The organism is Rhizobium pisi (assembly GCF_003938655.1).
GTDB classification, from domain to species: Bacteria; Pseudomonadota; Alphaproteobacteria; order Rhizobiales; family Rhizobiaceae; genus Rhizobium; species Rhizobium pisi.
The window spans coordinates 1-42749 of sequence record NZ_RJJT01000037.1 but is presented as its reverse complement, the minus strand read 5'-3'; the positions used below and the strand labels follow the sequence as shown (position 1 = coordinate 42749).

Below are 42749 nucleotides of genomic sequence, written 5' to 3'. Positions count from 1 at the left end.
TCGACCAGTTCGGCGACCGACTTGACCTTGACGCCGGCCTTGCGGCCCGACGGCTCCTCGGTCTTCAGCACCTTCAGCCGCGGCGTCGTGTCGACGCCGAAATCGGCAGGAGCCTTCTTGTCGAGCGGCTTCTTCTTCGCCTTCATGATGTTCGGCAGCGAGGCGTAGCGCGGCTCGTTCAGGCGCAGATCCGATGTGACCACCGCCGGCAGCTTGATCTCGATCGTCTGCAGGCCGCCGTCGACCTCGCGGGTCACGGTCGCCTTGCCGTCACCGATCTCGATCTTCGAGGCAAAGGTCGCCTGAGCCGAACCCATCAGTGCTGCCAGCATCTGGCCGGTCTGGTTCGAGTCGTCGTCGATCGCCTGCTTGCCGACGATAACAAGGCCGGGCTGCTCGGCCTCGGCCACACCCTTCAGGATCTTGGCAACCGCCAGCGGCTCGACCTGATCGTCGGTCTCGACCAGGATCGCCCGGTCGGCGCCCATGGCAAGTGCCGTCCTCAGCGTCTCCTCGGCCTTGGCAGGACCGATTGACACCACGATCACCTCTTCAGCCTTGCCGGCTTCCTTCAGCCGCAGCGCCTCTTCCACCGAGATCTCGTCGAACGGGTTCATCGACATCTTCACATTGGCAAGCTCAACACCCGTGCCATCCGGACGTACCCGGATCTTCACGTTGTAGTCGACAACCCGTTTGACTGGGACGAGAATCTTCATGGGGTCCTTCCTTCGAGAGAAACTGGCTTCAGCGTTTTTAGGAAAATGCGCGCTTAGGCGCCGCTCCGATTGTCGAATGGCGACATGGATACGCGTTTTTCCTCCAAAGACAACGCTTCCATGACGCTGACAGGCGATTTGCCTCGGCAATATATAACGTTGACGTTCACGTCAATATCACTGCCGGCCGCGACCCCAAGGAAGGCGCGGCGCCGTTCGTCCGTCCGTGCCGGCCGCAACGGCTGGGCCGCTGCCGGTTTCATTTCTCACCGCGCGAGGTGTCACGATTTCCCGATCGAAGAGCGGCACGTCAGACCGGCGCAAAACGAGAATCAGAAGAGCGCCGGCAAGGATGCCGCCGACATGGGCGCCCCAGGAAACGTCTCCATCGGGAGTGATCGCCAGCATGAGGAATTGCTGGCCGATCCACAAAAGCAGCGGCACGAAGGCCGGCAGCGGCAAGGGCACACGGAAGAACACCAGCACCCAGACCCTGACGCGCGGATGCAGTATGACATAGGCGGCAATGACGCCGGAGATCGCCCCCGACGCGCCGACCAACGGCGCTTCCGAGGTCGTGCCCAGCAGGCCATGGCAAAGCGCGCCGGCAGCAGCACAGGCAATGTAGAAAACCAGGAATCGCAGATGCCCCATCGCATCCTCGACGTTATCCCCGAAGACCCAAAGGAAGATCATGTTGGAAGCCAGATGCCAGAAGCCGGTATGGACGAAGGCATAGGTGAGGTAGGTCAGCGGCTCCGGCACGATTTCGAGGCCCTGCGCCAGCACGGCGTGGCCGAAAGCAATCGCCGGGATATAGCCGAGAGCGACCGTCGTCGCCTGGGAGGCCTGTTCGCTTTCCAGGCTGGTCAGAAGCCAGATTGCCACATTCAGGGTGATCAGGGCGAGCGTCACCCACTGAACCTTGATATGTTTCAGCGTGTTGGCATCATGGAGTGGTATGAACATTAAGGCCCCCCGGCGTGATGGCAAGCAAGCCTATCTGTTTTTCCCCGGAACCCAAAGCACATCCGCCTGGCCCCCGTCATTTGCGTAACGCGCCGCGACGAAGAGGAAATCGGAGAGGCGATTGACATATTTCATTGCCGCCTCGCTGACGATCTCGCCGTCCGCGCGGCCAAGCGCCACCATCAGGCGTTCGGCGCGGCGTGCAATTGTGCGGGCAAGATGCAGATGCGCGGCCGCGGGGCTGCCGCCGGGCAGGATGAAGGATTTCAAGGGCTCCAGGCCGGCGTTCAACTGATCGATATCGCGCTCGATGCGGTCGACCTGCGTCTCGACGATCCGCAGCGGCTCGTAGGCAGGCTGCTCGCCGGTATCGGGCGTGGCGAGATCGGCGCCGAGATCGAAGAGGTCGTTCTGGATCAGCATCAGCATGGCGTCGAGCTCCGGCAAGCCTGTTGTGTGCAGGCGCGCCAGGCCGATCGCCGAATTGGCCTCGTCGATCGTGCCATAGGCCTCGACGCGCAGGTCGTCCTTTGTCCGGCGCGGGCCGGAGACCAGCCCGGTCGTGCCGTCATCGCCGGTTTTCGTGTAGATCTTGTTGAGTTTGACCACGATCTCCCCCTACGAACCCGGTCAGGTCGGCCGGCCGCCGCCGGTCAGCCAGAGCGTCAGCATGATCAGAATGACCGCGATCGCCTGCAACAGGACGCGAAGCTGCATCAGCTTGTTGGAAAGATTGGCATCGCCGCCCTTCATCATGTTGAAGAGGCCGCGGATCAGGACGAGGGCGACGACGCCCATGACGATGATCGCAAGGATATAGGTGACGGTGGACATGGCATTCAGCTTTCTCAGTCCGTCCAGCGCATCAGGCGGTAGAAGAGATCTGCCGGAAGCAGCCGCTTCAGGACCATGCCCTGTTTAGCCGGAGTCGTTACAGGATAATGTGGCCTCGGTTTTTTCGAGTTCAATGCGTGCTTCAACACCGAATAGACTGCCTCGGGGCCAAGTTTGTGACGATTGACCGGCCCCGAACCCTCGAGCCTTGCCAGCTGTCTGATATAATCGACCGCGTGCGGCGAATTCTCGATGTCGATATTCTCTTTGATCTTAACGAGCGCATTGGCGGTGAAACGTGTCGCGATCGGACCCGGCTCGATCAGGCTCACGTGAATGCCGCTGCCCTGCAGTTCCATGCGAAGCGTGACGCTGAGGCCTTCGAGCGCGAATTTGGAGGCGGTGTAGGCGCCGCGATAGCGATAGGGCAGGACGCCGAGGATGGAGGAGCACTGCACGATCCGTCCCTGGCCTCGTTTGCGCATCGGCGGAATGACCTGACGGGTCAATTCGTGCCAGCCGAAGAAGTTCGCCTCGAACTGCGCGCGCAAGGCCGCCGTCGAAAGATCCTCGACGGCGCCGGGCTGGCCGTAGGCGCCGTTGTTGAAGAGCGCGTCGATGCGGCCGCCGGTGCGCTCCAGAACCGCTCCGACCAGCGTGGAAATCGTCTCGGCCCTGGTGTAGTCCATCAGCAAGGCTTCGATGCCGTCCGCTTCCAGTCCGGCTAGATCTTCCGCCTTGCGCACCGTCGCAAAGACACGCCAGCCGTCGGCTTTCAGCGCTCGCGCGCAATGAGCGCCAATACCGGACGAGCATCCGGTCACGACGATGGTGCGCTGCTCCGCCATGGAATGATTCCTGTACAAAATGGGACTCGTTTCCCATATTCGGCCAGAGGATACAATCTGGAAAGCCGGAGACGGAATGCCGAAGGTGCTGCGCACGATCTACGACGTGGTTTATGATGCGATCTGTCACCTGATCGAGGACGACGGCTTCGCCATGGCAAGCCATGTAGCGCTGTCGAGCCTGCTTGCGGTTTTCCCCTTCCTGATCTTCGGCACGGCGCTCGCAAGCTTCCTCGGCGCCAATCAGTTTTCCTCGACCGCCATCCACCTGATCTTCGATACCTGGCCGGAGGCGATCGCCAAGCCGGTCGCCGACCAGGTGCTGCAGGTGCTGACCATTCCGCGCGGCGGGCTGCTGACGATATCGGTGCTGGCGGCGGCCTATTTCGCCTCGAACGGCGTCGAGGCACTGCGCATCTCGCTCAACCGCGCCTATCGGGTGCAGGAGACTCGGCCCTGGTATCTCACGCGTCTCGCCAGCCTTGGCTACGTACTGATCGCGGTCGTCATCTTTGCGGCGATCAGCATATTGCTGGTCGCGCTGCCGCTCGCCCTCGATTATGCGCGCGGCTGGTTTCCGCTGTTTGCCGATACGCTCGACATCGTCTTCAGCTGGCGCATCTACGGCACGCTGGTGGTGCTGACGATCGCCCTGCTCGTCGTGCATCTCTGGCTGCCGGCCGGCAAACGGCGGGTCTTCGACGTCATTCCCGGCGTGCTGCTGACGCTGCTTCTTTGGCTCGCAGGCGCGCTGATCTTCGCCTATTATCTCGCGACCTTCGCCAATTATACGGCAACCTATGCCGGTCTCGCATCCGTCATGATCGTGCTGATTTTCCTTTATATGGTCAGCGTCATTTTCATCATCGGGGCAGAGATCAATGCGGCGCTGATCAAGTTCCGCGTCTTCCGGATGTTCTCCCATACGCTTTCGATCGTCGGCCGGCAGCGCGTCGCGAGGAAATCAGAGCCCGACAAGGCGGCGAACATCGGACCCTGACATGCCCCGGGCGCGCAATTCGCCAAGTCCGCTGTCGCCTTCGCTTTTCGAAAGCTTGCGGCCGTCTGCGTCGAGAATGAGACGATGATGGTGGTAGATCGGTTGCGGCAGGTCGAGCAGCACCTGCAGCAGCCGATGCACCGACGTTGCGTGGAAAAGATCGAGCCCGCGCACGACATGGGTGACGCCCTGCAGAGCATCGTCGACGACCACCGAGAGATGATAGCTCGACGGGGCGTCCGAGCGAGACAGGATGACGTCGCCCCAGACTTCAGGCTCTGCGGCGATCTCGCCCGTCCTGCCGTCACCGATTTCCGTCCAGAACAAAAGCTCGCCGGTCAGATCCAGTGCCTTGCGCATATCGAGCCGCCAGGCATGCCTCTTCCCCGAGGCGAGCATTTCCCGCGATTCGGCCTTCGGGCGCTCGCGATCGGTTGCGGGATAATGCGGGGTGCCGTCGGGATCGCGCGGCCAGGATTCGCCCGCCGCTTCGTAGGCGGAGACCCGCGCCTTCACCTCGCCCCGAGTGAGAAACGCCGGGTAGACCAGGCCGCGCTCGATCAGCGCCTGCAGCGCCGCCTGATATTCGGGGAAATGTTCCGACTGGCGCCGCACCGGGCTTTCCCAGCCGATACCAAGCCAGTCGAGATCGCTCAGGATGCCGGCCTCGAATTCCGGCGTGCAGCGCGTCAGGTCGATATCCTCGATGCGCAGAAGAAGGCGGCCATGGCTGGCCTCCGCCATATCGCGGTTCAGGAAGGCGGAGAGGGCATGGCCGAGATGCAGCGGCCCGTTGGGGCTCGGCGCAAAACGAAAGACAGGTTTTTGACGCTCGCTCGTGGTCATGCTTTCTTCTGCCATGGATTCACGTTTCGAACCACTGCGAGGCGATGTGCAGATCATCCGCAACGAAGACGACGTCAGGCACGGGCTGGAAGCGCTGCTTCGCCTCGATCCGCGCCTTGCGCCGATTGCGGCGGACGCCGGGCCCATTCCGCTCAGGCTGCGTGAGCCAGGCTTTGCAGGTCTTGCCCATATCATTGTCTCGCAGATGGTATCACGCGCTAGCGCCGAGGCGATCTGGCGCCGGATGCTGCCGGCCGACGGTCTGCTGACCGCGGAAGGCTATGCGCTGCTACACCCCGAGGCATGGCGGGAGTTCGGCCTGTCGCGCGCCAAGGCCGAGACGCTCACACGGATCGCCGAAGCGGTGGCCTCCGGCCGCCTCGATCTCTCCAGCCTTTGCCTGAAGCCGCCCGGCGAGGCGCTCGGCGAACTCACCGCGTTGAAGGGCGTTGGCCCTTGGACGGCTGAGGTCTATCTGATGTTTTGCGGCGGCCATGCCGATGTCTTCCCGGCCGGCGACGTCGCGCTGCAGAATGCCGTGGGCGCGGCCTTCGGCCTTGAGGCCCGGCCGCAGGAAAAAGCGCTTGCTCTCCTGGCAGAAATCTGGTCGCCGTGGCGTTCGGTCGCGGCCCGGCTTTTCTGGGCTTATTACGCCACGAAAATGCGTCGCGACATGGTGCCGATCGGCTGATCGGCAACACTCTTCAAATTGCCTTTATCCTCTGAATTTATTGGACTTCACAATCCTGTAACAACCGGCCTAATATACAGGTGCAGATGCCGAATCGATCAGGAGAGTCCCTTGACGATTGCAGTCTCCCCACAGGCCCTGCCGGCGCTCGTCCTGAACGCTGACTACCGGCCGCTGAGTTATTACCCCTTGTCGCTATGGTCCTGGCAGGACGCGATCAAGGCGGTGTTTCTCGACCGTGTAAACATCATCGCAGAGTATGAACATTCGGTTTCCTCGCCGAGCTTTTCGATGCGGCTTCCGAGTGTCGTGTGCCTCAAAACCTATGTTCAGCCGTCCCGCAATCCCGCGTTCACCCGGTTCAACGTCTTCCTGCGCGACCGGTTCGAATGCCAGTATTGCGGCACGCATGACGACCTGACCTTCGACCATGTCATCCCCCGCGCCCATGGCGGCGAGACGACCTGGGAGAATGTCGTGGCAGCCTGTTCGCCCTGCAATCTGCGCAAGGGCAGCAAGCTTCCCAAGCAAGCAGGCATGTTCCCGGCGCAGAAGCCCTATCAGCCGACGGTGCAGGATCTGCACAATAACGGCCGGCTGTTCCCGCCGAATTACCTGCATGACAGCTGGCTCGACTATCTCTACTGGGATACCGAACTGCAGCCCTGATCGACCTGCTTACGCCGCCTTGCGAACGCCGAGAAAGGCGAAGGCGGCGAGCAGGAGCCCAGCGATCACATTCCAGCCCGCGAAAGACAGGCCGAGCACGCGCAGCGCCGCGTCCGTGCAGGACGGGCCCTTGATGGTGTTGAGTTCGCCTAGCAGATCACCGGCATTGGTCGTCATGCTGCTTGCCGTGGTCGAGCAGGTGGCCGGGCCTGGCCAGAAATGCCATTCGACGCCGGCGTGATAGACACCCATGCCCGCCGTGACCAGCATCAGCATGCCGGCCGCCAGAATGAGCGCGCGGGTGATCCAGTTCGGCACGCCGACGAGCGCCGAGATCGCACCGATGATGGCGATCGGAATGGCGTAGTAATAGGGCTGGCGCTGCAGCAGGCAGAGCGCGCAGGGAATATAGCCGCCGATATATTGGAAGCCGAGCGCCGTTCCGACCACCGCCGCCATGCCTATGGCAAGCAACAGGGAATAGGCAAAGCCGGGGCGGACGAGCGGCGAGGAAGTGGCAGTCATGGCGGAACTCCGCAGCCTGAAATCTGAACTTGAATCTAGTGAGCGAGATAGCGGTAGGCGAGGTATAACACGATCACGGCGGCGGCACCGATGCCGACGATCTGACCGAGGCGCTTTTCGATGAAGTGGCGGATCGGCTCGCCGTATCGGCGCAGCAGCCAGCCGAGGAAGAGGAAACGCGCGCCGCGGGCGACGATCGCCGAGACGATGAAGAGACCCAGATTGACGTGGATGACGCCGGACAGAATGGTGACCACCTTGATCGGCGGCAGATGCGCGAGGCCGGAGGTGACGAGCAGCAGCAGGATCGTCTCGTAGGTGACGTAGGCCTTCATCTGCTCGAAGGCATCGAGCTTGCCGTAGAATTCGAGAATGGGCCGCGCCACCGTCTCATAGGCGTAATAGCCGAGCGTCCAGCCAGCGATGCCCCCGAGCACCGAGGCGACGGTTGCAATCAGCGCGTAGCGATAGGAGCGCTCCGGCTTGGCAAGCGCCATCGGCAGGAAAAGCACATCGGCGGGAACGAGAAAGATGGAGCTTTCGACGAAGGCGATGACGGCGAGCCAGACTTCGGCCGATTTGCGCGAGGCCAGAGACATGGTCCAGTCGTAAAGTCTGCGGAGCATTCCGTTCCCTTCCTGTTGCGGCGCAAAAAGCTTTAGGGGCCGTGCGCGGTGCTGTAAATGCTCGCCGTGGCCTTCTCGCCACCACCGTTTAAAAATTTTCGTGATCCGATGCATCCGGGTCTCTCGCAAGATTTCACGGGATTGCGAATCTGCCATTCTGCGGCAAGCTTTTTTCGGATCGGCATGCAGGGTGGCGTGAGATGGTATTCAAGGTGATCGAGGGCGGGCGCGGGCAGGCGGCGTTGGCGGACGAGTGGCCCGAGGCGGGCCACGGACCAAGCCCGGACGACGTGCGGTGGGAGGCCGCCCGGCGGCTCAACGAAAGCGGCTACCATCTCTCCCGCGTCCGGGAATTTGCGACCGGCGCGCCGATGCCGGCAGCACTCAGATATTTGTCGCTGCAGATCGATTTCGCTGCCGAGGCGCTGTCGCGGCTCGATCCTATCCCGGTGGACTTTCGTTCCGACGCCTACTGGCCGACCTCCTCCTGAGGCACAGGGCGGTGCGGTCGCCGTTTCAGGACAAGTCCATCGACTTTTCCCATTGCTGGCGCAGGACGTTCATTTCCGTGCGCTTCTCGGCCATTTCGCTGACGATGGCGCGCAGATTGGGATGGCGCGACATGAACATGTTGAAGTCGCGCCGTTCGAGCACCTCGAACTGACAGAAGTCGACGGCGATGACGTCGGCGCTGCGCCGTCCGCCGGTCAGAAGCGCCATCTCGCCGAAGAAGGAGCCCGGCTCCAGTCGGATTGCACCGCTGGCAAGCCGCACTTCCACGGCGCCGGAAGAGATGAAAAACATGCCGTCGCCGCGGTCGCCGCGGCGGATGACACGTTCACCGGGCGGGGCGGATTTCGCCTTGAAGAGCAGCAGCAGCTCCTCCTGCGCGTCCTCGTCGACCTGGGCAAACAGCGGGAAGGTTTCGATCAGCTGCTGCATCTTCAGCTGGTGCTGGCGTTCGCGCTCCTCGCCGAGTGCCCTGATTTTTTCCAGTTCCTTGCCGAGCGTCTTCTGCTTCTTCCTGCCGTAGCTTTCCCAGAGAGCAGGCCATTTCGAATGGACATATTTCTTCAGGCTGTCGGTCGAAAAGATCACCAGCGGGTTGAGGGTGATCGACAGGATCGCGGCGGCAAGGATCAGATCCTGACCCTCATGGGGCAGGAGCCCGAGCGAGACGCCGAGTCCGGCGAGGATGAAGGAAAACTCGCCAATCTGAGCAAGGCCGCCGGCCAGCGTCAGCCCCAGGCCGATCGGGTATCGCAGCAGCAGGACGATGAGGAAGGTGATGATGGCCTTGCCGAGGATGATGAGCGCCAGCGCGCTTATCACGGCCAGCGGCTGGCGCACCAGGATCGAAGGGTCGAAGAGCATGCCGACCGAGACGAAGAACAGCACGGAGAAGGCGTTCTGCAACGGCAGCGAGTCGGCCGCCGCCCTATGGCTGAGTTGGGATTCGCTCATGACGACGCCGGCGAAAAACGCGCCCAGCGCGAAGGAGACGCCGAAGATCGCCGCCGAGCCGAAGGCGATGCCGAGTGCGATCGCCAGCACCGTTAGTGTGAAAAGCTCGCGCGAGCCTGTGCGGGCGATCATGGTCAGCAGCCACGGCACGATGCGAGGGCCGAGGAAGATCGCCATTGCGGCAAAGGCCACCACCTTCAGCAGCGTCAGGGCGATCGTCAGCGCCAGCGGCAGATCGCCGAGGCCGTGGTTCGTCGTCGCGACCGCGTTGCCACCCAAAAGTTCTGCAAGCGCCGGCAGTAGCACCAACGCGAGCACCATCGCCAGATCCTCGACGATCAGCCAGCCGACGGCGACGCGCCCGCTCGGCGCATTGACGAGATTGCGCTCCTCCAATGCCTTCAGGAGAACCACGGTGCTCGCCACCGAAAGGCTGAGGCCGACGACGATGCCGGCGCCGAGGCTCCATCCCCAGAGCTTGCAGAGGCCGATGCCCAACAAGGTGACAAGGATAATCCGCCCGATCGCGCCCGGCACGGCGATCCCTCGCACGGCGAGCAGGTCGGAGGCGGAAAAATGCAGGCCGACGCCGAACATCAGGAGGATAACGCCCATTTCGGCGAGCTGACCGGCAAGAGCGGTATCGGCGACAAAGCCCGGCGTGAACGGGCCCATCATGATGCCGGCCATCAGATAGCCGACGAGCGGCGGCAGCCGAAGCCTGTCGGCGCCGTAACCGAGGATCGCCGCGAAAACGAAACTGACGGCGACCGTTGCAATGAGTCCGACTTCCTGATGCACGTCTGCCTCTTCCTGTGATGACGGCGGCCACTTTGTACGAAGCGCAAGCAAAATTAAACAGTTGATTTGGGTGATGGGAACGCTGTTTTAGAGGCTCGGTCGGTCGCAAACGGATTGCGGCCTCGCTCCACCCCCCGCGCGAACGGCGCCCCGCCGATATTGGAACCACTTTCGGTCTGTCTCGTTGCCTCTTCAAGGAGAAGGAGAAATAAGATGCGAAAGATCATCCTGAACTGTACCTTGGCGGCCCTTGCCGCCTGCTCGTTTGCCGCGCCTGCTCTCGCCGACAGCGTCTATGTCAGGGAGCGTTCCTATGATGATGACGGCTATCGCCCTGAGCGGGTACGACCCGGCGTCACCATCAGCGAACGCGGCATCACCTTCGGCGCGGTGCGCGAACGCGATCACCGCCGCTATCGCGATGACGGCTGCGAAACCAGGAGCGTCACCCGCCAGACCGACGAAGGCGAGGTGACCAAGACGGTCCGCCGCTGCTACTGACGGATATATGCTACAATGACGAAGCCCGGTTCTTGTGCGAGCCGGGTTTTCGCCTTTCAGGCGCTGACATATCGATGCGGTGGTGGAAATCGATTTTCGATGTTATGAGCACGCCTTTGGTAAAGCGCGTTCCCAGCGCAAAGACCTCCCGCACAGGATTTTTCAGCATGATTGAGCTTACCCCGTCCCAGATCGCCGCACTCAAACTCGCCCGGGATGGAGATCTTTATCCCCAGCCGGCCAACAAGTGGACGCACCAGAACGCGACGGTGACCTACGCAAAAACCGACCGGTGGAAAGAACGTCCCCAGAAAGTGAAATCGGTCACCGCCAAGACGTTGGGCGAGTTGAAGGAGCCTGGTTTCCTCGAACGGCGCCATCTGGATGACGACGGATCAAAAGACGTCTACGGCATCACGATGGCCGGCAAGATGTGGCTGTTGAAGAATAAGTAGTTTTAGCTGGACGTGATGGCGCAGCTAACCGGCGCACCATCCGACCAGTCCGCCTTCGTTTCCGGCGGTACTACGGCGCGATGGTTTTCCGCTTAGCTGCTCTCGTCTGCCTGCCGAGCCAAAGCTCGCAGAGCGAAGGCTGGTGCCCCATGCCGGGGTCGAACCAGCACTTCTTTCGAAACTCGATTTTGAGTCGAGCGCGTCTACCAATTCCGCCAATGGGGCAACGGATACAGACCGGGCGGCTGTCTAACATGCGAGCGCCCGCGCGCGCAAGACGGTTGGGCGAAGTTATCCGGCTGATCCGGTTGAAGAGATCCGGCTTCGTTTCGAGGCCGGATCTCGTTTGATCTCAATGGGCGGCGGCCGGCACGGGATTGGTCAGGCCGGACTTCTTCAGCGTAATCGCCAGGATTGAAGCCAGTAGGCAGAAGGCGCCGGCGACGAAGAAGGCGGGCAGATAGCTCGAAAGCTCCGTGCGTGAAAGCCCTGCCCCGTAGGCGGCGGTGGCGGCTCCCAGCTGATGGCCGGCAAAGACCCAGCCGAAGACGAGGCCGACCTTTTCACGGCCGAAGCGGTCGGCAGCGATCTTGACGGTCGGCGGCACGGTCGCGATCCAGTCGAGGCCGTAGAAGACAGCGAAGATGGAGAGGCCGTAAAAGTTGAAATTGCTAAAGGGCAGGTAGAGCAGGGAGAGGCCGCGCAGGCCGTAATACCAGAACAACAGCCAGCGATTGTCGAACCGGTCGGACAGCCAGCCGGAGCCGATCGTGCCGAAGAAATCGAAAATGCCCATGACGGCGAGAACGCTGGCGGCGGCCACCGGGACAATGCCAAAATCGCCGCAGAGGGTGACGAAATGCGTCTGGATCAGGCCGTTGGTGCTGAGGCCGCAGATGTAAAAGGTGGCGAAGAGGATCCAGAAGGTCGAGGTCGTCGAGATTTCCCTGAGGACGGTGATTGGCGTCATCAGCGCGACGCCGAGCGAGGTGCTTGCCGGCGGTGGCGTCACGTGTGTTTCGCCAAGAGCCGGCAAGTTGAGGTCGGCCGGGCGGTCGCGCATGAAAGCCAGCACGGCAAGGGCTGCGACCATGATCATGGCGCACACGAAAAATACCGTCGAGCGCCAGCCGTAGCGTTCCGTCAACTCGGCCATCAGCGGCAGAAAGACGAGTTGGCCGGTGGCCGAGCTTGCCGAAAGCATGCCGACGACGAGGCCGCGGTGCTTGGTGAACCAGCGGGAGGAGACCGTCGCGGCGAGCACCATGGCCGTCAGGCCGGTGCCGAAGCCGACCACGATGCCCCAGAGCAGCAGCAACTGCCACAGCGTGGTCATGAACAGCGAACCGATGAAGCCTGCACCGATCAGCGCAAGCGCAAAGACGATGACCTTGCGGACGCCGAAATAATTCATGAAGGCGGCGGCGAACGGACCCATGAAACCGAAAAGAATCAGACGGATCGCAAGCGCGGAGGAAATCTGTGACGTTTCCCAGCCGAATTCGTCCTGCAGAGGTTTGATGAGAACGCCGGGGGCACCCATGGCGCCCGCCGTCACCAGCATGGTGAGGAAGGTGGCTGCGACGACGACCCAGCCGTAATGGATGTTGCGCCGGGCAAGGGAGGAGGCGAGGGCTGTGGAAACCATGAGCACAATCCGTTGAAATTCAGCTTCGGGAAGATACGGGAGCGATTTACATGATGATCATCATATTTCTTGCCTATTGATGATGGACGTCATATATTTTGTCAAGCGACTATTTCTGGAGACGACAATGCGGGTCAGCCGCGAGAAATTTGCCGAAAACCGCGAGAAGATCCTGAGCGTTGCCGGCGTGCTTTTCCGCGAGAACGGTTTCGACGGTGTCGGCGTTGCTGACATCATGAAGGCGGCGGGACTGACGCATGGCGGCTTTTACGGCCACTTCAACTCGAAGGACGACCTGGCGCTCGAGGTCAGCCGCAAGCTGATCGACAGGGTGGAAGAGCGCTGGAAGGAGCATATCGCCGAATCGCCGGAGCGGCCGTTGCAGGCGCTTCTCGACCATTACATCCACTGGCGCACCGTCGATGACCCGGGCGGCAGCTGCGTTTTCGCAACGCTGATCCAGGAGGTGAGCCGCAGCCGCGGCGCGGTGCGTGAGGTTTTCAGCGACGGGCTATCGGTGTTGGTCGACACGCTCGCCGACATCGTTCCGGGCGGGAGTGAAGAAGAGCGCCGCGCCAATGCCGCCACAACGCTTTCATCGATGATGGGCGCCGTCATTCTTGCCCGCGCGGTCGAGGACAGGGCGCTTGCCGAGCAGTTTCTGGTGACGATGCGCCGGCAACTCGATCCCGGCACCCGGACATAAGCTCAATCGCAGAAGGTGATGTTCGATCTCCTTCTGCGCGTGGTCTCGGCCGGCGAATTATTTAAAGCCGGCGATAGCATGCGGGATGTAGGGTGCTTCCAGTGCCGCCACTTCCTCGGCTGTCAGCTTGACAGACAGCGAGGCAACGGCGGCCTTGAGATGGTTTGGTTTGGAGGCGCCGATGATCGGGGCCGTGACCGCGCTCTTCTGCAGGATCCAGGCGGTCGCAACCTGGGCGCGGGAGATGTCGCGGGCCTTGGCGATCTGTGCCACCGCTTCGACGATCCTGCGGTCGACGTCGATGGATTGCGTGTAGAGCGTCTTGCCGAATTCGTCGGTTTCGCTGCGCGCGGTCGTCTCGTCCCAGTCACGGGTCAGGCGGCCGCGGGCGAGCGGGCTCCAGGGAATGACGGCGATCTTCTGGTCTTCGCAGAGCGGCAGCATTTCACGCTCTTCCTCGCGGTAGAGCAGGTTCAGGTGGTCCTGCATGCTGACGAATTCAGTCCAGCCGTTCAGCCTGGAAACGTAGAGCGCCTTGGCAAACTGCCAAGCATACATGGAGGAGGCGCCGATATATCGCGCCTTGCCCGCTTTGACCACGTCGTGCAGCGCTTCCAGCGTTTCCTCGATCGGCGTCGTGTAGTCGAAACGGTGGATCTGGTAGAGATCGACATAATCTGTGCCGAGCCGTCGCAGGCTGTTATCGATCTCGTCGAAGATTGCCTTGCGCGACAGGCCTGCGCCATTTGGCCCCGGCCGCATGCGGTTGAACACTTTGGTCGCCAGCACGATGTCCTCGCGCTTGGCGAAGTCCCGGATGGCGCGACCGACGATCTCCTCGGAGGAGCCGTTGGAATAGGTGTTGGCCGTGTCGAGGAAATTGATGCCGAGGTCGATCGCCTGTTTGATGATCGTCCGGCTATCCTCCTCCCTGAGGCTCCAGGCGTGGTTACCGCGGCCGGGATCGCCGAAGGTCATGCAGCCCAGGCAGATTTTCGAGACTTCGAGCCCGGTCTTGCCGAATTTTGCGTATTCCATGAAACGTCTCCGTGATGAATTTGACGACACCCCCTGCGGCTTTGCATGATCTAGTGCGGAACCGACAAAGTCGCAGGGAGCAGAACGAAGAATTTGTGCTGCTACGAGCGCAATGGTGGGTGATCGCGTTGAAGCGGAGCTCATGTTTTGCCGCTTTCGGCTCCGGCTTGCGCATCCGCGCCGCAGGGTGTTAGCTGGTGCAGCATTTTTACCGGAACTCGACCATGCAACTGCCGTCCCATGATCGTTATGACGATCTCTACCACGATTTCTCCTGGCGGATTCCGGCGGAATTCAATATCGGCCGCGCCGTCAGCGACGACTGGGCGGACCGGGCGCCGGAGCGCGTCTGTCTCGAACATTTCAGCCCGGACGGCCATCATCGCACGATGAGCTATCGCGCGCTCGCGGACCGTTCCTCGGCCTTCGCAAATGCACTCGTTTCGCTCGGAATCGAGCGCGGCGATCGTGTCGCGCTGCTCCTGCCGCAATCCTTCGAGACGGTGATCGCACATGTGGCGATCTACAAGATGGGCGCGATCGCGCTGCCGCTGGCGCTGCTCTTCGGCGTCGAGGCGCTGGAATACCGGCTGAAGGCGGCAGGCACGGCGGCCATCGTCACCAATGGCTTCGGTCTGGAACGTATCCGGCAGATCCGCGATCGCCTGCCGATACTGAAACATGTCGTCAGCATCGACGGGAAAAATAAGGACGCACTGGCTTTTTCCGAGCTGGTGGATGCCCATCCCTCCGTCTTCGAGGTCGCCAAGACTGGCCCGGACGATCCGGCGCTGATGATTTTCACGTCGGGAACGACGGGGCCGCCCAAGGGCGCGCTGCATGGTCACCGTGTCCTGCCGGGCCATATTCCGGGTATGCAGTTTGCCCATGAGGGCTTTCCGAAAGAAGGTGACAAGGTCTGGACGCCGTCCGACTGGGCCTGGGCGGGCGGGCTGCTCAATGCGTTGCTGCCGAGCCTTCTGCTCGGTGTTCCCGTGGTCTCGTCGCCGGCGCAGAAATTCGATGCCGACATGGCCTACAGGATCATGGCCGAGATGAAGGTGCGCAACGCCTTCATTCCGCCGACGGCGCTGCGGCTGATGCGATCCGTTGCCGATCCGCGTTCGAAATATGACCTGGTGCTGCGCACTATCGGTTCTGCCGGCGAGGCGCTTGGCCGCGAGACATATGAATGGGCGCGGCGCACGCTCGGCATCACAGTCAACGAGTTCTACGGCCAGACGGAATGCAACTTCGTGCTCTCGTCGAGCGCTGCCTATGGCGTGACCAGGGCAGGCGCCATCGGCCGGACGGTGCCGGGACACCGCGTCGCGATCGTCGATGAAGCGGGCGAGGAATTGCCGGTAGGGGAACCCGGCCAGATCGCCATCGCCAGTCCCGACCCTGTCATGTTCCTGGGCTATTGGAACGATGCGGCGGCGACCGAGCGGAAATTCGTCAAGGGCTGGCTACTGACCGGCGATATCGGCCGGCAGGACGCGGACGGCTACATCACCTTCGAGGGCCGCGACGACGACGTCATCACCTCGTCGGGATATCGCATCGGCCCGGCCGAAATCGAGGATTGCCTGATCGGCCATCCGGCCGTGCAGCTTGCCGCCGCCATCGGCAAACCCGATGCCGTGCGCACCGAGATCGTCAAGGCCTATATCGTGCTGTCGTCGGGCCATTCCCCAAGCGAGGCGCTGGCCACGGATATCAGGGAATGGGTGAAAATGCGGCTTTCGATGCATGAATATCCGCGCGAGGTGGAATTCATCGACTCCCTGCCATTGACGACCACCGGCAAGGTGATCCGCCGGCTGCTGCGCGAAAGGGCGGCGGCCGAAGGTTAGCCCCGGCCGGCGAGCGACATGATCTTCTCGCGCAGCATCTTCGCCATGTTGCGGGTGCTGCGATACATATGGAGCTGGGCGGCGACCTGGCGCATATCGCGGTCGCCGTTCTGCGTCAGGCCGATCACCAAGGTTCCCATTTCCTCGCGCTCCTGCCAGAAGCGGCTCATGATCGGATGGTCCGAGACGGCGCAGGAATCGGAGCGCACAATGTTGGCGTCGTCGAGATGCCACTCGGTGAGTTCGCTCATCAAGAGCTTGCCCGGCGAATAGCGGGCATAATTCTCGTCATAAGCGGTCTTCCAGGTATAGGCCTCGCCGCCCATCATCAGAACGACGATGGCGGCGATCGCCTTGCCGTTGAGGTCGATCGTGTGGATGCGTACCGCATCGACGGCGGCAAGGTTCGATACGGCCTCGCGGGCAAAGGCGGTGTGATAGCGATCGGTCACGAGCGCGCTGCGGCGCTTGCCCTTCCAGCCGCCTGCCTCCATCGCCAGGAATTCCTCGAAGCGCACGTGGATTTCGCGTGGCTGGCGCGCGACGGCATAGACCGCCGTTCCCTGTTCTTCCAGCAGGCGCCACTGGCGGCGCATCTCGCGCATATGCGAGGAGGAGACGGTCTTGCCGAGATAGACAGGCGCCTCTTCCTCACTCTGCAGCATCGGGCGCAGGTACGGATTGGTCACGGTGAGCGGCAGGTTGCGGCTGAGCGCGACGGCCTTGGCCATGCGCACGAAGATGCCGTTCAGCCTCAAATCCGGCAAAACCAGCGTGCTGGGCAGATTGAGATCCGGGGTGGTTAGTCCCTCGAAGAAATTGTCGAGGGTCTCGGCGGCATCCTCGCCATCGACAAGAGGCGTGCCGAGCGGGCCGAAGCTGTTCGACCAGCCGCGGATGATCGACGGGCCAACGGCAAAGCCCGGCTTGTCGACCGAAAACGGCATGAGGAAGCGCATTCGGCTGCGGCCGGCGCCATGGTCACGGATGAGGGCGAAGTTTACCTGCCGATCTTCAAGCCGCGGCATGGCGGGCGCGAGGAAACGGCCGGAGAAGAAGACGTTCGGTTCCATCGCCCGATTGGAGAGGAAGTCGAGTTCTTCCTGCAGCTCGTAGCCGAGCTTGCCGGGATAGAGGCAGAGTTCGCGCCCCCGCCTGCCGATCTCGGCACGGGCCTCGGCCTGCGGCGCTTCGAAATTCAATGCGGCGAGGTCATGCACCATCCGGTTGGCGATGCTGTCGGTGCTTTCGGTGACGGGGGGAAGACGCACCATCTATCGAACTCTCATTTCTGGCGTTGCGGCGGAGGGGCTGGCGAAGGCGAAGAGGACGATGCCGAGCGTGCGGCGCACTGCGATATGCAGAAGGATCGCCTCGACCGCCATGGCTGAGGCCGTGGCGACCGCGGTGCCTTCGATGCCGTAATGCGGGATCAAAGTGAGGTTGAGGCCGATATTGGCGGTCAACGCGCCGGCGTACAGCGCAACGCAGAGGTTCTGCCTGCCGGCCATCATCAGCAGTGTTTCGGCTGGTCCGACCAGCGACTTGGCAAGGATGCCAGCGAGCAGGATCGCCATCAGCAGGTAACCGGCAGTGAAGGCGCCGCCAAAGAGCGAAAGCAGCAGGTGACCGGCTGCAAGCACTGCAAGGCCAACCCCCAGTGCCGGCCAGAAGGTCCAGCGAGCGGCGTCGGTGGCGGCAACCGCCAGTTGGGCGTGGTCGCCCTCGGCGATGATCGAGGAAAAGCGCGGGCCGGCGGCCGCCTTGACGGAGAAATTGATGAAATGCACCAGAGCCATCGTCTTGGCAGCGGCGAAATAAATCGCGACATCGTGCGGCTCAAGGAAAATGCCGACGACGACGACATCGGAATTGGTGAGCAGAAAGCTCACGCCCTCGATCAGGAAGATCGGGAAGGCGACGCTGAACCAGGCGAGGAAATCGACTTTGCGTGGGCCTTCGTCGTAATGCCGGCGAAGACGGTAGAGCGTGGCGCAGTATTGGCCGACGGCGGTGACGAAGGTGGCGGCGAGCGCTGCCTGCATGGCGGTGACCGCCGTATGCGGGGCTCCGATCGCGATCGCGATCAGCATGAAGGCGATGATGAGGATCGGGCGGATGATATAGACCGGGCTCAGTGCCATGACAGGCCAGTGGTTTGCCCGCGACGTGCCCTCCAGAATGTCGCCCAGCGCGATCATCGGCATGGCGAGCAGGCCGAGGAAAATCGGGACGAGGTAGTAGGTCTCGATCATATCTCCGAAGAAATGCAGCCCGAGCATGCCGGCGGCGAGCACCACCGTGCCGGAAAGCAGCGCGAAAATGCGTGCCGTGCCGGTGAGGCCGCGGATTTCCTCGAAAGCGCCCGCCGCCCTGTATTGGGGCAGGAAGCGAATGATCGCGGTGTGGAAGCCGAGGCAGGAGAGATCGCCGAAGACGACGACCAGCACCCAGACGAAGACGAAGATGCCGTATTCATATTCGCCCATCAGTCGGGCGAGCACGATCTGGGATAGGAAGGCGAGAGCGGCGCTGAGGATACGGATCGAAAAGGCCGTCAACGCCATGCGCTGAGCCGCCGCCTTCTCGCCGCGTTCGGTGAGCACGGCTGCAAGCATGCGCAGCGTACGGCCGCCGATCGGGCGTAAGCCCGCGGGCAGCATCTTTTCCGCTGTTTCTATGACCGCCATGATGAACACGCAAAACTCTGAAGGTCAGGCAAATCGTCCGCGAAGTCTTGACAGGTCAGGGTTAAGAAACGGTTCCGGGGCAGTCTCGCCACAAAGCCAAAATGCCGGTTTTCCGCTCTTGCCGCAGAAAAGAAAATGCCGCCCGGAGGCGGCATTTCAGGATCGTTGCGATTTGCCTCAGACCTGTTCGAAGGCGCCGTGGCAATGCTTGTATTTCTTGCCGGAGCCGCACGGGCAGGCCTCGTTGCGGCCGACCTTGCCCCAGCTGGCGGGGTCATCAGGATTGCGGTTTTCAGGCGAGACGATGACTTCCGATGCCTGGTAGATCGGAGCGTAATCATCCTCGCCGGTCGTGGGATCCAGGTGATGGGCCTGCATCAGCGGCGGCTCGGGCTCGGCCGGCGCCTGCTGAACCAGTTCGACGCGCATCAGCTGGGCGGTGACCGCCTCGCGCAGATTGTTGAGCAGCGCGGTGAAGAGTTCGAAGGCTTCGGATTTGTATTCCTGCAGCGGATCGCGCTGGGCATAACCGCGGAAGCCGATGACGGAGCGCAGATGATCCAGGTTGACGATGTGCTCGCGCCAGAGATGGTCGAGCGTCTGCATGACGATCGAGCGCTCGACATAATGCATGATGTCGTCGCCGAAACGCTCGGCCTTTTCCGTGAAGGCGGCATTGGAAGCCTGAGTCAGGCGCTCGCGGATATCGTCCTCGCCGATACCTTCCTCCTTCACCCAGTCCTCGATCGGCAGGTCGAGGTTCAGGGTGTTGGCGGCGGCGGTCTTCAGGCCGACGGCATCCCACTGTTCGGCATAGGCGCGCTCGGGGATATGCTTGTCGACCAGATCCTCGATCACTTCGCGGCGCATGTCGGAGACGGTCTCGGAAATATTGGTCGATTCCATCAGCTCGAGACGCTGTTCGAAGATCACCTTGCGCTGATCGTTGAGAACGTCGTCATACTTCAGAAGGTTCTTGCGGATATCGAAGTTGCGGGCTTCGACCTTCTTCTGCGCGCGCTCGAGCGCCTTGTTGATCCAGGGATGGACGATCGCCTCGCCCTCCTTGAGGCCGAGCTTGGTCAGCATGCTGTCCATGCGGTCGGAGCCGAAGATGCGCATCAAGTCGTCCTGAAGCGACAGATAGAACTTCGAGCGGCCGGGGTCGCCCTGGCGGCCGGAACGGCCGCGCAGCTGGTTGTCGATGCGGCGGCTTTCATGGCGTTCGGTGGCGATGACGTAGAGACCGCCGGCGGCGAGCGCCTTCTGCTTGAGTTCCTTGATCTCCTCGACGATCGCCTGGATTCGGGCGTCGCGCTCCGGACCCGCTTCGACCTCGCCGAGTTCGCTCTCGATGCGCATGTCGAGGTTGCCGCCAAGCTGGATGTCGGTGCCTCGGCCTGCCATGTTGGTGGCGATCGTGATAGCACCCGGCACGCCAGCCTGGGCGACGATATAGGCTTCCTGCTCGTGGTAGCGGGCGTTAAGTACCTTGAAGTTGTCGAAGCCCTGCTTGCGCAAGCGCTCGGCGAGCAGCTCCGACTTTTCGATCGAGGTGGTGCCGACGAGCACTGGCTGGCCGCGCTTGTGGGCGTCGAGGATCTCTTCGATGATCGCCTTGAACTTCTCGTCGAAGGTCCGGTAGACCTCGTCGTCCTCGTCAAGGCGCTTGATCGGCAGGTTGGTCGGGACCTCGATGACGTCGAGATTGTAGATGTTGGCGAATTCTTCCGCTTCCGTCTGCGCCGTGCCGGTCATGCCGGCGAGCTTGTCGTACATGCGGAAATAATTCTGGAAGGTGATCGAGGCGAGCGTCTGGTTTTCCGGCTGGATCTGTACCTTTTCCTTGGCTTCGAGCGCCTGGTGCTGGCCTTCCGAATAACGCCGGCCCGGCATCATGCGGCCGGTGAACTCGTCGATGATGACGACTTCGTCGTTGCGGACGATATAGTCCTTGTCGCGCTGGAAGAGCTTGTGGGCCTTCAGCGCGTTGTTGATGTGGTGGACGATCGCGACGTTCTCGATGTCGTAGAGCGCGTTGCCCTTCAAAAGGCCGGCCTGGCGGAGCAGGTTTTCGAGCTTTTCGGTGCCTTCTTCGGAGAAGTTGGCGGAGCGCTGCTTTTCGTCGATCTCGTAATCGCTGGGCGCCAGCAGTGGAATGAAGGCATCGATCGTATTGTAGAGTTCGGAGCGGTCGTCGAGCGGGCCGGAGATGATTAGCGGCGTGCGCGCCTCGTCGACGAGGATCGAGTCCACTTCGTCGACGATCGCGAAATTATGGCCGCGCTGGACCATCTGGTTCTTCTCGTACTTCATGTTATCGCGCAGATAATCGAAGCCGAGTTCGTTGTTGGTGGCGTAGGTGATGTCGCAGGCGTAAGCCGCGCGGCGCTCCTCGTCGGAAAGGCCGTGAACGATGACGCCCGTGGTCATGCCGAGGAAGCCATAGACGCGGCCCATGGTCGCGGCATCGCGCTGGGCGAGGTAATCGTTGACGGTGACGACGTGCACGCCCTTGCCGGAAAGCGCGTTCAGATAGACCGGCAGGGTGGCGACGAGGGTTTTGCCTTCGCCGGTCTTCATCTCGGAGATCGCATTCGAATGCAGGATCATGCCGCCGACGAGCTGTACGTCAAAAGGTCGCAGGCCGAGAACGCGGCGCGAGGCCTCGCGCACCACGGCAAAGGCGGGAATCAGGATGTCGTCGAGCGTCTTGCCTTCGGCAAGCAGCGCGCGGAATTCCACCGTCTTGGCGGCGAGCTGCTCGTCTGTCAGAGCCTTCGTCTTCTCTTCGATAGAGTTGATGGCAGTGACGTTCGGCTGGTACGACCGCACGCGGCGATCATTGGACGATCCAAATAACTTGCGGGCTATGCCGCCAAAGCTGACCATGTGACTGGCCCTTTCTCAATATTTCATCCCCGGCGTTTCTTGTTGGCGGCCCAGCCGAAAATCAGGCGCGCAGCTTAAAACGCCCGGAAACTGTTCTGGACGCGAGGTTGCGTGACAGATAAGAGGGGGGTCGAATGATGTCAACGGATTTGGCGGATACAGAAAGGCCACAATCCGATGTTGATGGCTATTTTGGGCTGGATTCAGGGGATACTGAAGCCGGCGATGTAACTGTGAAGGGTATTTCATGTTGAGCACCAACAAATTCGCCGCGCTGGCGTTTGTCACTTTTGTTGCGCTCCAGGCGCCCGCCTTTGCTGACGATGCAATCGTCGCCAAGGTCGGCAAGCTGGAGATCCATCAGTCGGAACTCGATCTCGCCGTCGCCAATCTCGATCCGCAGCTGGCGCAGCTGCCCGATGAGCAGAAGAAGGTCGCAGCCCTGTCGGCCGCCATCGATGTGAAGCTGCTCGCAGCCGACGCCATCGCCGAGAAGCTTGATCAGACCGACGAATTCAAGAAGCGCATGCAGTATCTCGCCGACCGCGAGCTGCACAATGCCTATTTCAAGAAGCATGTCGTCGACACCGTGACGCCTGACGAAGTCAAGGCGCGCTACGACAAGGAAGTCGCAGCCCTGCCGAAGCAGGAGGAAGTCCACGCCCGCCACATCCTCGTCAAGACCGAGGACGAAGCCAAGGACATCATCCAGCAGCTCGACGCCGGCAAGGATTTCGCCGAACTCGCCAAGGAAAAGTCCACCGATCCGAACAAGTCGGAAGGCGGCGATCTCGGCTATTTCACCCGCGGCCGCATGGTCAAGGAATTCGAGGACGCAGCCTTCGCGCTCGAAAAGGGCACCTATTCCAAGACGCCGGTCAAGACCGACTTCGGCTATCATGTCATCAAGGTCGAGGATAAGCGCGACGCCGCTCCGCCGCCCTTCGAGCAGGTGCAGGATCAGGTTCGTCAGCTTGTCATGCGTGACAAGTATCTTGCGCTCCTCGCCCAGGCGAAGACGTCTGCAAAGGTCGAGATCATGGATGAGACGTTGCGCAAGGGCTACGACGAGGCCAACAAGCAGCCGGAGCCGGGCAGCGAGCCCGTCGCGCCCGCGCCGCAGAAGTAATATTCGCATCAAGGGCCCGGTTCTTCCGGGCCCTTCGTTAGATCCGGATGATTTTCGGCCTGAGCGGCCTGAAATCCGAATCCGGATCTAGATCAAAAGTAGAGCGTGATGCCGAAAACCGCTCGCACTTTTCGGCATCACGCTCGATCATCGTTTATTGTCGCATTTCCGGACGGCGAACCGGTTCCCATTTCGCCTGGAAATGCTCTTTGGCAGGTGTCGTATCATGTCCGGTTCCGTCTCCCCGCTCGCTCCGAAATCTTTCGTCTCCATGCCCTCGCTGCGCGGCGTGCGCATGGCGACGGCTTCTGCCGGCATTAAATACAAGAACCGCACCGACGTGCTGCTGATGGTCTTCGACAAGCCGGCAGCGGTCGCAGGCGTCTTCACCCGCTCCAAGTGCCCGTCGGCGCCAGTCGATTTCTGCCGCGCGAACCTTCCTCATGGCAGTGCGCGGGCCGTCGTCGTCAACTCAGGCAACGCCAACGCCTTCACCGGCCTGAAGGGTCGCCAGGCGACCGCGCTGACGGCGAAGTCGGCTGCAGCAGCCGTCGGCTGCGGCGAAAACGAGGTCTATCTGGCCTCGACCGGCGTCATTGGCGAGCCGCTGGATGCCACCAAATTCTCAGGCGTCCTGGAGCGGATGCAGGCCGAGGCCACCAGCGATTTCTGGTTCGAGGCCGCAAAAGCGATCATGACGACCGACACCTATCCGAAGGTCTCGACCCGCAGCGCTGAGATCGGCGGCGTCACTGTCACGATCAACGGCATTGCCAAGGGTGCCGGCATGATTGCGCCCGATATGGCGACGATGCTTTCCTTCGTCGTCACCGATGCCGATATCACGCCTGCGGCTTTGCAGGCGCTTCTGTCCGACGGCGTCGGTCCGACTTTCAATTCCATGACCGTCGACAGCGACACGTCCACCTCCGACACGCTGATGCTGTTTGCGACGGGTGCCGCGGCCGAGGACGGTCAGGCCCGCATCGAACGTGCCGACGACCCGCGCCTTGCCGCCTTCCGGGCCGCTCTCAACGACGTGCTGAAGGATCTGTCGCTGCAGGTGGTGCGCGACGGCGAAGGAGCGACGAAGATGCTGGAAATCACGGTGACGGGCGCCGAGAGCGACGCCGCCGCCAAGCGCATTGCGTTGTCGATCGCCAATTCGCCGCTCGTCAAGACGGCGGCCGCCGGCGAAGACGCCAATTGGGGCCGCATCGTCATGGCCGTCGGCAAATCGGGCGAGATGGCCGACCGCGACCGGCTAGCCATCTGGTTCGGCGACGTCAGGGTCGCCGTCAATGGCGAGCGCGATCCCGATTATTCCGAGGTGGCAGCCTCGGATGTCATGAAGGCGCAGGATATCCCCGTCAAAGTCGATATCGGCCTCGGCACTGGTTCGGCAACCGTCTGGACCTGCGACCTTACCAAGGAATATGTTGCGATCAACGGCGACTATCGGAGCTGATCGTTCATTGGCGCAGGCATCCATTTCCCAACAGAATCTGCCGCTGGTTCGCAGGCTGGAGGCCGTCGGCTTCCGCGCCTGGCCGGCGGCATCGGTGCAGTATGACGGCAGCTGGCAGGTGCGGCTGACGGCCGGCCACCCGTCCAACCGGCTGAATTCCATCGTCCCGCTCGATCCCTCCGATCATCGCGACGTCGAAATCCGCCTGGAAAAGGCGCGCCGGAAATTCGAGGCCTATGGCCGCGCCGCCGTGGTCCGCCAGACGCCGCTTGCCTCGCCCGTGCTGATCGATCTTCTCCGCGCGCAGAACTGGACGCAGTTCGACGAGACTGTTGTGATGACCTGCGATCTCGCCGAGGCGGAACTGCCGGATACGCTTGATCATCTGCCGACCCACGATGTCGGCCGTTTCGTCGACGCCAACCTTGCTGTCGACCAGGCGCCGCCGACGCTGAAGCCGGCGCTTGCCGAAATCATTTCGGCGATCAAGCCGCCGTCGGGCCTGTTCTTGATCGAGAATGCGATGGAAGGCCCGCTTGCGACCGTGCTCTGCGTCCAGGACAACGACCTTGCCGGCATCATGTCGCTTTCCGTTTCCGAGACGCGGCGGCGCGAGGGGCTCGGCACCGAAATCCTGACTTCGGCACTGCGCTGGGCGCGCATGCGCAGCGCCCGCTCGGCCTGGCTGCAGGTGAAGCTTTCCAATCGCCCGGCCATCGCCCTCTATGAGCGCCTCGGCTTTCGCGACGCCTATCATTATTGCTACTGGCAGCAGGAGCCGAGATGAGCGAAGCAGGCCGGAAGATATTGCTGGTCGCCGCCTGCGCGCTGATCGATGCCGACGGGCGTATCCTATTGGCACAGCGGCCAGAGGGAAAGTCGCTCGCTGGGCTCTGGGAATTTCCGGGCGGCAAGGTTGAGCCCGGCGAGACGCCGGAGGAAACGCTGGTGCGTGAACTCGAGGAAGAGCTCGGCATCAGGACCAAGATCGCCTGTCTGGCGCCGCTCACCTTTGCCAGCCATTCCTACGAGACCTTCCACCTGCTGATGCCGCTTTATATCTGCCGGCGCTATGAGGGCATTGCCGAAGGTCGCGAGGGTCAGGCTCTGAAATGGGTGCGTCCGCAGGCGCTGCGCGACTACCCGATGCCGCCGGCCGACGAGCCGCTCATCCCGATGCTGCAGGATTTACTTTAGCGTTACCTGATTATTATCACCCAACGCCATTTTCGGCTGTGGATATTAATAGATCGTTTAACACCTTCTGCCAAAGATCGGCCTCAATCAAGCATCTGGCGTGCGTGTATAAAAAGGCTTGACGTCATGGACGATGATTTCTGGAAAGCTGTCCGGGAAAAGGAACGGGCTTCGTCTGCCTCGCGCAGGACGGGTGCGCTCAATATCGCCCTTCTGTTCGGCACGGCGGTGGTGGCCCTGACGCTCATCCTGACGCCCATGCTTGCGGATTCCTCGAAGAAGAGTGTCTTTGCCAGCGCTCCGGTGGATTTCGACACGATCACGACGGGATCGATTCCGAAGGATGAAGGCGGCAAGCGTTATACGATCCGCCGCAGCGTCCTTCAGGAGACGCCTGGCTCGGTCTGCGTCGTCCAGGGATACGGGGTCGGCTCCGGTTGCTGAAAATGCCGGCCGTCGCCTGATGGCCGTGGAATTTGTTGAAGCATTCGGTTCACGCAGAGGGATGGGGTAATGCGTCTTTTGAAAGCATTTTTTGCAGATGACAGAGGTGCGACGGCGGTCGAATACGGCCTGATCGCCGCCCTCATTTGTACCGCGCTCATTTCCGGTCTCGGTTTTTTTACCAATGCCCTGCAGAACGTCTTCGGCGTGATCAGCAACAATCTGCCCGCAAATTGAAAAAGCCGCCAGCGGCTACTGTCTGAGCTTGTGCTCGTCCACCTTCAGCGCGTCGGCAAGGCGTGCTTTGGCGGAGCCCGGCCGGAGCGGCTTTTGCTGGCTCTCGTGCGGCGCCCATCCCGAGACATAGATGATCGAAAAGGTCGCGCGGATGCGTCCGTCGGGATCGGAATAACGTTCGGCATAGATCTCCGCCGCGCGCAGGAAGAAGGCGCGTGTGAGCGGCGTGCGGCCGCGGGCCGCGAGCGGATTGCTCATGCCCATCGCCCTTAGATCCCGCATCAGGGGGAAAAGCGAGTCGTACCGCACCGTGTAGTTCTCGGCGTCGATCACCGGCAGCGTGAAGCCGGCGCGTTGCAGGAGGCTGCCGACATCGCGCACATCGGCGAAGGGAATGACGCGCGGGCTTGCGCCGCCCGTCATCTCGGCCTCCGCGGCCAACAGCACCTCACGCAATTCCTGCAGCGTGCCGGCGCCGGGGATCGCGGCCAGGAACAGGCCGTCCGGCCTCAAGGCGCGCCGGATCTGGATGAGAACACCCGGCGTATCATTGGTCAGATGCAGGCTGAGCGGTGCAAGGACGAGGTTGGCTGATTGCGGCTCGAGCGGCACGTCCTCGAGCGGCGCCTCGATCAAGGTTTCGCCTGGGGCCGCATAGGCCTTGTCGCTTTCGACGCGGATCATCCTGCCGATCTTGCTGGTCGCCATTGCCGCGCGGGCCGCGGCACCCGTCGCGCCGTGCAACTCGACGGCTGTTTCGAAGCGGCGCTCGACGACGGCAAGCCTTTCGGCCATTTCCTCGGCGGCGATGTCGAGCAGGAAGGCGGCTTTCGGATCGTTGCCGACAAGCGCGCGATGGCGATGTGCGGCAATCAGGGCTCTGTCGAAGATCGTTTCCATAGGGATGTCCATAGTCCCGCCTCGCTGAAGCGGCAAGGCGATTTTCCTTTTCGAGGCTATGCGCTAGTCTCAGCCGCATGGGGCCGATCGATTTCGAAACTCCGTCAAAATTCTTGCGGGCGCATCTCTTGCGGCCGTTTTCGGCGCTGGCCGATTTCCTCTATCCGCCCGCCTGTTCCGTCTGCGGTATTTCGACCGTCGGCCATCGCGGGCTCTGCGCGAAATGCTGGTCCGGCATCCGCTTCATCGAACGGCCCTATTGCGAGGTGCTCGGCATTCCTTTCTCGCATGATCTCGGCACCGGCATCCTCAGCGCCGAGGCGATCGCCAATCCGCCGCCCTTCGACCGGCTGCGGTCGGCCGCGACCCATGACCATGCGGTCCGCGATCTCGTTCACGGGCTCAAGTATCGCGATCGCACCGATCTGGCGCCGATGATGGCGGCCTGGATGCTGCGCGCCTCCGACGGCACGGTCGAAAGTTGTGATGGGCTGATCCCGGTGCCGCTGCATCGCACCCGCATGCTGGCACGCAAGTTCAACCAGGCGGCCGAGCTTGTCCGCCATATGGCAAGGCTTTCGGGCAAGCCGCTGCTTGCCACCACCCTTGTCCGCGTCAAGCGCACCAGCCAGCAAGTCGGTCTTGGTGCGAAGGCGCGCGAAGACAATGTCAGGGGTGCTTTCGCGATTGCCAAGGATTGCGAAAACGATGTCTCCGGCAAGCGCATTGTGCTCGTCGACGACGTCTATACGACAGGGGCGACGGTTGCCGCCGCAAGCCGCACGGTACGCAAGGCGGGGGCTGCGGATATCACGGTTTTGACCTTTGCAAGGGCTCTCTCCGAGCCTATATGACAGAAAATACCCGGCATCCGTCTGGAGATATCATGGTACCCGTCACGATCTATACAAGGCAGTTCTGCGGCTATTGCATCCGCGCCAAGTCCCTTCTCGAAGAAAAGGGCGTCGAATATGTCGAGCACGATGCGACTTTCTCGCCGGATCTTCGCCAGGAGATGATCGGCAAGTCGAACGGGCGCACCACCTTCCCGCAGATCTTCATCGGCGCCGATCATGTCGGCGGTTGTGACGATCTTTTTGCACTCGATCGGGCTGGCAAGCTCGATCCGATGCTCGTGGCCTGAGGAAGAACCGATGAGCTTCAAGGCTGCCGCCGTCCAGATGTGCTCCGGGGTCGATCCGGTGAGGAACGCCGCAGCCATGGCGCGGCTCGTCCGTGACGCCGCCGCCCAGGGCGCGACCTATGTGCAGACGCCCGAAATGACCGGCATGCTGCAGCGCGACCGCGCAGCGGCGCGCGCCGTGCTTGCCGGCGAGACTGACGACATCATCGTCAAGACCGGCTCCGAGCTCGCGGCGGAACTAGGCATCTACATGCATGTCGGCTCAACGGCCATCGCGCTTGCCGACGGCAAGATCGCCAATCGCGGCTTTCTGTTCGGTCCCGATGGTCGGATCCTCAATCGCTACGACAAGATCCATATGTTCGACGTCGACCTCGACAATGGCGAGAGCTGGCGCGAAAGTGCGGCCTATACGGCCGGCTCGGAAGCGCGCGTCGTGTCGCTGCCCTTTGCGGAAATGGGCTTTGCCATTTGCTACGACGTTCGGTTCCCGGCGCTCTTTCGTGCCCAGGCTGTTGCCGGCGCCGAGGTCATGACGGTTCCTGCCGCCTTCACCAGGCAGACCGGCGAGGCGCATTGGGAGATCCTACTCAGGGCACGGGCGATCGAGAACGGCGTCTTCGTCATTGCCGCCGCGCAGGCCGGCCGGCACGAGGACGGGCGCGAGACCTTCGGCCATTCTATGATCATCGATCCCTGGGGCACGGTGCTGGCCTCGGCCGGCGCCACCGGCGAGGCTGTTATCGTCGCCGAAATCGATCCCGCCGCGGTCAAGGCTGCGCATGACAAGATTCCGAACCTCAGGAACGGTCGGGAATTCTCGGTCGAGAAGATCGCGGGAGCAATCGCTGGAGGCGTCGCCGCTTGATCCATTATTCCCTTACCTGTGACAATGCCCATGAATTCGAAGGCTGGTTTTCGGAGAGCGCCGATTTCGACCGTCAGGTGGAAACCGGTTTCCTGACCTGTCCCGTCTGCCATTCCGCCGTCATTTCCAAACTCCTGATGGCGCCTTCGGTATCGACGGCGCGCAAGAAGGATGAGAGGCAGACACTGGCGATGGATGCGATGCGCCGGGAGGCCCTGCAAAAGCTGAAAGAGGCCGTCGCGGCCGTCAAAGCCAATTCCGAGGATGTCGGGGCGAAGTTTCCCGAGGAAGCGCGCAAGATCCATTATGGCGAGGCAGACGCCCGCGGCATCATCGGCCAGGCAACGGTCGACGAGGCCCAGGCCCTCGTGGAAGAGGGCATCGACATCGCTGCTATCCCTGTTTTGCCGGAAGACGTGAACTGAGATGCAGCCCGCGCGTCTGGCGTCCTCGCACCTGTAGAAAGCGTAGCCAGCTAATTGACGGCGGATTACGCCGGTCGCTTTGCCAGCAGCATATAATTCACGTCCATATCTCTGGAGAGGTTCCACTGGTTGGACAGCGGATTGAAGAAGACACCCGTGCGGTCAGTGATCTCGAGCCCGTCTGCGGTCAGCGGCTTTTCCAGTTCTTCCGGACGCACCAGCTTTTCATACTGATGGGTACCGCGCGGCAGCCAGCGCAGGATGTTTTCGGCAGCGAAGATGGCGAGCGCCGCCGCTTTCATCGTGCGGTTGATGGTGGCGACAAAGATCAGGCCGCCGGGGCGGACCATTTTTGCGCAGGTCGCCATGAAAAATTCGACGTCGGCGACATGTTCGACCACTTCCATGTTCAAGACGATATCGAAGGTTTCGCCGGCCTCGGCAAGCTGCTCGGCGGTGACGGCGCGATAATCGACCGAAACGCCGGAGGATTTCGCATGGGTCGAGGCTATGCCGATATTCTTCTCGGAAGGATCGGCGCCGACGACAGAGGCGCCCATGCGCGCGACAGGCTCGGACAGGAGGCCGCCGCCGCAACCGATATCGAGCACGCGCAGGCCTTCAAGCGGTCGGGCGCCTTTCGGATCACGGCCGAAATTCTCGCAGGCCTTGTCTCTTATATAGGCGAGGCGGACGGGATTGAACTTGTGCAGCGGCCTGAACTTGCCGGTCGGGCTCCACCATTCCGCCGCCATCGCCGAGAAGCGGTCCACTTCGCCCTGGTCGATCGTGCTTCTGGCGGTTTCCGTCATCGTCCACTCCTTGCGTTCTGACAAGTGAAGTCGGACGATCGGGGGCATAAGTCAAGGGGCGTGGGTATCGGCCAACTGGCGAAGGCGCAGACGCTCGGCGATTGCTTTTATCGCGCGCTTGCCTCCCCCCGCCAAACTCGCTAAGAGACGCCGCAACTTGGGGCCTTCAGGGCCTGGGCTTTTAGAGCGGTTCCAGAAAATGGGAATCCGGCTCTTTCGCCAAGCGGTCCGCCCCAGAGCTTTCGTGATGCCGGGTCCGGGTTTCCGTTTTCCGGCGCCAGTCGTGGTAGAGGCATATGGCACGCATCGTAATGAAATTCGGCGGCACGTCCGTCGCTGACCTGGACCGCATCAAGAACGTTGCCCGCCATGTGAAACGCGAAGTCGACGCCGGCCATGAGGTGGCGGTGGTGGTATCGGCCATGTCCGGCAAGACCAATGAGCTGGTCGGCTGGGTGCAGGGCATGCCGAAGGTGATCGGCGCCAATTCGCCCTTCTACGATGCGCGCGAATATGATGCGGTGGTCGCCTCCGGCGAACAGGTGACCTCGGGGTTGCTGGCGATCGCATTGCAGGCGATGGATATCAATGCGCGCTCCTGGCAGGGCTGGCAGATCCCGATCCGGACCGACAACGCCCATGGCGCGGCGCGTATTCTGGAGATCGACGGTTCCGACATCATCAAGCGGATGGGCGAGGGCCAGGTCGCCGTCATCGCCGGTTTCCAGGGATTGGGACCTGACAACCGCCTCGCGACGCTCGGGCGCGGCGGATCGGATACGTCGGCCGTCGCCATCGCGGCAGCTGTCAAGGCGGATCGCTGCGATATCTATACCGATGTCGACGGCGTCTATACGACCGATCCGCGCATTGTGCCGCAGGCGCGCAGGCTGAAGAAGATCGCCTTCGAGGAAATGCTGGAAATGGCCTCGCTCGGCGCCAAGGTGCTGCAGGTGCGTTCGGTCGAGCTTGCCATGGTGCACAAGGTGCGTACCTTCGTGCGCTCGTCTTTCGAAGATCCCGATGCTCCGGGCATGGGCGATCTGTTGAACCCGCCCGGAACGCTGATTTGTGACGAGGATGAAATCGTGGAACAGGAAGTAGTCACCGGCATCGCCTATGCCAAGGATGAGGCTCAGATCTCGCTTCGCCGTCTTGCCGACCGGCCGGGCGTCTCCGCCGCGATCTTCGGGCCGCTTGCCGAATCCCATATCAATGTCGACATGATCGTCCAGAATATTTCCGAGGATGGATCGAAGACCGACATGACCTTCACCGTGCCGTCAGGCGACGTCGAGAAGGCGATCAAGGTCCTCGGCGACCATAAGGAGAAGATCGGTTACGATGTCGTGCAGAACGAATCGGGGCTGGTGAAAGTGTCGGTCATCGGCATCGGCATGCGCAGCCATGCGGGTGTTGCTGCGACCGCGTTTCGTGCACTTGCCGAAAAAGGCATCAACATCAAGGCGATCACGACCTCCGAGATCAAGATTTCCATCCTGATCGACGGTCCCTATGCAGAACTCGCTGTCAGGACTTTGCATTCCTGCTACGGTCTGGATAAGAATTGATTCCCAGCGGGCGGCCTGCCCCTTCAGGTTGAGGAGACGGAGGCGGGCCCGCCGGGACAGAGAGTGTTGTTTCGGGAGCTTGAGACGTCATGAGAGACCTTTCCGGCGGTCCGCGCGTGCTGCTCAGGCGGCTGCGCGAGTTGATGGCAGAGCCGCTGGAGCCGCAGGATCGTCTCGACCGGATCGTCCGACAGATCGCCAGCAACATGGTGGCCGAGGTCTGCTCGGTCTATGTGCTGCGCGCCGACGGCGTGCTCGAACTCTACGCGACCGAAGGCCTCAACCGCGAGGCCGTGCATCTCGCGCAGCTGAAGATGGGGCAGGGCCTCGTCGGCACGATCGCCGCTTCGGCCCAGCCGCTGAACCTTTCCGATGCGCAGTCGCATCCAGCCTTCCGCTACCTGCCGGAGACCGGCGAAGAAATCTATCATTCCTTCCTCGGCGTGCCGATTCTCCGAACCGGGCGCTCTCTCGGCGTTCTCGTCGTGCAGAACAAGGCAAGCCGCAACTATCGCGAAGAAGAGCTGGAAGCGCTCGAAACGACGGCGATGGTGCTTGCCGAGATGATCGCCACCGGCGAGCTCAAGAAGATCACCAAGCCTGGCCTCGAACTCGACCTGACACGCTCGGTGACGATCGACGGCGATACCTATAATGACGGCATCGGCCTCGGCTACGTCGTGCTGCACGAGCCGCGCATCGTCGTCACCAACCTGCTCAACGAGGATACCGACAAGGAGATCCGGCGGCTGGCGGAGGCCATGGGCTCGCTCAGGATCTCGATCGATGACATGCTGTCGCGCCGCGACGTCTCGATGGAGGGCGAGCATCGCGAGGTGCTCGAAACCTATCGCATGTTCGCGCATGACCAGGGCTGGGTGCGCAAGCTGGAGGAGGCGATCCGCAACGGCCTGACGGCGGAAGCGGCGGTCGAGAAGGTCCAGAGCGACACCAAGGCGCGGATGATGCGGTTGACCGACCCTTATCTGCGCGAACGCATGCATGATTTCGAGGACCTGGCAAACCGCCTGCTCAGGCAGCTGACGGGTTATACCGGGCGGACGACCGGCGAAGGTTTCCCCAACGACGCAATCATTCTGGCGCGCGCCATGGGGGCAGCCGAGTTGCTCGATTATCCCCGCGCCAATGTGCGCGGGCTGGTGCTGGAGGAAGGGGCGGTGACGAGCCACGTGGTGATCGTCGCACGCGCCATGGGCATTCCCGTCATCGGCCAGGCGGCGGGCGTGGTGGCGCTCGCCGAGAATGGCGATGCTGTCATCATCGACGCCGACGAGGGGCATGTGCATCTCCGGCCGATGGCCGATCACCGGCGATCCTACGAGGAGAAGGTCCGCTTCCGCGCCAGGCGGCAGGAGCAGTTCCGGGCGCTGCGCGCCATCGAGCCGGTCACCAAGGATGGACAGCGCATCTCGCTCATGATGAATGCCGGCCTGCTGGTCGATCTGCCGCAGCTTTCGGAATCGGGCGCGGAGGGCATCGGTCTCTTTCGCACCGAGCTGCAATTCATGATCGCCTCCACCATGCCGAAGGCGGAGGAGCAGGAGCAGTTCTACCGCAATGTGATCAAACAGGCGGCGGGCCGTGTCGTCACCTTTCGGACGCTCGATATCGGCGGTGACAAGGTGGTACCCTATTTCCGTGGCCACGAAGAAGAAAACCCCGCGCTCGGCTGGCGCGCCATCCGGCTGTCGCTCGACCGGCCGGGACTGCTGCGAACCCAGCTGCGCGCGATGCTGAAGGCATCTGCTGATACCGAGCTGAAACTGATGGTGCCGATGGTGACCGAGGTTTCCGAGCTGAAGATGGTGCGCGAGCTCTTGCAGAAGGAAGTGCAGCATCTCTCGCGTTTCGGCCACGGGCTGCCGCGCAAGCTGCAATTCGGGGCGATGCTTGAGGTGCCCGCACTGCTGTGGCAGCTCGACGAGTTGATGGAAGCGGTCGATTTCGTCTCGGTCGGTTCGAACGACCTCTTCCAGTTCTCGATGGCCGTCGATCGCGGCAATGCGCGGGTTTCGGATCGCTTCGATCCGCTCGGCAAGCCTTTTCTGCGGATCCTGCGCGATATCGTGCGCGGGGCAGACCGCAACAAGACGCCGGTGACGCTCTGCGGCGAGCTTGCCGGCAAGCCGATCTCGGCGATGGCGCTGCTCGGCATCGGCTTCCGCTCGATTTCGATGTCGCCGGCTTCGATCGGTCCCGTCAAGGCGATGCTGCTCGGGCTCGATGTCGGGGCACTGACGAAGGCGATGGAAGAGGTACTGGACGATAGTCACTCGACGGTGCCGATGCGCGAAGTGCTTGCCCGCTTCGCCGAGAGCCACAATATTCCCCTTTAGACACATACAAGAAGAATCGGAGTGAAGGGTGGCGAAGCTTCCCGTTGAAAAAATGCGCGAGCTGGAACGCCGTTTCGGCGAGATCGAGGCGCGCATGTCGGCAGGCCCAGCCGCCGACGTCTATGTGAAGCTGGCATCCGAATATTCCGAGCTGCAGCCTGTCGTCACGAAGATCCGCGCCTATGAGAAAGCGGTCGCCGAGCTTGCCGATCTCGATGCGCTGCTCGAGGATAAATCGGTCGATCGCGAAATGCGCGATCTCGCCGAACTCGAACTGCCGGAGGTGAAGGAGCAGATCGAGGCGCTGGAACAGGATATGCAGATCCTGCTTCTGCCGAAGGATGCGGCGGACGAAAAAAGCGCGATCCTGGAAATTCGCGCCGGCACGGGCGGCTCGGAAGCAGCACTTTTTGCCGGCGATCTCTTTCGCATGTACGAGCGTTTCGCTGCGGAAAAGGGCTGGAAGGTGGAGGTGCTCTCGGCAAGCGAAGGCGAAGCCGGCGGCTACAAGGAAATTATCGCGACGATCACGGGCCGGGGCGTCTTCGCCAAGCTGAAATTTGAATCCGGCGTGCATCGCGTGCAGCGCGTGCCGGAAACGGAGGCCGGCGGGCGCATCCACACGTCGGCTGCCACGGTGGCAGTGCTGCCGGAGGCCGAGGAGATCGACATCGAGATCCGGCAGGAAGATATCCGCATCGACACGATGCGATCTTCGGGCGCGGGTGGCCAGCACGTCAATACGACGGATTCGGCAGTGCGCATTACCCACCTGCCGACCGGCATCGTGGTCACCAGCTCGGAAAAATCGCAGCACCAGAATCGCGCCAAGGCAATGCAGGTGCTGCGCTCCAGGCTTTATGACGCCGAGCGGCAGCGGGCTGACAGCGAGCGTTCGGCCGATCGCAAGAGCCAGGTCGGCTCCGGCGACCGCTCCGAGCGTATCCGCACCTATAATTTTCCGCAGGGGCGCGTGACGGACCATCGCATCAACCTGACGCTCTACAAGCTGGACCGGATGATGGAAGGCGAGATCGAGGAGGTCGTCGACGCGCTGATGGCGGACTATCAGGCAAGCCAGCTGGCGCAACTCGGCGAACAGCAGTGAGCCCGACGGTCGCCGAGATGCTTGCCGAGGCGCGACGCCGCTTCACCGAAGGCGGTATCGCCGATCCGGCAACCGACGCGCGGCTGCTTGTCGCAGGCCTTTTGAAACTGTCCTCGACGGAGCTCCTGACGCGATCGACCGAGAAGCTTTCGCGCGAGCAGGCCGGCGAGATTTTGAAGGCGCTGGAGCGGCGGCTTGCCCATGAGCCGGTGCACCGCATTCTCGGCGAGCGGGAATTCTACGGCCTGCCGCTCGGGCTCTCGGCAGAAACGCTGGAACCGCGGCCGGATACGGAAATCCTGGTCGATACGGTGCTTGTCTATCTCAAGGACCTTGCAAAGGCCGAGGGCCATCTCCATATCCTTGATGTGGGAACCGGGACCGGGGCGATATGCCTTGCGCTTTTGAGCGAATGTCCCGAGGCGTCGGGTATCGGCAGCGACATATCGTCGGATGCACTTCGGACGGCAAAATCAAACGCGGAAAGAAACGGGTTGCAGGATCGCTTTCAGGCCGTGGAGTCGAAATGGTTCGAGAACATCCAGGGCTCGTTTCACGCGATTGTCTCAAATCCGCCCTATATTGCTTCCAATGTCATTCACGATCTCGCTCCCGAAGTGACGAAATTTGATCCGGTTGCAGCACTAGATGGCGGCCCGGATGGGCTTGACGCCTATAGGGCCATAGCCAAGGATGCGGCAAGTTTCATGAGACCCGATGGGGTCGTGGGACTGGAAATCGGCTACGATCAGCGAAATGATGTGACGGCGATCTTCGAAGCGAAAGGCTTCAGATGCCTCAAATCCGTTAAAGATTATGGTCAAAACGACAGGGTGCTCGTGTTCGCGCTCGCGTGACGGGCGGTAATTGCCGGCATCGAACAGAACATTATTGCTATTGCGAAGAAAAGGCTTGGATTTCCGGGGGAAGCAATATAGGTTGCGGTCACGTGTTGGGCAGATAGGAATGAACGAGATTCGTTCGGTACTTGGTTTGCCTCGGGGGTCCGCTCTTTTAAACGAGAGTTTCAACGGTTGAACACGACCCAACGCGTGAATCAGTCAAACTGACTTGAGAACCAAGCGGCAGGTCGGCGCAAAGGCGCAGTATGCTCGCGGCACAAAGGTCCTGACCCGGTTTTCCGGTCATGGCGGTTGGTGCCATGTATCCATCACAAACAGAGAATTCAGGTGAACGATCTATGAGGCCAGGACAGCAGAACAAGCGCGGTCGAGGGCGTGGTAACAACAATAACAATGGCGGCGGTGGAAATAACAATAACAACAATTTCAACCGCAAGGGCGGCAACCCGCTGACCCGGACCTATGACAGCTCCGGCCCCGATGTGAAGATCCGCGGTACTGCGCAGCATATCGCAGAAAAATACGCGCAGCTCGCCCGTGATGCCCAGAGTTCCGGCGACCGCGTGATGGCCGAGAACTATCTTCAGCACGCCGAGCATTACAATCGCATCATCGCAAGCGCCCAGGCGCAGATGCAGGAACGCTTCCAGCGCGACGACCGCGGCGAATACAATGACCGCGAAGCTTCCGACCGCGATGGCGACGACATCGATGCGAACGACAATGACGGCGACGATGTCGTTGTCGTCCAGCCGCCGCAAAACAGGCAGCATCAGCCGCAGGCACAGCCGAAGCCGGCAGCCGCTACGGCGCCCGCCCCGGCGCCCCAGCCCGAAGTCATCGACGGGACCGGCCCGCAGCCGGAGATCGAAGGCATTCCCGCCGAGGTCGCCATGGACGAGGAAGGTTCCGCCGGCCAGCCGCGCGAACGCCAGCCCCGCCGCCGCGCCGCCGGCAACCGTCCCCGTCGCCCGCGTCGTGGCGCGGAAGGTGACGCGGCCGCGGAAGGCGAGGACGCCTCTGCCGAGGTGCCGGTGCTGGCGGATGTCGCATCGGAATGAAAGATTTCGCGTCTCCCTTCGGGCAGACGCGGATGGCTCATTCGATCTGCTCGGACTTCCTTGAAAATCCCCGGCCTTGTGCCGGGGATTTTCATTTTACGGGCTCTTTAAACTCTTAAAACAGCGTACCATATTCTCCTCGAACTGCTTCGCCCAAATCCCAGACGGGCCAAGCGCGGCCTGCCTTTTCAGGGGGTCGATCTCAATCATCGGTCTGCGCCTCGTCAGGGCAGGGCGATCCATGGAGGTAGAATATGAATATCGAGAAATATTCCGAGCGGGTGCGCGGTTTCATCCAGTCGGCGCAGACCTATGCGCTGGCGCAAGGTCACCAGCAATTCACGCCCGAGCACGTGCTGAAAGTGCTGCTCGACGACGATCAGGGCATGGCGGCGTCACTGATCGAACGCGCCGGCGGCGATGCCAAGGCTGCCCGTCTTGCCAATGACGCGGCGCTTGCCAAGCTTCCTAAAATCTCAGGCGGCAACGGCAATATTTATCTGGCGCAGCCGCTCGCCAAAGTGCTTTCCACCGCCGAAGAGGCGGCGAAGAAGGCCGGCGACAGCTTTGTCACCGTCGAGCGGCTGTTGCAGGCGCTGGCGATCGAATCCTCCGCCTCCACCTTTTCGACGCTGAAGAATGCCGGCGTGACGGCTCAGGGCCTGAACCAGGTCATCAACGACATTCGCAAGGGGCGGACGGCGGATTCCTCCAATGCCGAGCAGGGGTTCGATTCGCTGAAGAAGTTCGCCCGCGATCTCACCGCCGAGGCCCGCGAGGGCAAACTCGACCCCGTGATCGGCCGCGATGACGAAATCCGTCGCACCATCCAGGTTCTCTCCCGCCGCACCAAGAACAATCCTGTCCTGATCGGCGAACCCGGCGTCGGCAAGACGGCGATCGTCGAAGGTCTGGCGCTACGCATCGTCAATGGCGACGTGCCGGAATCGCTCAAGGATAAGAGGCTGATGGCGCTCGACATGGGCGCGCTGATCGCTGGTGCGAAATACCGCGGCGAGTTCGAGGAGCGGCTGAAGGCGGTGCTCAACGAGGTGCAGGCCGAGAACGGCGAGATCATCCTGTTCATCGACGAGATGCATACGCTGGTCGGCGCCGGCAAGGCGGACGGGGCAATGGATGCCTCCAACCTCCTGAAGCCTGCCCTTGCCCGCGGTGAGTTGCATTGCGTCGGCGCGACCACGCTCGACGAATATCGCAAACATGTCGAGAAGGATCCGGCGCTTGCCCGCCGTTTCCAGCCGGTCGTCGTCGATGAGCCGACGGTCGAGGACACGATCTCGATCCTGCGCGGCCTGAAGGAAAAATACGAGCAGCATCACAAGGTGCGCATCGCCGATGCCGCACTGGTGGCAGCGGCGACGCTTTCCAACCGTTACATCACCGACCGCTTCCTGCCTGATAAGGCGATCGATCTGATGGACGAGGCGGCTGCACGCCTGCGCATGCAGGTGGACTCCAAGCCCGAGGAACTCGACGAACTCGACCGCCGCATCATCCAGCTGAAGATCGAGCGTGAGGCGCTGAAAAAGGAAACCGACGTCGCCTCTGCCGACAGGCTGAAGCGGCTAGAGACCGAACTCACCGGCCTCGAGGAAGAAGCTGATGCGCTGACGGCCCGCTGGCAGGCGGAAAAGCAGAAGCTCGGCCTTGCAGCCGATCTCAAGAAGCAGCTCGACGATGCCCGCAACGAACTGGCGATCGCCCAGCGCAAGGGTGAATTCCAGCGCGCCGGCGAACTGACCTACGGCGTCATTCCCGATCTCGAAAAGCAGCTCGTCGATGCTGAAAAGCAGGACGGCGAACGTGGCGCGATGGTGCAGGAGGTGGTCACCCCCGACAATATCGCCCATGTCGTTTCCCGTTGGACTGGCATTCCCGTCGACAGGATGCTGGAGGGCGAACGCGACAAGCTGCTGCGGATGGAAGACGAGCTGGCGAAATCGGTGATCGGCCAGGGCGATGCGGTTCAGGCCGTGTCGCGCGCCGTCCGCCGCGCGCGTGCCGGGCTGCAGGATCCGAACCGGCCGATCGGCTCGTTCATCTTCTTGGGTCCCACCGGCGTCGGCAAGACGGAGCTCACCAAGGCGCTTGCCCGTTTCCTCTTCGACGACGAGACGGCGATGGTGCGCATGGACATGTCCGAGTACATGGAGAAACACTCCGTTGCCCGGCTGATCGGTGCGCCTCCCGGCTATGTCGGCTATGACGAAGGCGGGGCGCTGACGGAGGCCGTGCGCCGCAGACCCTATCAGGTCGTGCTGTTCGACGAGATCGAAAAAGCCCATCCCGACGTCTTCAACATCCTGCTGCAGGTGCTGGACGACGGACGCCTGACGGACGGCCAAGGCCGGACGGTCGATTTTCGCAACACGATGATCATCATGACCTCGAACCTCGGCGCCGAATATCTGACGCAGCTCAGGGACGGCGACGACAGCGATACGGTTCGCGAGCAGGTGATGGATGTCGTGCGCGGGCATTTCCGGCCGGAATTCCTGAACCGCATCGACGAGATCATCCTCTTCCATCGCCTGAAGCGCGAGGAGATGGGCGCGATCGTCGATATCCAGCTGAAACGGCTTGTGGCTCTCTTGTCCGAGCGCAAGATTGTCATCGATCTCGACGAGGAAGCCCGCCATTGGCTGGCGAACAAGGGTTACGATCCGATCTACGGCGCAAGGCCGTTGAAGCGGGTGATCCAGAAGTTCGTGCAGGATCCGTTGGCCGAGCAGATGCTGTCCGGCCAGGTGCCGGATGGATCGACGGTGAAGGTGACCAGCGGTTCGGACCGGCTGCAGTTCAAGACACGGCAGACGGTAAGCGAAGCGGCATAAACCGCTTTGTCAAAGAATTGCGAATGGCGGCTTCGGCCGCCATTTTCGTTCGATGGCTGAAGAACGCCTGCGGCGCTTGTCAGCTACGGAAGATTATTTGCTCGCCACCTGATCCGGCGTCTGGTTGTTCAGCAGCGTATCGATGCGCTTGCGCTCATCCTCGAATTTCGCCAGCGCTTCGCCCTGCAATGACTTACCGCCCGGCAGACGAATGCGCAGCGGGTCGACCTTGGTGCCGTTGACGATCAGTTCGTAATGCAAATGCGGGCCGGTGGATTCGCCCGTTGTGCCAACCCAGCCGATGACCTGGCCCTGGCGGATCTTGGCGCCGGGCAAGACGCCCTTGGCGATGGCGCTCTGGTGATTGTAGGAGGATTCATAGCCGTTGGCATGACGGATGATTGTCTGGTTGCCATAGCCGCCGGAATCCCAGCCGGCCTTCTCCACCGTGCCGTTGCCGGCGGCTATGATCGCCGTGCCGCGCGGTGCTGCCCAATCGACGCCGGTATGCATGCGGGCGAAGCCGAGGATCGGGTGACGGCGCATGCCGAAGCCTGATTTGAAGATGCCGTTCGGAACCGGATTGCGCAGCAGGAACTGGCGGATGCTCTTGCCGCTTTCGTCGAAATAATCGACCGTGCCGTCCTCGGGATCCTGGAAGCGGTAGAAGCGCGTCTGTGTATCGCCGAAACGGGCGTTGACATAGAGCAGCTCGGAATCTTCGGTCGCCTGGCCGGCGCTGTCGGCGACGGAGAAGAAGGCCTCGAGACTATCGCTCGGCCGCAGCTGCGCCTGGAAATCGACATTGCTCGCAAGCAGCTTGATGATCAGCGCCGTCATATCCTTGGTCATGCCGTAGGAAAGAGCGGCGCGATAGATGCCGTCATAGACGCGCGGCAGGTTCTGGCCTGGCGGCGGAGCGAATGAATTGTCGTCGAAGGCGGTGGCGATTGCGTCCAGCATCGGCGGCTCACTGCCGGGCACGTATTTGCCTTTGTCGTCGACGGCCACGGTGACGAGATGGCGCGTGCCGCGGTAGACGCTGGCCCGGATGATCTTTGCCTGTTCGCCCTTCTGGATAATGCCGATACGCAGCACGTCGCCCTTCTCAAGCTCACCCGTGCCGAGTTGCTGCGAGATATAGCCGGCAATGCCATCGGCATATTGTTGCGGATAGCCTGAATCCGTCAGTGCCTTGGCGATCGTCGTGTCCACGCGCACGGGCAGGATGTCGTCGGCGAATTCCTCGGTCTGCGGCGTGATCGATTCCGGCGCGGAGACCGTCATGTTCTGTTCGAGCACGCGGGCGGAGAGACCTGCGGTCAGATCGACATCGGCATCCTCGTTGGAGAAACGGCGCGGATCGACGTAATAAAGGGCTGCGAGCTGGGTGTTGCCGTCGGTCAGGACAGAACCGTTGGAGCGTACGTTTTCTTCGACTTCCTCAAACGACAGGCCGGACGCCATCTGCAGGGTGGACTTGCCGGTTGGGAAGGGAATGGTCTTCAGGCTGACTTCGGATTCGACGTCGGAGCCATAGATCGCACCCGTGCGGCTTTGCGGCGCGGGCTGCGGCTCGTCGGCGGAAAAGATCGCCAGTGGATCGAAGTCGGGATAATCCTCGGTCGCCACATGGTTGGCGGCCAGCGTCATCTTCACATGTGCGAAAGGCTGGCGGCGCACGACCTCCTTCTCACCGTCGTGGACGACGGTCGAAACTTCCATGATGGCGCGGTCGGAAGGTTTGGCGGCGATGGCGGGTGCAATCAGCCGGCCGCCACGGACTACCGTCGTATCCTCATGTGCTTCGGCCGCCGCACTTGCATAGGCTTCGGCGGGGATCGCCAGCTGCTGGCGGCCGTCAAGGGCGGCAAAAAGGGCGACGCCCATCAGGACGGACGATGTAATGCCGGTGAGGAACGTGCCCGAGAGCCAGCGCAGGGAAACCTCGCGCCGGTCGGGTGCGCGCCTGCCGTCTGCCAGAAGCGGAGGCTCGTTGCCCAACGAGCGGATCATCATTTTCTCCGTCATCATGGCAGTCTAGTCCGCGTCCTTACATTCGACGTCTCTGGAGGCATTGTTTGGCCATCCTGGCTGGGGCGAAAGATGTGCATATTTTGGGCATGGAAGTCAAATCACTCAGGAAAAGGCAGTCTGCCTGCGTTTGCCTGTGTGAATCGTGCTTCTCTTAAGACCAGCAGATTGTGATGATGTCGGGGCGCGGAAGACGAAAGAAGCACTCTTTCCACAAAAAGCCGAGAGATGATCGCTTTTCGTGTCCTGTCAGGCCGTTCGGAATCCGGAAAAAGACAGCGTTCCGGCGCGGCCCAGAATTTTCTATGTAAAAACAATGATTTGAAAGAAATATCACTTTTTTCAAAAAGCGCTGTTGACTGTTTCCGGGTGTTAGTTCTATAAGCCCACTCACTGAACGAGGGCGGCGGCGCTGCTGGCGACGAAGTCTTTCGTTCTAAAGAAACTCAAGCGGATTGGCTGATGCTGGTTTGTGTTCTGGACGCGAGTTTGGAGCGG

At 61.8% G+C, this 42749-nt stretch carries 41 protein-coding genes and 1 tRNA gene; 24 read left to right on the top strand and 18 right to left on the bottom strand.

Translation table 11 applies throughout. The features are described 5' to 3' along the window. The 5 genes from EFD55_RS31350 to EFD55_RS31330 form a co-directional block, all read right to left on the bottom strand. Positions 1–719 (bottom strand): electron transfer flavoprotein subunit beta/FixA family protein (locus EFD55_RS31350; protein WP_148102917.1); only part of this gene is annotated, 719 nt, incomplete at its 3' end. 177 nt (positions 720–896) lie between these two features. After that, the gene (locus EFD55_RS31345) at positions 897–1688 is read right to left on the bottom strand and encodes a rhomboid family intramembrane serine protease (RefSeq protein WP_125850810.1); all 792 of its coding nucleotides are present in this window, start codon (positions 1686–1688) and stop codon (positions 897–899) included. A 30-nt stretch (positions 1689–1718) separates the two neighbouring features. Continuing rightward, positions 1719–2297, bottom strand: coding sequence for a cob(I)yrinic acid a,c-diamide adenosyltransferase (locus EFD55_RS31340; protein ID WP_125850808.1), 579 nt, complete (start codon positions 2295–2297; stop codon positions 1719–1721). A gap of 21 nt (positions 2298–2318) precedes the next feature. After that, on the bottom strand, positions 2319–2522 hold the full coding sequence (locus EFD55_RS31335; protein ID WP_088677727.1) for a twin transmembrane helix small protein: 204 nt from the start codon (positions 2520–2522) through the stop codon (positions 2319–2321). A gap of 14 nt (positions 2523–2536) precedes the next feature. Continuing rightward, entirely contained in the window at positions 2537–3370 is an 834-nt protein-coding gene (locus EFD55_RS31330) for an SDR family oxidoreductase (RefSeq protein WP_125850806.1), read from the bottom strand. Positions 3371–3446: 76 nt separating this feature from the next. Here EFD55_RS31330 and EFD55_RS31325 point away from each other — a divergent pair, with 76 nt between their 5' ends. Beyond that, complete coding sequence (locus tag EFD55_RS31325; RefSeq protein WP_125850804.1) at positions 3447–4370, top strand: YihY/virulence factor BrkB family protein; 924 nt, start codon at positions 3447–3449, stop codon at positions 4368–4370. Here the strand turns inward: EFD55_RS31325 and gluQRS are convergent. Further along, positions 4335–5216, bottom strand: coding sequence for a tRNA glutamyl-Q(34) synthetase GluQRS (gene gluQRS, locus EFD55_RS31320; protein ID WP_125850802.1), 882 nt, complete (start codon positions 5214–5216; stop codon positions 4335–4337). The genes EFD55_RS31325 and gluQRS overlap by 36 nt on opposite strands. Between gluQRS and EFD55_RS31315 the strand changes: the two genes are divergently transcribed. After that, entirely contained in the window at positions 5215–5907 is a 693-nt protein-coding gene (locus EFD55_RS31315; RefSeq protein ID WP_125850800.1) for a DNA-3-methyladenine glycosylase family protein, read from the top strand. The two genes, gluQRS and EFD55_RS31315, sit on opposite strands and share 2 nt — an antisense overlap. Positions 5908–6018: 111 nt before the next feature. After that, positions 6019–6576: an HNH endonuclease gene (locus EFD55_RS31310; protein ID WP_125850798.1), complete on the top strand. Its 558-nt coding sequence runs from the start codon at positions 6019–6021 to the stop codon at positions 6574–6576. 9 nt (positions 6577–6585) lie between these two features. Here the strand turns inward: EFD55_RS31310 and EFD55_RS31305 are convergent, their stop codons facing one another. Both EFD55_RS31305 and EFD55_RS31300 read right to left on the bottom strand, forming a co-directional pair. Next, positions 6586–7101 carry a disulfide bond formation protein B gene (locus EFD55_RS31305; protein ID WP_125850797.1) on the bottom strand — a complete coding sequence of 172 codons (516 nt, stop codon included), beginning with the start codon at positions 7099–7101 and terminating at the stop codon, positions 6586–6588. 35 nt (positions 7102–7136) lie between these two features. Further along, complete coding sequence (locus EFD55_RS31300; protein ID WP_125850794.1) at positions 7137–7727, bottom strand: YqaA family protein; 591 nt, start codon at positions 7725–7727, stop codon at positions 7137–7139. A gap of 200 nt (positions 7728–7927) precedes the next feature. On the opposite strand from EFD55_RS31300, the gene EFD55_RS31295 reads away from it, so the two are divergent. Beyond that, complete coding sequence (locus EFD55_RS31295; protein WP_125850792.1) at positions 7928–8218, top strand: hypothetical protein; 291 nt, start codon at positions 7928–7930, stop codon at positions 8216–8218. Positions 8219–8243: 25 nt separating this feature from the next. On the opposite strand, the gene EFD55_RS31290 is transcribed toward EFD55_RS31295, so the two are convergent. Continuing rightward, the gene (locus EFD55_RS31290) at positions 8244–9992 is read right to left on the bottom strand and encodes a cation:proton antiporter domain-containing protein (RefSeq protein WP_125850791.1); all 1749 of its coding nucleotides are present in this window, start codon (positions 9990–9992) and stop codon (positions 8244–8246) included. 213 nt (positions 9993–10205) lie between these two features. Here EFD55_RS31290 and EFD55_RS31285 point away from each other — a divergent pair, with 213 nt between their 5' ends. Together EFD55_RS31285 and EFD55_RS31280 are read left to right on the top strand one after the other, a co-directional pair. After that, on the top strand, positions 10206–10493 hold the full coding sequence (locus EFD55_RS31285) for a hypothetical protein (protein ID WP_125850789.1): 288 nt from the start codon (positions 10206–10208) through the stop codon (positions 10491–10493). Positions 10494–10660: 167 nt separating this feature from the next. Continuing rightward, positions 10661–10948, top strand: a complete 288-nt coding sequence (locus EFD55_RS31280) for a hypothetical protein (protein WP_125850787.1) — start codon at positions 10661–10663, stop codon at positions 10946–10948. A 140-nt stretch (positions 10949–11088) separates the two neighbouring features. Here the strand turns inward: EFD55_RS31280 and EFD55_RS31275 are convergent. Both EFD55_RS31275 and EFD55_RS31270 read right to left on the bottom strand, forming a co-directional pair. Further along, positions 11089–11173 (bottom strand) — tRNA-Leu (locus EFD55_RS31275). Positions 11174–11300: 127 nt separating this feature from the next. Further along, positions 11301–12596, bottom strand: a complete 1296-nt coding sequence (locus EFD55_RS31270; protein ID WP_125850785.1) for an MFS transporter — start codon at positions 12594–12596, stop codon at positions 11301–11303. Positions 12597–12723: 127 nt separating this feature from the next. Between EFD55_RS31270 and EFD55_RS31265 the strand changes: the two genes are divergently transcribed. Next, on the top strand, positions 12724–13302 hold the full coding sequence (locus EFD55_RS31265) for a TetR/AcrR family transcriptional regulator (protein WP_125850783.1): 579 nt from the start codon (positions 12724–12726) through the stop codon (positions 13300–13302). 57 nt (positions 13303–13359) lie between these two features. Here EFD55_RS31265 and EFD55_RS31260 read toward each other — a convergent pair whose 3' ends face one another. Further along, positions 13360–14340 carry an aldo/keto reductase gene (locus EFD55_RS31260; protein WP_125850781.1) on the bottom strand — a complete coding sequence of 327 codons (981 nt, stop codon included), beginning with the start codon at positions 14338–14340 and terminating at the stop codon, positions 13360–13362. A gap of 224 nt (positions 14341–14564) precedes the next feature. On the opposite strand from EFD55_RS31260, the gene EFD55_RS31255 reads away from it, so the two are divergent. After that, positions 14565–16196 (top strand): AMP-binding protein, encoded by a 1632-nt coding sequence (locus EFD55_RS31255; protein ID WP_125850779.1) that lies wholly within the window; start codon positions 14565–14567, stop codon positions 16194–16196. On the opposite strand, the gene EFD55_RS31250 is transcribed toward EFD55_RS31255, so the two are convergent. The 3 genes from EFD55_RS31250 to secA form a co-directional block, all read right to left on the bottom strand. After that, complete coding sequence (locus tag EFD55_RS31250; RefSeq protein WP_125850777.1) at positions 16193–17470, bottom strand: GNAT family N-acetyltransferase; 1278 nt, start codon at positions 17468–17470, stop codon at positions 16193–16195. The two genes, EFD55_RS31255 and EFD55_RS31250, sit on opposite strands and share 4 nt — an antisense overlap. Beyond that, entirely contained in the window at positions 17471–18886 is a 1416-nt protein-coding gene (locus tag EFD55_RS31245) for a lipopolysaccharide biosynthesis protein (protein WP_125850775.1), read from the bottom strand. 177 nt (positions 18887–19063) lie between these two features. Next, positions 19064–21778 (bottom strand): preprotein translocase subunit SecA, encoded by a 2715-nt coding sequence (gene secA, locus EFD55_RS31240; protein ID WP_125850773.1) that lies wholly within the window; start codon positions 21776–21778, stop codon positions 19064–19066. Between the two features lie 247 nt (positions 21779–22025). Here secA and EFD55_RS31235 point away from each other — a divergent pair, with 247 nt between their 5' ends. The 6 genes from EFD55_RS31235 to EFD55_RS31210 all read left to right on the top strand — a co-directional run bounded on the left by EFD55_RS31235 (position 22026) and on the right by EFD55_RS31210 (position 26253). After that, complete coding sequence (locus tag EFD55_RS31235) at positions 22026–22907, top strand: peptidylprolyl isomerase (protein WP_125850771.1); 882 nt, start codon at positions 22026–22028, stop codon at positions 22905–22907. Positions 22908–23133: 226 nt separating this feature from the next. Next, the gene (gene argJ / locus EFD55_RS31230; protein WP_125850769.1) at positions 23134–24375 is read left to right on the top strand and encodes a bifunctional glutamate N-acetyltransferase/amino-acid acetyltransferase ArgJ; all 1242 of its coding nucleotides are present in this window, start codon (positions 23134–23136) and stop codon (positions 24373–24375) included. Further along, positions 24344–25162, top strand: coding sequence for a GNAT family N-acetyltransferase (locus tag EFD55_RS31225; RefSeq protein ID WP_125850767.1), 819 nt, complete (start codon positions 24344–24346; stop codon positions 25160–25162). The genes argJ and EFD55_RS31225 overlap by 32 nt, the downstream gene beginning before the upstream one ends. Beyond that, positions 25159–25572: an 8-oxo-dGTP diphosphatase MutT gene (gene mutT, locus EFD55_RS31220; RefSeq protein ID WP_125850765.1), complete on the top strand. Its 414-nt coding sequence runs from the start codon at positions 25159–25161 to the stop codon at positions 25570–25572. The genes EFD55_RS31225 and mutT overlap by 4 nt, the downstream gene beginning before the upstream one ends. A gap of 126 nt (positions 25573–25698) precedes the next feature. Beyond that, the gene (locus EFD55_RS31215) at positions 25699–26016 is read left to right on the top strand and encodes a hypothetical protein (protein WP_125850763.1); all 318 of its coding nucleotides are present in this window, start codon (positions 25699–25701) and stop codon (positions 26014–26016) included. A gap of 69 nt (positions 26017–26085) precedes the next feature. Further along, complete coding sequence (locus EFD55_RS31210; RefSeq protein WP_125850761.1) at positions 26086–26253, top strand: Flp family type IVb pilin; 168 nt, start codon at positions 26086–26088, stop codon at positions 26251–26253. A gap of 15 nt (positions 26254–26268) precedes the next feature. On the opposite strand, the gene EFD55_RS31205 is transcribed toward EFD55_RS31210, so the two are convergent. After that, positions 26269–27153: a class I SAM-dependent methyltransferase gene (locus EFD55_RS31205; protein ID WP_125850759.1), complete on the bottom strand. Its 885-nt coding sequence runs from the start codon at positions 27151–27153 to the stop codon at positions 26269–26271. A 77-nt stretch (positions 27154–27230) separates the two neighbouring features. Here EFD55_RS31205 and EFD55_RS31200 point away from each other — a divergent pair, with 77 nt between their 5' ends. From EFD55_RS31200 to EFD55_RS31185, 4 genes are read left to right on the top strand one after another with little or no spacing between them, the layout of a single operon-like run. Then, complete coding sequence (locus EFD55_RS31200; protein WP_125850757.1) at positions 27231–28007, top strand: ComF family protein; 777 nt, start codon at positions 27231–27233, stop codon at positions 28005–28007. A gap of 32 nt (positions 28008–28039) precedes the next feature. Further along, entirely contained in the window at positions 28040–28297 is a 258-nt protein-coding gene (grxC, locus tag EFD55_RS31195) for a glutaredoxin 3 (protein ID WP_125850755.1), read from the top strand. 10 nt (positions 28298–28307) lie between these two features. Then, the gene (locus EFD55_RS31190) at positions 28308–29165 is read left to right on the top strand and encodes a carbon-nitrogen hydrolase family protein (RefSeq protein ID WP_125850753.1); all 858 of its coding nucleotides are present in this window, start codon (positions 28308–28310) and stop codon (positions 29163–29165) included. Next, complete coding sequence (locus EFD55_RS31185; protein ID WP_125850751.1) at positions 29162–29590, top strand: DUF1178 family protein; 429 nt, start codon at positions 29162–29164, stop codon at positions 29588–29590. The genes EFD55_RS31190 and EFD55_RS31185 overlap by 4 nt, the downstream gene beginning before the upstream one ends. A 65-nt stretch (positions 29591–29655) precedes the next feature. Here the strand turns inward: EFD55_RS31185 and ubiG are convergent, their stop codons facing one another. Continuing rightward, on the bottom strand, positions 29656–30402 hold the full coding sequence (gene ubiG / locus EFD55_RS31180) for a bifunctional 2-polyprenyl-6-hydroxyphenol methylase/3-demethylubiquinol 3-O-methyltransferase UbiG (protein WP_125850749.1): 747 nt from the start codon (positions 30400–30402) through the stop codon (positions 29656–29658). A 296-nt stretch (positions 30403–30698) separates the two neighbouring features. On the opposite strand from ubiG, the gene EFD55_RS31175 reads away from it, so the two are divergent. The 6 genes from EFD55_RS31175 (at position 30699) to clpB (ending at position 40217) form a co-directional block, all read left to right on the top strand. Next, positions 30699–31973, top strand: a complete 1275-nt coding sequence (locus EFD55_RS31175; protein WP_064686444.1) for an aspartate kinase — start codon at positions 30699–30701, stop codon at positions 31971–31973. An 89-nt stretch (positions 31974–32062) separates the two neighbouring features. Beyond that, positions 32063–34330, top strand: coding sequence for a phosphoenolpyruvate--protein phosphotransferase (ptsP, locus tag EFD55_RS31170; RefSeq protein WP_125850746.1), 2268 nt, complete (start codon positions 32063–32065; stop codon positions 34328–34330). Positions 34331–34358: 28 nt separating this feature from the next. Continuing rightward, positions 34359–35438: a peptide chain release factor 1 gene (gene prfA / locus EFD55_RS31165; RefSeq protein WP_125850744.1), complete on the top strand. Its 1080-nt coding sequence runs from the start codon at positions 34359–34361 to the stop codon at positions 35436–35438. Further along, positions 35435–36295: a peptide chain release factor N(5)-glutamine methyltransferase gene (gene prmC / locus EFD55_RS31160; RefSeq protein ID WP_125850742.1), complete on the top strand. Its 861-nt coding sequence runs from the start codon at positions 35435–35437 to the stop codon at positions 36293–36295. The genes prfA and prmC overlap by 4 nt, the downstream gene beginning before the upstream one ends. Positions 36296–36639: 344 nt before the next feature. Continuing rightward, positions 36640–37362, top strand: a complete 723-nt coding sequence (locus tag EFD55_RS31155; protein ID WP_125850740.1) for a DUF4167 domain-containing protein — start codon at positions 36640–36642, stop codon at positions 37360–37362. A gap of 254 nt (positions 37363–37616) precedes the next feature. Continuing rightward, entirely contained in the window at positions 37617–40217 is a 2601-nt protein-coding gene (clpB, locus tag EFD55_RS31150; protein WP_125850738.1) for an ATP-dependent chaperone ClpB, read from the top strand. Between the two features lie 93 nt (positions 40218–40310). Here the strand turns inward: clpB and EFD55_RS31145 are convergent, their stop codons facing one another. Further along, positions 40311–42251 carry a M23 family metallopeptidase gene (locus tag EFD55_RS31145; protein ID WP_125850736.1) on the bottom strand — a complete coding sequence of 647 codons (1941 nt, stop codon included), beginning with the start codon at positions 42249–42251 and terminating at the stop codon, positions 40311–40313. Between the last annotated feature and the right edge of the window lie 498 nt (positions 42252–42749).

Bases quoted from the DNA above. Each gene is read 5' to 3' on its own strand.
- EFD55_RS31190 (WP_125850753.1), top strand. From the start codon at position 28,308: ATGAGCTTCAAGGCTGCCGCCGTCCAGATGTGCTCCGGGGTCGATCCG.
- secA (WP_125850773.1), bottom strand. From the start codon at position 21,778: ATGGTCAGCTTTGGCGGCATAGCCCGCAAGTTATTTGGATCGTCCAAT.
- EFD55_RS31305 (WP_125850797.1), bottom strand. From the start codon at position 7,101: ATGACTGCCACTTCCTCGCCGCTCGTCCGCCCCGGCTTTGCCTATTCC.
- EFD55_RS31265 (WP_125850783.1), top strand. From the start codon at position 12,724: ATGCGGGTCAGCCGCGAGAAATTTGCCGAAAACCGCGAGAAGATCCTG.
- EFD55_RS31260 (WP_125850781.1), bottom strand. From the start codon at position 14,340: ATGGAATACGCAAAATTCGGCAAGACCGGGCTCGAAGTCTCGAAAATC.
- EFD55_RS31300 (WP_125850794.1), bottom strand. From the start codon at position 7,727: ATGCTCCGCAGACTTTACGACTGGACCATGTCTCTGGCCTCGCGCAAA.
- EFD55_RS31235 (WP_125850771.1), top strand. From the start codon at position 22,026: ATGTTGAGCACCAACAAATTCGCCGCGCTGGCGTTTGTCACTTTTGTT.
- EFD55_RS31325 (WP_125850804.1), top strand. From the start codon at position 3,447: ATGCCGAAGGTGCTGCGCACGATCTACGACGTGGTTTATGATGCGATC.
- EFD55_RS31335 (WP_088677727.1), bottom strand. From the start codon at position 2,522: ATGTCCACCGTCACCTATATCCTTGCGATCATCGTCATGGGCGTCGTC.
- EFD55_RS31280 (WP_125850787.1), top strand. From the start codon at position 10,661: ATGATTGAGCTTACCCCGTCCCAGATCGCCGCACTCAAACTCGCCCGG.
- EFD55_RS31250 (WP_125850777.1), bottom strand. From the start codon at position 17,470: ATGGTGCGTCTTCCCCCCGTCACCGAAAGCACCGACAGCATCGCCAAC.
- EFD55_RS31345 (WP_125850810.1), bottom strand. From the start codon at position 1,688: ATGTTCATACCACTCCATGATGCCAACACGCTGAAACATATCAAGGTT.
- EFD55_RS31330 (WP_125850806.1), bottom strand. From the start codon at position 3,370: ATGGCGGAGCAGCGCACCATCGTCGTGACCGGATGCTCGTCCGGTATT.
- EFD55_RS31270 (WP_125850785.1), bottom strand. From the start codon at position 12,596: ATGGTTTCCACAGCCCTCGCCTCCTCCCTTGCCCGGCGCAACATCCAT.
- EFD55_RS31200 (WP_125850757.1), top strand. From the start codon at position 27,231: ATGGGGCCGATCGATTTCGAAACTCCGTCAAAATTCTTGCGGGCGCAT.
- ptsP (WP_125850746.1), top strand. From the start codon at position 32,063: ATGAGAGACCTTTCCGGCGGTCCGCGCGTGCTGCTCAGGCGGCTGCGC.
- EFD55_RS31295 (WP_125850792.1), top strand. From the start codon at position 7,928: ATGGTATTCAAGGTGATCGAGGGCGGGCGCGGGCAGGCGGCGTTGGCG.
- EFD55_RS31245 (WP_125850775.1), bottom strand. From the start codon at position 18,886: ATGGCGGTCATAGAAACAGCGGAAAAGATGCTGCCCGCGGGCTTACGC.
- argJ (WP_125850769.1), top strand. From the start codon at position 23,134: ATGTCCGGTTCCGTCTCCCCGCTCGCTCCGAAATCTTTCGTCTCCATG.
- EFD55_RS31285 (WP_125850789.1), top strand. From the start codon at position 10,206: ATGCGAAAGATCATCCTGAACTGTACCTTGGCGGCCCTTGCCGCCTGC.
- EFD55_RS31225 (WP_125850767.1), top strand. From the start codon at position 24,344: ATGTTGCGATCAACGGCGACTATCGGAGCTGATCGTTCATTGGCGCAG.
- grxC (WP_125850755.1), top strand. From the start codon at position 28,040: ATGGTACCCGTCACGATCTATACAAGGCAGTTCTGCGGCTATTGCATC.
- mutT (WP_125850765.1), top strand. From the start codon at position 25,159: ATGAGCGAAGCAGGCCGGAAGATATTGCTGGTCGCCGCCTGCGCGCTG.
- EFD55_RS31205 (WP_125850759.1), bottom strand. From the start codon at position 27,153: ATGGAAACGATCTTCGACAGAGCCCTGATTGCCGCACATCGCCATCGC.
- gluQRS (WP_125850802.1), bottom strand. From the start codon at position 5,216: ATGACCACGAGCGAGCGTCAAAAACCTGTCTTTCGTTTTGCGCCGAGC.
- EFD55_RS31255 (WP_125850779.1), top strand. From the start codon at position 14,565: ATGCAACTGCCGTCCCATGATCGTTATGACGATCTCTACCACGATTTC.
- EFD55_RS31215 (WP_125850763.1), top strand. From the start codon at position 25,699: ATGGACGATGATTTCTGGAAAGCTGTCCGGGAAAAGGAACGGGCTTCG.
- clpB (WP_125850738.1), top strand. From the start codon at position 37,617: ATGAATATCGAGAAATATTCCGAGCGGGTGCGCGGTTTCATCCAGTCG.
- EFD55_RS31315 (WP_125850800.1), top strand. From the start codon at position 5,215: ATGCTTTCTTCTGCCATGGATTCACGTTTCGAACCACTGCGAGGCGAT.
- EFD55_RS31210 (WP_125850761.1), top strand. From the start codon at position 26,086: ATGCGTCTTTTGAAAGCATTTTTTGCAGATGACAGAGGTGCGACGGCG.
- EFD55_RS31175 (WP_064686444.1), top strand. From the start codon at position 30,699: ATGGCACGCATCGTAATGAAATTCGGCGGCACGTCCGTCGCTGACCTG.
- EFD55_RS31145 (WP_125850736.1), bottom strand. From the start codon at position 42,251: ATGATGACGGAGAAAATGATGATCCGCTCGTTGGGCAACGAGCCTCCG.
- ubiG (WP_125850749.1), bottom strand. From the start codon at position 30,402: ATGACGGAAACCGCCAGAAGCACGATCGACCAGGGCGAAGTGGACCGC.
- EFD55_RS31155 (WP_125850740.1), top strand. From the start codon at position 36,640: ATGAGGCCAGGACAGCAGAACAAGCGCGGTCGAGGGCGTGGTAACAAC.